This is a genomic window from Stenotrophomonas sp. GD03654 (assembly GCF_029845105.1).
In the GTDB taxonomy this organism is placed as follows: Bacteria; Pseudomonadota; Gammaproteobacteria; order Xanthomonadales; family Xanthomonadaceae; genus Stenotrophomonas; species Stenotrophomonas africana.
Map to the genome: position 1 here is coordinate 1 of NZ_JAOCLC010000044.1, position 43,128 is coordinate 43,128.

The window sequence follows — 43,128 nt, forward strand, 5'->3', positions numbered from 1 at the left end:
TACCGACGCGCTCAGCAGGCCGTCGGCACGGCGGCCATCGCCGCCAGCAGTTCGCGGTTTACCTGCTGGTGCCGCGCCTGCCAGACGGGAAGGTCCTCGGCGCTGATGTCGGGCTGGCCATCCAGTGACGACAGCCAGCGCTTGAAGCGGCTCTGGTAGTTGGCCAGCGACACTTCGCCGGTGATGTCACTCCCGACCAGGCCGCCGGCGCGCAGTGCTTCGATCACCACCAGTGCGTGTTCCAGCTGCAAGCGGCCCTGGTCCCAGTTGCTGCGGGCGACGTCCTCGGCGAACACATCCTTGTCGATCGACAGGTAGGCCGGCTGCGGCGATTTGGCCTGCTCGGCGGCGAACGCGGCGACCAGTCCCTCCGGATGTTCGAAGCGTCGGAATGCACGGCCCATGCCGAGGCGGTGGCCCCAGCCCACGTCCACATCCATGCACCAGTAGGTCAGCCGCCCGCCCATCAGCGGGCGCCAGTGGTTTTCCCAGGCGTGGCCCAGGCCGATGTCACTCGAGGTGATGCCCAGCACGTGGATGTGCGAGATCTGCGGCAGCTTGCTGGCGGCATTCACCCACGACCCGCAGTGCATGCCGAACGGAAAACGCATGTTGTCCGGATGGTTGTCCAGCACCACCAGCTGGAAGGGCTGCTGCGGGCGCATGCGCTGCAGCAACGGCAGGCTGAGGTGGTGGAAGTCGCCACTGCCGAGCATGACCGTGCCGAGCTGCGCGGGCAGCGGCGCCAGCACTTCAGTGGCGAAACGGTCCAGGGTGGCATTGCTGCAGGCAAAGCGCAGTGGATCGTGCCACTGCGGCAGGGCCAGGGTCTGCGCCTGTGGCAGCGGCAATACGCCACCGTCCAGGTCCAGGATCAGCGGGGAACGCAACGGCATCGTTCAACCGCCTCCATCCGGTTCGCCCTGCAGATGCGGCGCCAGCTTGCGCAGGGCAGCGCGCAACAGCGGGGAGCGGGCGTGGATCGCGTGCCGGGTGGAGGTGAAGCGGGCGCCCAGCTCGGCCTTAATCCGCGAATCGGTCCAGCCGGCCACGTAGTGGCTCAGGCCGTGCTGCAGCGCGTACTCGAGGTTGTGCATCCAGCTGACCGCGTACAGGTTGTGCTCGCGCGACTGCGGATAAGCCAGGCCAATGTACTTGTCCACCAGCTTGCCGGCATGCACGTAGCACAGGTTCCAGCCGATCAGCTGGCCCTGGTGGCGGTACAGGAACATCCGTCCCTGGCCCTGGCCGTCGGCCAGCAGGTACTGGAAATAGGGCAGGTCGAGCTGGTCGAAATGCACCGCGCTCTGCGCATACACGCCCAGGTACAGTGTGTACAGTTCGGCCTGCAGCTGCGGGTCGGCCAGGGCCGGATCACCGGTGGCGATGCAGTCGATCTGCAGGTCATCACGCGAACGGAGCTTGCGCCGGATGTTCTTGCGGCGCGAGGACGACAGGCGGCCGAGATAGCCATCGAGCGAATCGAAATCGATCGCCACCCAGGCCAGCGGCATGCCTTCCAGTTCGACGAAGCCGCGCGCCAGCAATGCCTGCAGGAAGGCGCCGCTGTGTGCGTTGGCGGCATCGTCCAGCAGCGGTGAATCGATGGCCAGGTCCTTGACCACCAGCAGGCGCGTATCGCCGATCGCGTGGCGCGCCACGTCCTCGGCCAGCACCTCCGGCGCCACGTGCGTCGGCAACGGGGTGTACTCGGTGCTGGTGGCACCGACGAAGCGCGTCTTCCAGGTGATCCATGGCCGCCACAGGCGCGACAGCGGCAGGCCGAGCAGCCTGCCGCGCAGTTCGTCGTCCATCGTGGTGGTCAGGTCCAGCGGCGCACGGAAGGTCGGCAGGCCGCTGGGAAGGCGGCCCGCCTCGAATCCGAGCGGCGGGTGGGCCAGGAAGCCCTCCAGCAGCGCAGCCGGTTCCAGCGCGGTGCTGGATGCGCGTGACGTCATCTCCATCGGCACGGGAACCGGCAGCGCATCGACGTCAGCCCTTGGCCTTGGTCAGCGCCTGATCGAGCAGAGTGATCGCCAGGTCGATCTCTTCGTAGCTGATGTCCAGCGACGGCGCGAAGGTGATCACGTTCTTGTACCAGCCACCCACGTCGAGCACGAGGCCCATGCGCTTGCCGTCATGCAGCAGGTCACCGGCCAGGCCGATGTCGACCATGCGATCCAGCAGTTCCTTGTTCGGGGTGTAGCCGTCGGTCTGGCAGATCTCGGCGCGCAGGGCCAGGCCCAGGCCGTCGACGTCGCCGATTTCCGGGTGGCGCTTCTGCAGGCCACGCAGGCCGTCGAGGAAGTACGCGCCCTTTTCCGGCACGGTGCGCTCGTAATCCATTTCCTTGCCCAGCTTCAGCACTTCCAGGCCCAGGCGGGTGCCCAGCGGGTTGGAGTTGAAGGTGGAGTGGGTGGAGCCCGGCGGGAACACGGTCGGGTTGATCAGCTCTTCGCGCGCCCACAGGCCCGACAGCGGGTTCAGGCCGTTGGTCAGCGCCTTGCCGAACACCAGCACGTCAGGGGTCACGCCGAAGTGCTCGATCGACCACAGCTTGCCGGTGCGCCAGAAGCCCATCTGGATTTCATCGACCACCATCAGGATGCCGTACTTGTCCAGCACGCGCTTGAGGCCGGTGAAGAAGTTGCGCGGCGGAATGACGTAGCCGCCGGTGCCCTGGATCGGCTCGACGTAGAACGCGGCGTATTCGGCCTGCCCGACCTTGGGATCCCACACGCCGTTGTACTCGCTTTCGAACAGGCGCTCGAACTGCCACACGCAGTGGTCGGAATACTCGTCCGGGGTCATGCCCTTCGGGCGACGGAAGGGGTACGGGAACGGGATGAACATCGCGCGCTCGCCGAAGTGGCCGTAGCGGCGGCGGTAGCGGTAGCTGGAGGTGATCGACGACGCGCCCAGGGTGCGGCCGTGGTAGCCGCCCTCGAAGGCGAACATCAGGCTCTTGCCGCCACGCGCGTTGCGCACGATCTTCAGCGAGTCTTCAATGGCCTGCGCGCCGCCGACATTGAAATGCACGCGGCCGTCGAGGCCGAACTTCTCGTGCATGTCCACGGCAATGGTCTTGGCCAGCTGCACGCGGGTCGGGTGCAGGTACTGGCTGGCGACCTGCGGCAGGGTGTCGATCTGGTCCTTCAGCGCGTCGTTCAGGCGCTTGTTGCTGTAACCGAAGTTGCAGGCCGAGTACCACATCTGCAGATCGAGGTAGGGCACGCCCGCACCGTCGAACATGTAGCTGCCTTCGCCGCGCTGGAAGATCTTCGGCGGGTCGACGTAATGGACGGTATCGCCGAAGGAGCTGTAGCGGGCTTCGTCGGCCAGCAGCTGCGCATCGGAGGCAGCGGCGTCGGCGTTCTTGTCAAAAATGTTCATGCAGTTCGGTTCCGTGAAGGACGTTCGAAAGGGGGCAACGGGGAGCGGGTCTGGAAGGGAGTGTTCAGGCGGTGGCCAGCAGGGGCAGTACGATGGGCTGCGGGCTGGCGTCGAAATGACGTGGCTGCAGCAGGCTGCCATCGAGCAGGCGCGGCAGCAGCGCGACTGCATCGTGGAAGGTGTCGATGGCGGCGTGTTCGATGCCGGCCTTCGTGCAATGGGTGATCAGGCGGCGCTTGGCGAACACGAAGTCGGCATCTTCGGAGACGCAGAAGTCCGAGCTGCCATCGCCGATCATCAGCACGCGCGGTGCTTCGTTGGCGCGCGCCTGCGCAGCGCAGGTGCACTTGCAGGTGCCACTGCGGCAACCTTCGGCCTGGTAGGGCGATTCCAGTTCCCAGTGGTCCCCGCACCAGCGCAGGTGGTTGGCCACCACCGGCAGTCGCGACAGACCGTGGTTGGCGAGGATGCGGTGGATCGCATAGTCCAGGCCATCACTGACGATGCGCAGCGGCACGCCCAGTTGTTCGGCGCGGCTGACAAAGGCGGCGAAGCCCGGATCGATCTGTACCTGATCCAGGTGGGCGTCGAGCGTGGCCGGGTCCAGCTTCAGCAGCCTGACCTGGCCCTGCATGCATTCACGCGAGCCGATCTTTCCCGACTTCCACTGCTCTTCCAGTTCCTGCCAGCCCGGCTGGCCGTACTTCTCCAGCAGCGAGTCGATGACATCTTCGAGGCTGATGGTGCCGTCGAAGTCACACAGGATGCTCCAGCGCATGGGCAGGTCCGTCGATGAAAGAAACGTCCGGCGCGATGCCGGGGCAGGCTCAATGTAGGCAGGCAGCCTTTCTCGTTCCTTTCCTGTTGAAAGCCTTCATTTCCGGGCGGGGAAAGCGTTCAGGAATGATCTTTGTGAATGGGCCGATTGCCCGGGAATACCCGCTTTCAGAGCTGCGCGTCAGCCAATGCCTGCAGAATTTCTGCGGTCTCTTCACGGGTCTGCCAGGCGCTGTTGCCAAGGGTCAGCATGCGTGCGGCGAAGTCGCGCGCGTTGGGCACGTCGGCCTGCGGCACGATGCCTCGCAGATAGGCGTAGTCGGGCAGGGCATGGATGAACATGCGGCTGGCGCCGAGACCGCGTGGCCACAGGTTCTTCAGCGCAGCATCGCGCGCGCGCTGGCTGGGCAGCAGCAGCATCAGCATCGGCCAGGTGCCGCCGGTACCGGCCAGCCCATCGACCACGTCCACCGCCGGCAGCTGTGCCAGCTGCACACGCAGCTGCAATGCACGCAGGCGTCCGGCCTGCAGGAAGGCAGGCAGCCGCCGCGCGGCATGTGCGCCGATGTTCTGCCGCCACTGGCTGACCCGGTGCTGCGGGATGTCCAGCGGGAAAATGTCACCGACCGCTTCTTCCAGATCGCCGCGTTGCAGTGCACTGCGCAGTGGATTTCCGTACACCAGCGACAGCAGCGAGGGTCGATAGCAGGCTGCGAGCCCGAGCAGCTGCACACTGCGAAGCAGCTCCCAGCGCAGGCTGAAACGCACCTGTTCGGCGGCATGTTCGGCCAGCGCGGCGCGCAGTTCGTCGTCGCGGCTGACCAGCAGGCCGCCTTCGTGAAGGCTCAGCCCCTTGCCGGCGGCCAGGCTGAAGAAACCGATGTCGCCGCGCAGGCCGACACTGGTGTTGCCAATCCGTGCACCGAGTGCCTGTGCGGCATCTTCGATCACCCAGGCACCGGCGCCGCTTGCGACCTCGCAGGCCAGCTCGACGTCGGCGATGCGACCGCCCAGATGGGTGGGCAGGATCGCCAGCGTGCGCGCATCGGCCAGACGCCTGAGCTGGCCGGGGGCGAAGTCGAAATGGTCGCGCCGGGTATCGCACAGCTGCACCCGCAGACCCAGGCTGTGCACCGCGATCGGCACCAGCGGGCACGTATAGGCCGGCATGATTACGGTGTCGCGCTTTGGTGCACGCTTGCGCAGCGTACGCAGCGCGATCAGCAGTGCATGGGTACCGGAGCAGGTCAGCTGCAGAGGGGGTGTGCCGAGCTGGCTGGCCAGGATGTCGCGCAGGTTGCCGCCACCGGGAAGGAAATCGCTGGCCTGCATCGGCAGGCCCGCCGTCGGTGGGAGCTCGCGCGCGAACAGGCTCATCGTGGTGCGCTCACGACGTGCTTTCGGCCGGGCTGTGCGGGTCGTCGGCCTCCGCGCGGCCGAGGCAGACGATGCCGGCCACGATCAGTACTGCACCGAGCAGATGGTGCAGGGTCAGCGGCTCGTTCAACAGCCACGCCGACAGCAGCAGCACGCTGATCACTTCCAGGTGCGAGGCGGCGAATGCGGGGCCGATCGGCGCATGCCGCAGCAGGCTCATCCAGGTAAAGAACGCACCCACGTAGCCGAGGATGGCGCCGTACACCCACGGCTGCGACAGCACGCGCAGCAGCCACGCGGTGTTGGCCTCGACCGGCAGCGCGGCATCACCGGCGTACTTGAAACACAGCTGGGCCAGCGTGTCGAAGGCCATCAGCAGCGGGAAGCCGATTACATACAGGCGCCTCATGAGCCAGCTCCCACCACCGCCACGCCTGCGGTGACCAGCAGCATGCCCGTCACCCGCAGCGGCGTGAGCTTCTCCCGGAACAGGAAGCGGCCAGCGATCATCAGTGCGACGATGTTGATCGAGCCCAGCAGCACGCCCTTGGACAGCGGAACCAGCGACAGGAACGCGATCCAGGCGACGAACTCAAGCACATAGCAGGCGATGCCGATCCACAGCCAGGGACGGCTGAGCATGTGTTTCCAGCGTTGCAGTCCTTCGCCTTCCTGCGGATCGCTGGCGGCGGCCTTGAAGGCGAGCTGGCCACCGGTATCGAGTACCACATTGGTCAGCCACAGCAGCGTGGCGAGTGCCCCCATTTCAGGCCACCGCCTTGAGGACGCCACTGCGTTCACCGATCTCGGTGAAGAAGCGCGCGCTGCGGCGGATCACGTCGCGGCGTTCGCGGTCGATGGTGATCATGTGGTAGCTGTCTTCCAGCACCACCAGTTCCTTCGGGCCGCTGACCCGCGACATCACCAGTTCGGCATTGCCCATGCTGGCCACGTCGTCTTCGCGTGCGTGCATCACCAGGCACGGCGCGGTGACCTGGTGCAGGTGGCGGCGGGTCCAGTTGCTCAGGGCGCGCATCTCGGCCAGCGCGTGCCAGGGGTTGCCCGGAAGGCCGGCCGCCGCGCTGTCGCCGGACAGCATGGCGGCACTGACCTGCGCACGCAGTCGCTCGTCACGCAGGCCGTAGGGCGGTTCTTCCATGAACATGCGGTCGCGGCCGATGTTGAAGCGCTTGAACCACGGCAGCAGGAACGAGAGCCGGGCCACGGCGGGGATGTTCCAGCCGTCGTAGCGGAAAGTGGCGCCGTAGACGCCGACCCCGGAGATCCACTCCGGGCGACGTGCAGCCAAGACCAGCGACAGCACCGCGCCCATCGACAGGCCACCGACGAACAGCTGGTCGACCTTGCCGCGCAGGGTTGCCGCCGCATCTTCCACGCCCTGGTACCACTGTTCCCAGGTGGTTGCCAGCAGATCATCCACGCTGCCGCAATGCCCGGGCAGCTGCACGCCGTGCACGGTGAAACCGGCGTTGTTCAGGCCCTTGCCCAGCATGCGCATTTCCGCGGGGGTGCCGGTCAGGCCATGGACCAGCAGCACGCCCTGTGGGCCACCGGGGAGGAAGAAGTCGTGCGATTCGGTCACCTGGCGGCTCCGTGACGGCAGTGGGGATGGCAGGATCGCAAGCGCGATTTTCGCCAGCCTTTCAGCGCCCCGGACCGGGTCAGGGCGCCTTCAGCAGCGGCAGCGTGATGGCGACCTTCAATCCGCCGCCGGGGCGGTTCAGGAAGCTCAGGCGGCCGCCGAAGTGCTCCACCGCCTCGTGCGCGATGGCCAGGCCGAGGCCGGTGCCGCTGGCAGCGGTGCCCGGTGCCCGGAAGAAGCGCTCGCCCAGCCGTGGCATCACGTCGTCGGGCACGCCGGGGCCGTTGTCTTCCACATACAGTTCGACATCATTGTCGTCCAGCGCGTGCACGCCCACCGTGACGGTCGCATTGCGGCCGGCATAACGCAGGGCGTTGTCGATCAGATTGTCCAGCGCTTCCTGCAGCATGGCGCCGTTGCCGAGTACACGCAGCGGATGGGGGCTGCCGCGGTAGCCGAGGTCGATGCCATCACGGATCGCCTCCGGAACGCGCGTGCCGACCCACTGCGGCACCAGCTCGCATAGATCCAGCGCCTCCACGGTATCGGGCACGGTCTGCGCCCGGCTCAGCGCCAGCAGCTGGGTGCTGACCCGGGCAGTGCGCTGGTTGAGCCGGCGGATGTGCTGCAGTGCCTCGCGCACCGTATCGGGGTCACCATGTGCCAGCGCCTGGTCCACGTGCAGGGCCATGCCCGCCAGCGGCGAACGCAGCTGATGCGCGGCATCGGCGATGAAGCGGTTCTGCAACGTGATCATTTCCGCCTGGCGGGCAAACAGATCATCGATGGTGCTGATCAGGGGCTGGATCTCCTCCGGCACGTCGGCATCGGAGATCGGTGCCAGTTCGCCGCGGCGCTGCGCCAGGCGGGTCCTCAGCGGGGTCAGGATGCGCAGGCCGTAGGTCACGCCGAACCAGACCAGCGCCGCGGTACCCAGCGCCAGCATGGTCATCAGCGGGATGATGATCATCAGGATCTCGCGCGCGCGCTGTCGGCGGTCGGCCATGCTCTCGGCCACGGTCACCGCCAGCTGGTCCTGCGGATCATTCATCGCCTGCGTGCAGACCGTGGCCATGCGCACCTGCTGGCCATTGAGGTTGCCGTCGTACAGCGCCGGATGCACACCGGTGCAGTCCTGCGAAGGGGCGTACGGGCTGAAGTCGGCATTGCCGCTGAGCGTACCCATGCGGCTGCTGTCAACGTTGAAGTAGCGATGGCCGTCGGGGTCGTACTCGATCAGGAAGCGTGCCTGCGGCGACAGGTCGCTGGTCACCGGCATGGTGCTCAGCATCTGCGCGAACGAATGCGTGTCGTCGATCAGGTTGCGGTCGTGGATGCGGTTGGAATAGTCCAGCGCAACGTAATAGGCCAGGATCGTGTTGAAGGTGAGCAGGCCCAGCATCGGCAGCGCCAGGAAGGCGAGCAGGCGCCGGCGCAGGCTGGGCGGTCCACTGATCACGAGGCGTTTTCGTCCTGCGCGTCTTCCAGCATGTAGCCCAGCCCGCGCACGGTGCGGATGCCCATGCCGCCGGGTTGCAGCTTGCGGCGCAGGCGGTGCAGGGCGATGTCCAGGCCGTTGTCGGTGAGGTCCTGGCCCCAGTCGCACAGCGCTTCCACCAGTTGCGCGCGCGACACGATGCGCTCGGCGCGAACCGCCAGCGCGGACAGCAGGCCGAATTCCCGCGCGGTCAGTTCCAGTGACTGATCGTCGATCCACACCCGATGCCCGGCCAGGTCCAGGCGCAGGCGACCGATGCGCAGATCCGGGTTGCCATTGCTGGTGACCCGCCGCAGCTGTGCGCGAACACGTGCTTCGAATTCGTCCAGTGCGAACGGCTTGACCAGGTAGTCGTCGGCGCCGAGGTCGAGCACACGCACGCGCTCGGCCAGGCCGTCACGGGCGGTGACCACCAGCACCGCCAGGCCATCGCCGCGCTGGCGCAGGCGCTGCAGCACGTCGCGACCGTCCAGCTGCGGCAGGCCCAGGTCCAGTACCAGCAATGCGTACTGGGTCGAGCCCAGGGCAGCGTCGGCGTGCGCGCCGTTGTCGACGTGGTCGACCACATGGCCCTGCCGGCGCAGCGAGGCGCACAGGCCGGAGGCGATATCCGGGTCGTCTTCAGCAATCAGAACGCGCATGCGCGGGGCTCCTGTAACAGTCAGGCCCACCGGATGGACGGGGCGGGCCTCTCTCGGCTGCCGAGGGTAGCCGCAAACCGGGGGAAGGTGGAGCGCGCCGCCGCCACCGGGCGCGGCCGCGCTTTCCGTCCATTCAGTCCTGCAGGCCGGGCTCGCCCTCCGCCAGCGGCACCCGCGAACCGTCCAGCAGACCACGGCTGAGTTTGCCATCTTCGATGAACAGCAGTTCGCCGTTCTCGCCGTTCTTGATGCTGCTGTCGATGGCGATCACGCGGTCGCCATGGAAGCTGCTGACGTGCGGCATCGAAGTGTGGCCGACCACGATGCGCGCGAGCTGCAGGCGGTCGAGCACGGCCTGCACACCCGCCGTGTCGAGGCGGCCATCGAAGTAGCCGCGGTACCAGATCGGGCTGGTCTTGCCGTCATACAGCGGCGCGGTGGCCGGGTCGGCCTTCACCTCGGCCTTGGGCAGGCCGAGCGAGGCCTGGTAGGCCGCGTTGGTGCGCGCCGGGTCCAGTGCCAGCTGTACTGCTTCGGGCGAGATGCCGCCGTGCAGGAACAGGGTATCGCCGATCTTCAGCAGCACCGGGCGGGTGCGCAGCCACTGCCCGATCACCGAATCGGCACCGTACAGCTGCGGGTAGCTGCGGCCCAGCAGCTGGGCGCTGCGCAGGTACTTCGGATTGACGTAGCGCAGGTCGTCGTACAGCACCATGGTCTCGTGGTTGCCGAGCACGAAGTGCACTGCGCCACCGGCGGCGGCGGCCTGCTGCTGCAGGCCGTACAGCAGCCAGAAGGCCTCGGTCACCTGCGGGCCACGGTCGAACACATCGCCGGCGATGACCAGGGTGTCCTTGCCCAGCGCCCAGCGGTCCTGTGCGTCGATGACCTGGTGGGCACGCAGCAGGCGCACCAGCAGCCCGTACTGGCCATGGATGTCGGACAGCGCAACGATGCGCGGCACGGCCGGCAGCACCGAGACCGAAGGTGCATTCGGGGCAGCCACGTGCACCGTGTGCTCGTAGCCGCAGCGCGGGGCGATATCGGTACCCGCGGCCTGCGTAGCAAGCGTGTGCGACTCGACCTTGTCGTCGCAGATCCATGTGGCCTGCAGCCGGTCGCCCTGGCGGAACACATAGGGACCATCGGCCTGCACGTGATCGGCGGGCGCGGCAACCTCGCGGGCCTGCGTGGTTGCTGCGGCGCAGGCCAGCAGCGGCAAGAGCAGGGCGGTCAGCAGGGAAGGGCGATCGCGCGACATCGGCGGCATCCAGCAGCGGAAAGACCCGATGCTAACCGGCGCGGGCGTTCGTCGGTGTGCGCGAATGGGCGGGTCAGGTGTCGCGCCCGTCATCCCTGAGCTTGCGTACGCGGGTGGCGATGGGCTGAAGCGGCTGGTCGTCGCGCCCGCGCGGCTGCATGTAGGGCAGCGGCCGCCGCGTCGCCAATTCGATCAGCTGTGAATGGGCTTCGCCTGCACCGAAGCAATGGCACTCTCCCCACTGGCGCAGTGCGACCAGCAGCGGGAACAGTTCCTGGCCAGCGGCGGTCAGCACGTACTCCTGGTAGGCCGATCCATCGGAGGCCGGCTGCAGCTGCAGGATGCCGGCCTCGACCAGCCGGCGCAGGCGGTCGCTGAGGATGTTGCGCGCCGCGCCGAGGCTGCGCTGGAAATCTCCGAAGCGGGTGATGCCGTCGAACGCGTCGCGGATCACCAGCAATGCCCAGCGGTCACCGAGCAGGTCGGCACTGCGGGCTACTGGGCAGGGGCTGTCGGCGTGCATGCTGGTATCTCCGAATGTGGTTGCAGTTTAAAACCAATGGCGATAGCCTGCATCTGGTTTCAAATTGCAACTACAAATGAGTGCCGCATCTCTTCCACGCCCGCTGCTGGTCCTGCTTGCGATTGCCGCCGGTGCCAGCGTTGCCAATATCTACTACGCGCAGCCGCTGCTGGACCCGCTTGCACGCGCCTTTGCGCTGGACCGGGCCGTGGCCGGCGCGGTACTGGCGGCCACCCAGGCCGGTAGCGTGCTGGCGCTGCTTGGGCTGCTGCCGCTGGCGGACCGCAGCGACCGGCGACGCCTGCTGCGGCTGCAGCTGATTGCACTGGTGCTGGCCCTGTTGTGGCTGGCGGCGTCACGCACGGCGAGCTGGCTGTTGTCGGGCATGCTGCTGGCCGGCTTGCTGGGTACCGCGCTGACCCAGGGCCTGATCGCCTATACCGCAATGCTGGCACCGCCCGAGCAGCGCGGTCGCATGGTCGGTGTGGTGCAGGGCGGCGTGTTCATCGGCCTGCTGCTGGCGCGCGTGGTGTCCGGTACGGTGGCGGCGGCCTTTGGCTGGCAGAGGGTCTACCTGCTGTCAGCGGTGGTGATGGCGGTGTTGGCGGCGCTGCTGTGGCGGCGCCTGCCCGCAGTACCGGTGCCGTCGGTCCCTCCACGCTGGCGCGAGCTGCTGGGCTCGATGCTGGGCATGCTGCGTCGCGATCGAACGCTGCGCGAGCGCGGGCCGCTGGCATTGCTGCTGTTTGCAGGCCTCAATGTGTTCTGGGCGGCGGCACCCTTGCCGCTGTCCGCACCGCCGCTGCACTGGTCGACGGCGACCATCGGTGCGCTCGGCCTGGCCGGCGTGGTCGGTGCGCTGATGGCAGCGCGTGTCGGCCACTGGATGGACCGTGGTTTCACCCATCGGGTCAGCCTCGGTGCGCTGTTGTTGATGCTGGTCGCGTGGTGGCCGCTGCTGGGCCTGCCGCAGTCGCTGTCCTTGCTGCTGCTGGGTGTGGTCGTGCTCGACCTCGGCGGCCAGGCACTACATGTCTCGAACCAGGCACTGCTGCTGCGTGCACCGGCAGAACAGCATGGGCGCCTGGTGGCGTTGTACATGCTGTTCTATGCGGTGGGCAGTGGTGCAGGCGCGGCGGCGGGGCCCTGGATGCAGGTGCGGCATGGCTGGCCCGCCGTGTGCCTGCTGGGTGCAGGCATCGCGTTGCTGGCGCTGCTGTGGTGGGCAGCGTGGCGGGTGGTGGCGTTCAATGCATCGGCTGGCGCGCGAACCGGTAGAGTCGACTGTTAGTCGACTGCTCTTCCGTCAGCTTGCAAAAAAACCTGCGCTGCGCGCGATAGTCGACTGGCAGTCGACTCTACCCCTGGGTTGCCGTCCGCGTCGGGCTACCGCTGCAATGCCCGCCGTCCCGGTGCTTCCTGTAGTGCCTCGCTGGCCACCACCACGCGGTTGCGGCCGCTGCGCTTGGCCTCGTACATCGCGGCGTCGGCACGTGCCATCAGCCGCTCGTAGTCCGGATGACCATCGTGACCGGCCACGCCGATGCTGGCGGTCAGCTCCAGCACCTGACCATTGGCCAGCGCTACCGGCGACTGTGCGATCTGCCGGCGCAGGCTCTCGGCGATCACGGTCGCCTGCGATTCGCTGGCGGCCACCAGCACCACCACGAATTCTTCGCCGCCATAGCGGAACAGGTAGTCGCTGCCACGCGTGAGCTGGCCGAGCAGGCCGGCCACGTGCTGCAACGCGCGGTCGCCGGCATCGTGGCCATGGCCGTCGTTGATTGCCTTGAAATGATCCAGGTCGAGCAGCAGCAGCGAGAACGGTGTGCGGTTGCGCGTGGCCAGCTCGATTTCCCGACGCAGCACGGTGGGCAGGAAGCGACGGTTGAGCAGGTTGGTCAGCGCGTCGCTGCCGGCATCGAGTTCACCGATGCGCTCGAACAGCAGTGTCATCAGGGTGCGGATGGCGGCCAGGTCCTCGCGGATGGCCGGCAGCACCGCCAGTCGCTGTGCCGGGGCATCGCCGCTCGCGCGCTGCAGGTGGCCGTCAATGCGGGCCATCAACTTGCCCACCTGCTGCGTTTCGCTGCTCTCGCCGAAGCTGGGGATGCCCTTGTGGGTGAACCACAGGCCGAACTCCGAGGTGGCCAGGCTGGCGTTGTCGCTGGCCTGCACATGACCGGCGAGTGCGTACAGCAGGGCGTTTTCCCAGTCCAGCAGCAGTGCACGCTGGCGCTCTCGTTCGGTACCGACGTTCTGTACCAGCGAGAACAGCCGGTAGGCGGCGTCGGCACGGGTGGAGCGCTCGCGCGCATGGGTATAGGCCAGCGTCATGCCTTCCATGGCGATGTCCATGATCGCGCTGAGGCAGGCGATGGCAGCGAATGCGGTCGCGCTGTCGGGTGCCTCGTCGCGCAGGCGCACGAACAGCTCGTGCTTGAGCACGCGCGCACCGCGGGTGACCAGGTCGACCGGGATGCCGACCCGCGCATGTACGTCGCCGATCACCCGCTGCGAGGCGACGGTGGTGGCGATGCCGGAGGCGTCAGTGGTCAGCAGTTGCACCAACCAGCGCTGCATGGCCGGCTGCAGGCGCTGCTTGACCTGGTCGTGGGACAGGAAGCGGCGTGCACGCCCGTCCTGCAGCAGCACTTCATAGAAGCGCTGGGCCAGCGCGGGTGGGGCATCGGTGGCAGCGCACTTGAGCAGCGCGGTGGCGGCAGGGCCGGCCTGCAGCAGGCACTGCTGCCAGGCCTCGGCCAGCGGCTGGCTGGCATCGTCCAATTGGGGTGGTTCCACGTCGATCTCTGACTGCGTACGCCAAACCACGGGTATCGGCCGCGACGGCGTACGGTTGATGGCGGGTTAGCCGGCCAGTTTACGCGCGGTGCAGGGTTGCACGGTGCGCAAAGCACATCGCCATGGCTGCGGCAATGAGCGAACGCATTTGAGAATCAATCGCATTGGTGGGAGAATGCGCGCACGGATCGGGCCGCAGGCGACTGCAGCGACGCTCCGCCTCCCCCTCGTCGTTGCCTCAAGCCCTTTGCCAGAGGCCCCGTAGCCCTGCCAGAAGGTCCAGATCATGTCTCCTGCCGTTGTCCTTTCGCCGCGCCCGCTGGCGCTTGCCGTTGCCGCCCTGCTGGCGGGAAGCGCCCTGACCGCCCAGGCCGAAACCGAGGCCACCGATATCGACACGGTGCACGTCACCGCCTCGCAGATTGCGCGCCAGGCGTTGGGCACTTCGACCATCACCGCCGAGGACATCGCCAAGCGCCCGCCGGCCAACGACATCGCCGAGCTGCTGCGGACCATGCCGGGCGTCAACCTCACCGGCAACAGTGCCTCGGGCCAATACGGCAACAACCGCCAGATCGACCTGCGTGGCATGGGCCCGGAAAACACCCTGATCCTGGTCGACGGCAAGCGCATCGGCGCGCGTGATGCCGTGCGCATGGGCCGCAGCGGTGAGCGCAATACCCGCGGTGATACCAACTGGGTGCCAGCGGAAATGATCGAGCGCATCGAAGTGCTGCGCGGCCCGGCGGCGGCACGCTATGGCTCCGGTGCGTCCGGCGGCGTGGTCAACATCATCACCAAGCGCCCGACTGGCGACCTGACCGGTGCGGTCGACCTGTACGGGCTGGTGCCCGAGCACAGCGCCGAAGGTGGCAGCGAGCGTGTCGGCCTGCAGCTGAGTGGGCCGATGACCGACACCCTGTCGTTCCGCCTGTACGGCAATCTCAACAAGACCGACGCCGACTCGCTGGACCTCAACCGCCAGTACGCCACCAACCCGAACGCAGTGCCGCCGGCTGGCCGCGAGGGCGTCAAGAACCGCGATGTCAACGCGCTGCTGCGCTGGGACGTGACCGCCAACCAGGTGGTCGAGTTCGAGGCCGGCACCAGCCGCCAGGGCAACATCTATGCTGGTGACCGCGCGGTCAGCACCACCGGCACTTCGACCGGCATCGATCTGGCCGCCCTGGCCGAGGACAAGGCGGAAACCAACCGCATGTACCGCAACACCGGCGCGATCACCCATCGTGGCCGCTGGGGCGATGTCACCTCGCGGGTGACGGCCGCGGTGGAAGCGGTGAACAACTCGCGAATCAACGAAGGCCTGGCCGGTGGCCCGGAGGGCAGCTTCAACGGCACCGACTGGTCGACCTCCCGCCTGCGCAACTACCAGCTGGATGGCGAAGTGAGTTTCCCGACCACGCTGGGCGGTGCCGAGAACATCTGGACGCTGGGCTTCGAGTACCTGGACAGCCGCCTGACCGACCCGTATTCGATGAGCCAGTCCAGCAGCAGTGGCGGCGGACTCCCGGGATTGTCGGCCGATCGCGCGCGCGGCAAGTCCGACGCGCAGACCACCGCCGTGTTCGTGGAAGACAATATCTACCTGGGTGAGCGCTGGATCGTCACCCCGGGCCTGCGCTTCGATCATCACAGCCAGTTCGGCAACAACACCAGCCCCAGCCTCAATGCGCAGTTCCGCATCAACAGCGACTGGGTGGTGAAGGGCGGTATCGCCCGTGCATTCAAGGCACCCAACCTGTACCAGTCGAATCCGGACTATCTGTATTACACCCGTGGCAATGGCTGCCCGAATGCACTGCCGAGCCTGGGCGCCGGCTGCTACATGCGCGGCAACGCGGACCTGAAGGCGGAAACCAGCCTGAACAAGGAACTGGGCATCGAGTGGGCACCGCAGAGCGGCTGGCAGGCGTCGTTGACCTACTTCCACAACGACTACAAGGACAAGATCCAGGCCGGCTACACCCAGATCGGCCTGACTGCCGACACCAAGGGCCGCATCTTCCGCTGGGAGAACGCGCCCAAGGCGATCGTGCAGGGGCTTGAAGGCAACCTGGTGATCCCGCTGCTGGGTGAGCAGGGCAACCGCCTGAAGTGGAGCAACAACTTCACCTACATGGTGGAGAACGAGAACAAGCGCACCGGCCAGCCGCTGTCGGTGATTCCGAAGTACACCGTCAACACGATGCTGGACTGGCAGGCCACCGACAGGCTGTCGCTGCTGCTGACCGGCACGTTCTACGGCAAGCAGAAGCCGGCCACTACCAACATCAACAATGATCCGCGCTGCACCGGCACCTGCGACCCATCGATCGCACTGCAGGATCGCGGTGCGTACAACATCTGGGGCGTGAGCGCGCGCTACAAGGTGACCGAGACGGTCAGCTTCGGCTTCGGCGTGAACAACCTGGCCGACAAGCGCCTGTTCCGCGAGGCCAACAGCAGCGATGCCGGCGCGGCGACCTACAACGAGCCGGGCCGCGCGTACTGGGCCAGCCTGCGCTTCGGGTTCTGACCCGATGAGGCCTGCGCCGGGGCGTTCCCCGGCGCAGCCTGAAGGCTACTTCACCTGCCGGCAATCGCGCAGGTGGACGCCACCGGTGTCCATCTTGTCGACCACGCCTTCCAGTTTCACCCAGTCGTTCTCGCGCAGGGTGGCGCCCAGCGCCATCTGATCCGGCGCGAGCGCACAGTGCACGGTGAAGTTGGCGTTGTTGTCGTCGTTCGACTGGCGCCCGCCGATGCCACCGATGCCCTTCATCTTGGTGACCAGATAGCCCACCTCGAAGGTCTTGGCAAAGCGGTTGGGCTGGGCGGTGTACACCTGGCCATCGATGATGAAACGACGGCCGAAATACTTGACGAGCAACGGCTGGTACATCGCATCGGTATCCGGCGGGGTGCTGGTGCCGGAGAACAGCGCCCTGAGCGGTGCGGTGTTGATTTCCCGCTGCAGCCGCTTGGCGTCCTTGCCCATTTCGGTGGACATGCCGACCGCAGTGGCCTGGATCGGCTTGTCGAAACCGCTGGAGACACGCACGGCTTCCGCGATCGCCTCGCCTTCGGGGCCGGTCTTGAGCTTGTCCAGCCAGCCACACAGCGCGCTGCGTGCGTCCTCTTCCTTGGCGGTCTGCCCGCGTGACAGCTTGGTGCCGACCACCACGTTGCCGCCATTGGAGGCGGTGATGATGCTGACCAGCGGCATCTTGGTGTCGGTCTGCAGCACGTACATCTGGCCTTCGGTCTCGGTGATGACATCTCCGCTGACGAAGTTGTTGCCCTCATCAAGCGCTGCCTTGCGCAGCTGGCCCAGGGCGCTGCGGGGCTTCAGGCCGGGGAGGGTGACTTCGGAGGTGAAGAACTGGCCATTGCGGGGATCGCCTACCGCCTGGAAATTCTGCTGGCAGGTCTTGGCCGAGGCGCTTGCGGCCGTGCCCAGCGCGCAGGCCACGGCGACGGCGACCCAGGGGGTCTTGGTAGTCCACATGTTCCGGATTCCTTGTGCTTGGGTGTCCATTGCGGGCCGCAACGCCGAAGCGGTCTGGCTGCCCGTTCCCCATCCAGAGGGGATGTGGTCATCATAGTGTGGCCCGGCACGGGCGCAAGCTGCGGCGAGCCGCGACGTGCAGTCTGCAATGTTATAAACACCGTGATAGTTTCCCCACGGCCGCCGGCGTAGCCTGCCTCCATCGCAAAGGAGCTGTTGCCATGGGCCACGACCACGATCACCTGCCATCCGAGATCCGCCACGAGAAACCCCTGTGGTGGGCGCTCGGCCTGACCTCCACCTTCCTCGTCGTCGAGGTGGTGGGCGCGTTCTGGACCAACAGCCTGGCGCTGTTGTCCGACGCGGCACACATGGCCACCGACGCGCTGGCCCTGATGATCGCGCTGGTCGCGGTGCGGCTGAGCCGGCGCCCGCCGGATGCGCGTCGCACCTACGGCTATGCGCGCCTGGAAGCGCTGGGCGCGATGATCAACGGTGCGATGCTGTTCGTGGTCGCCGGTTACATCCTGTGGGAGGCTATTGGGCGTTTCCGCGAGCCGCAGGAGATCGCCTCATCGGGCATGCTGGTGATTGCCGCAGCGGGCCTGGTCATCAATCTGATCTCGATGCGCCTGCTGCAGGCCGGCAGCGGCGAGAGCCTCAACGTGAAGGGCGCCTACCTGGAAGTGTGGGCGGACATGCTCGGCTCGGTGGCGGTGATTGCGGGTGCGGTGCTGATCCAGTTCACCGGCTGGAAGCCGATCGATCCGATCCTGGCGGTGCTGATCGGCCTGTGGGTGTTGCCGCGCACCTGGGTGCTGATGCGCGAGGCGATCAACGTGCTGCTGGAAGGCGTGCCCAAGGGCATGGACGTGGCCAAGGTGCGCGACAGCCTGTCCAGCCATGCCGCGGTAATGGACGTGCATGACCTGCACGTGTGGGCGCTGGCCTCCAGCACGCCGGCGCTGACCGCGCATGTCGTTACGCGCGACGGCACCGATGCCGATGCGCTGCGCCGTGAGCTGAGCGGGCGCCTGCACGATGAATTCGGCATCGAGCACGTGACACTGCAGCTTGAAGCGGACCACTGCGGCGAAGCCTGTGGTGAGCCGGCGCCGGTGAAGGGCGGCGAGCATGAGGGCCATGAAGGTCATGACCACGGCGAGGACGCGCAGGGCCATCGCGGTCACGTGCATCGCTGATCGAAGATGACGCGCGTGCCGGGAGATGCCCGGCGCAGCTATTCGTCCCGACGTGAAGCCAGCCGATCCGCCAGCCGGGTCGGCTCCGGCAGCCGGTAACCGCGCAGGGTGCGCTGCACCCAGTCCAGCGCGGTATCGGCACTGACCCGATGGCCGCCGGCCACGAACAGCGGCTTGCAGCGCACCTTGCTGCGCAGCACCCAGCCGAGCTGCTCGTCACCGTCCATCAATGGCGTATGCGCGCCTGCTTCGGCACCTGGTTCGACGAACCGGCCCACCAGTTTCGACTTGGCCACGCCGATGCTCGGCAGGTCGGTGACCACGCCCAGATGCGCGGCCACGCCCAGTCTGCGCGGATGGCTGATGCCGTGGCCATCGACGAACACCAGATCCGGCGCCCGCGGCAGCAGCGCCAGCGCGGCCAGCAGTGCCGGCAGTTCGCGGAAGCTGAGCAGGCCGGGGATGTAGGGCATCACCGTAGGAATCCGCGCGATCTCCTGCGCCACGGGCTGCAGCGTCTTCGCATCCAGCAGCACTGCCGCGGCGCGGGTGATCGCGCCGTTGTCTTCAAAGCCGACATCCAGCCCGGCCAGCCAGCGCACGTTGCGTGGCAGGCGGTCCTGGCGTTCCACGCCGCCGGCAAGCAGGGTCTGCTGCGCGCGGGCAGTGGCGACGCTGCCTTCCCAGCGTCCGGGGTCGATCACCGTATTCATTGGCCACAGCATCGCATGCGCGGTGCCACGGCCCGGTGAGCGGCGCCCGGGGCTACAATGGCGGCCTGCCTTTCCTCGCGTTGGAGACCCTGCAGTGACCCGTAAACTCGTACTGTTGCGCCATGGCCAGAGCCAGTGGAACCTGGACAACCGCTTCACCGGCTGGGTCGATGTCGACCTCACCGAGCAGGGGCGCCGGGAAGCGGCCGCCGCCGGTCGCCTGATGCGCGAGGAAGGCCTGCAGTTCGACGTCGCCCACACCTCCGTGCTCAAGCGCGCCATCCACACGCTGCAGGGTGCGCTGGCCGAACTGGAGCAGGACTGGCTGCCGGTGAACAAGTCCTGGCGCCTCAACGAGCGCCACTACGGCGGCCTGCAGGGCCTGGACAAGGCCGAGACCGCCGCCAAGCACGGCGAGGACCAGGTCAAGGTGTGGCGTCGTTCGTACGACATCCCGCCGCCGGCCATGGACCTGGAAGATCCGGGCCACCCGATCCATGACCGCCGCTACGCCGGCCTGGACCGCAACGCGCTGCCGGGCACCGAATCGCTGGCGACCACCCTCGACCGCGTGCTGCCGTACTGGCATGACGCCATCGCGCCGCAGCTGAAGGACGGCAAGACCGTGCTGGTCACCGCCCACGGCAACTCGCTGCGCGCCCTGTACAAGTACCTCAACAACGTCTCGCGCGAGGAAATCCTCGAGCTGAACATCCCGACCGGCATCCCGCTGCTGTTCGAACTGAACGATGATCTGACCGTGCAGTCGTTCCGCTACCTGGGCGACCCGGAAGCGGCGCGCAAGGCCGCTGAAGCCGTGGCCAACCAGGGCAAGGCGAAGTAAGAAGCAGAAGGCCGGCGCAAGCCGGCCTTCGCTTTTTGTAGAGTCGAGCCATGCTCGACTGCTGTTGGCCTCTTGCCGCAAGCGCCATGAACCCGGAACCGAGAGCAGTCGAGCATGGCTCGACTCTACAGAAGGGCGTCCTGTGACCTTTGGCCGGTCCCTGTCGTGGGCGTCCCCGGCTACCCTGTGAAATTACCCGCAGGAGAGCCTCATGAACGTCCGCAACCTGGTCCCGCTGGGCCTGACCATCGCCATCGCTGCCTCGCTGGCGGCCTGTGGCAAGAATGAAACCGCGCCGGCGGCCAGCGCCGACGCCAAGCCGGCCTTCGACCTGTCGCAGATCAAGACGCCGCTGATCTCGCTCAACAGCGCCGACCTCGATCCGGCCATCTCGGCCTGTACCGACCTCAATGGCTTCGTCAACAGCAAGTGGCTGAAGGCCAACCCGGTGCCGGGCGACCAGACCACCTGGGGCAGCTTCGAGATCCTGCGCGAGCGCTCGCTGGAAGTGCAGCACGCGCTGGTGCAGCAGGCCGCCGCCAGCCAGGCCAAGGCCGGCTCGGTGGAAGCCAAGATCGGTGACATCTGGAAGACCGGCAACGACGAAGCGAAGATCGAAGCGGCCGGCCTGGCACCGCTGCAGCCGCAGCTGGACAAGATCACCGCGCTGAACGACACCGCCGCCATCACCCAGTACCTGCGCGACAGCCAGGCCGAGGGCAAGGGCGTGCTGTTCTCGCTGTTCGCCAATGCTGATTACAAGGATTCGGCCAACGTCATCGCCTACGTCGGCCAGGGCGGCCTGGGCCTGCCGGAGAAGGGCTACTACTTCGACGACGCGCAGGCCAAGATCCGCGATGCCTACGTGGCCTATATCGCCCAGGTGCTGACCCTGTCCGGCGTGGACGCCGCGCAGGCGGCCGAGCAGGCCAAGGCCGTGATGGCCTTCGAAACCCGCCTGGCCAAAGCCTCGATGTCGCGCATCGAAATGCGTGACCCGGCCAAGCGCTACAACCCGCTCAGCGCCGCAGACGCCGACAAGCTGACCCCGAACTTCAGCTGGACCGCGCTGTTCGACACCCTGAAGGTGCCGGCCGCGCAGAAGTTCTCGCTGGCGCAGCCGGGCTTCTTCGGTGAAATGGACAAGATGCTCGCCGATGTGCCGGCCAGTACCTGGCAGGCCTACCTGCGCTTCCACACCATCGACGACGCCTCGCCGTACCTGAGCAGCCAGTTCGAGAAGGCCAACTTCGATTTCTATGGCACCACCCTGCGTGGTCAGAAGGAAATGCAGCCGCGCTGGAAGCGCGTGCTGGAGTCGGTCAACGGTGGCATGGGTGAAGCCCTGGGCCAGCTGTACGTCGATGCCGTGTTCCCGGCCGAGTCGAAGGTGGCCATGCAGCACCTGGTTGAAAACCTGTCGCAGGCGCTGAAGGCACGCCTGGAGCAGCTGCCGTGGATGGGCGAAGAAACCAAGAAGAAGGCACTGGAAAAGTGGGCCAGCTTCACCCCCAAGATCGGTTACCCGGACAAGTGGCGTGAGTGGACCGGCCTGCAGACCAACGGCGACAGCTACCTGGGCAACATGCAGGCGGCGCGTGCGTTCAACTACCGCTACATGCTGGACAAGATCGGCAAGCCGGTGGACAAGACCGAGTGGGGCATGACCCCGCAGACCGTCAATGCGTACTACAACGCGACCAAGAACGAGATCGTGTTCCCGGCGGCAATCCTGCAGGCGCCGTTCTTCGACGCCAAGGCCGACCCGGCGCTGAACTACGGCGGCATCGGTGCGGTCATCGGCCACGAAATGATGCACGGCTACGACGACTCGGGCAGCCAGTTCGCTGCCAACGGCAACTTCGACAACTGGTGGACCGACGCCGACCGCAAGGCCTTCACCGAACGTACCGACCAGCTGGTCGCACAGTTCGATGGCTATGAGTCGGTGCCGGGCGTGTTCGTGAAGGGCAAGCTGACCCTGGGCGAGAACATCGGTGACTTGGGCGGCCTGACCGTGGCCTACGACGCGCTGCAGATGGCGCTGAAGGAAGACCCGAAGGCGAATGTCGAAGTTGATGGCCACAGCCAGGACCAGCGTTTCTTCATGAACTGGGCCACCGTGTGGCGCCGCAACTTCACCGACGGTGAGCTGCGCGTGCGGCTGAACACCGACCCGCACGCGCCGGCCAACTTCCGTGCCAACGGTGCGCCGTCGAACATGCCGTCCTATGCCGCTGCATTCCAGTGCAAGGCTGGCGACGCGATGGTGCGTGCTGACGACAAGCGCGTGGTGATCTGGTAATCGATCGCACGTAACGCGTGATGCCAAAGGCCCGGCGAAAGCCGGGCCTTTTGTCTTTCTGGCCGGTCGCTAGGAGCGGACTGGTAGAGTCGACTGCTCTTCGTTCAGATCGAGAAAATCCCGCGCTGCGCGCGATAGTCGACTAACAGTCGACTCTACCGGCGGGTCGTTTCACCGTCGGGAAGATCTCAGGCCAGCTCCGGCTCCCGCGCCAGCATGCGATGGAAGCGCTGCAGCACGTAGGGATCCACCAGCCCTCCAGACTGCGAATCGATGATCCGCAATGCGGTTTCGTGCTCCATCGCATCGCGATACGGGCGCACGCTGGTCATCGCATCGTAGGCATCGGCGATGGTGACGATGCGTGCGCCCAGCGGGATGGATTCGCCACGCAGGCCGTCGGGATAGCCACTGCCATCAAACGCTTCGTGATGGGCGCGGATCAGCCGTGCGACCGGTGCGGCGTCGCTGCGGCCGGTGGCGAGGAAGATGTGCTCGCCGCGCACCGGATGCTCGCGCATGATCGCGCGCTCCTCATCGGTATGCCGGCGCGGTGCCAGGAGCACATCGTCGGGAATGCCGATCTTGCCGACGTCGTGGAAGCGCGCGGCCAGGCCGATCTGCGCACAGGCATCGTCGTCGAGATCGCAGTGCGCGGCCAGGCGCTGCGCGAGCAGGCCAACGCGGTCGCAATGGTGGCGGGTGTAGGCGTCGCGCATCTGCAGCGACATCGAGAGGGCATCGATCAGGCAGGCCTGCGCGTGCAGCAGGTCGGGGGCGGGTACGGCGTCAGGGAACATGGTCATCCGCCCGCACCGGGTGGGGACCGGTGCGGGGTGTTCGGGGGGCGATCAACCCGGGGCGAGGGTGGTCAGAAGGGCGCGGGCCGCATTGAAGCGGTCTTCCGGCAACGGCAGCGGGTGCTTGATGCGCAGCTTGTCGGGCCCTTCCATGGCGTACAGGTTCGGTTGTTTCTGGATCAGCTGGATCACCGCTATCGGATCGATGTTCGGCTTGGACTCGAACACGATGCGGCCACCGTTCTCGCCCAGGTCCAGCTTGCGGATGCCCAGCGTGTTGGCTTTCAGCTTCAGCTCGGCGATGGCGAACAGATGCTTGGCGGCATCCGGCAGCAGGCCGAAGCGGTCGATCATCTCCACCTGCAGCTCGCGCAGCGCATCACTGTCGCGCGCGCTGGAAATGCGTTTGTACAGGGTCAGGCGGGTGTGCACGTCCGGCAGGTAGTCTTCCGGAATCAGCGCCGGCACGTGCAGCTCGACCTCGGCACCGCGCACTTCCTCGCCGGCATCCAGGTCGGGCAGCTTGCCCTGCTTGATGCTGCGCACCGCGCGTTCCAGCAGCTCGGTATAGAGGCTGAAGCCGACCTCGGCCATCTGCCCGCTCTGGTCCTCGCCGAGCAGTTCACCGGCACCGCGGATCTCCAGATCGTGGGTGGCCAGGGTGAAGCCAGCGCCCAGTTCGTCCATCGAGGCGATGGCTTCCAGGCGCTTCTCGGCGTCGGGGGTGATCGCGCGGCGGTCGGGGGTGATCAGGTAGGCGTAGGCACGGTGGTGCGAACGGCCGACGCGGCCACGCAGCTGGTGCAGCTGGGCCAGGCCGAAGCGGTCGGCGCGGTTGATGATGATGGTGTTGGCGTTGGGGATGTCGATGCCCGATTCGATGATCGTGGTCGACAGCAGCACGTTGAAACGCTGCTTCTGGAAGTCCAGCATCACCTTTTCCAGCTCACGCTCGGGCATCTGCCCGTGGGCGACGCCGATGCGTGCTTCGGGCACCAGCTCGGACAGCTCGCGCTGCATGCGGCCGATGCTCTCCACGTCGTTGTGCAGGAAGTACAGCTGGCCACCGCGTGCCAGCTCGCGCTGGAAGGCTTCGCGCAGCAGCGCGTTGTCCCACTGGGTGATGAAGGTCTGCACCGCCAGCCGGTTCGGTGGCGGCGTAGCGATGATCGACAGGTCGCGCAGGCCGGCCATGGCCATGTTCAGCGTGCGCGGGATCGGCGTGGCGGTCAGGGTCAGCAGGTGCACGTTGGCGCGCAGCGCCTTCAGTGCTTCCTTCTGGCGCACGCCGAAACGCTGCTCCTCGTCGACGATGACCATGCCCAGGTCCTTGAACTTCACGTCCGGCTGCAGCAGGCGGTGGGTACCGACGATCACGTCGATGGTGCCTGCGGCGACCTTCTCCAGTTCGGCCTTGATTTCCTTGGTGGTCTTGAAGCGCGACAGCACCTCGACCTTCAGCGGGTAATCGGCGAAGCGGTCGCGGAAGTTGCGGTAATGCTGTTCGGCCAGCAGCGTGGTCGGCACCAGCACGGCCACCTGCTTGCCGGCGCTGGCGGCGGCGAACGCCGCGCGCACCGCGACCTCGGTCTTGCCGAAGCCGACGTCGCCGCAGACCACACGGTCCATCGGCTGGCTGCTGGCCAGGTCGCGCAGGGTGGCGTCGATCGCGGCCAGCTGATCGGGGGTTTCCTCGAACGGGAAGCCGGCCGCGAACGGTTCGTACATCGCGCGGTCCACCTGCAGGGCCAGTCCGGCACGCGCCTGGCGGCGGGCCTGGATCTCCAGCAGTTCGGCCGCCACATCGCGCACTTTCTCGGCAGCCTTGCGCTTGGCCTTGCTCCACTGCTCGCCGCCGAGCGAATGCAGCGGCGCGGTTTCCGCCGAAGCACCGGAGTAGCGGCTGATCAGATGCAGCTGGGCAACCGGCACATACAGGCGGTCGCCCTTGGCGTATTCGATTTCGAGGAACTCGCCGGGCATGCCGCCGACGTCCATCGCGATCAGGCCACGGTAGCGGCCGACGCCATGGTCCTCGTGCACGATCGGCGCGCCTTCGGTCAGCTCGCCGAGGTCGCGGATGATCGCTTCCGGCTCGCGGCCGGCACGGCGCGTGCGGCGGGTGCTGCCGGCGCGCTCGGGGAACAGTTGGCGCTCGGTCAGCACCGCGATGCGCGGATCGTCCAGCGCGAAGCCATCCTCCAGCGGCGCCACCGCAATCGCGAAGCGCGCATCGCCGGCGAGGAAGCTGGGCAGGTCGGCCACCACCGGCGGCTTCAGCTCGGCGGCCTGCAGCACTTCCAGCAGGGCCTCGCGACGCCCGGGTGAATCGGCGGCAATCAGTACCCGGCCGGGATAGTGGCCGAGGAAGGATTTCAGCGCGTCGCCAGCGGGGGCCTCGCGTGCGGCCACCGGCAGCGGCGGCAGCGGCTGGTCACCCAACGCATGGGCATCGGCGATGCGCGCGTGGTCAGCCGACCACACCTCAATGCGCGGGGCATCGTTCAGACGCTCGCGCAGCAGCTCCGGCGACAGGTACAGCGCCGACGGCGGCAGCAGCGGGCGTTCCACATCGTGGCGTCGCTGCTCGTAGCGGTCACCGGTCTGCGCCCAGAACGCGACTGCCGCTTCGTACGCACCGGTGCAGACCACCGGCAGGCTGCCGTCGGGCAGGTAGTCGAACAGGGTCGCGGTGCGCTCGAAGAACAGCGGCAGGTAGTACTCGACGCCGGCCGGAGCCAGCCCGGATTTCAGGTCCTGATACAGCGAACTGCGCCGGGTATCGACATCGAAACGCTCGCGCAGCGTGGCCAGCACGCGGGCGATGCTGGCCTCGTCCATCGGCACTTCGCGGCCGGGCAGCATGTGCACCGCCTCGACCTTGTCCAGCGAACGCTGGCTTTCCGGATCGAAGGCACGGATGGAGTCGATGTCCTCGTCCAGCAGCTCCACCCGCAGCGGCTCGTCGGCGCCCATCGGGAACACGTCGAGCAGGCCGCCGCGCACCGCGAAGTCACCCGGGTCCATCACCTGCGGCACGTTGCGGTAGCCGGCGCTTTCCAGGCGGCGCTTCTCGGCTTCAAGATCCAGGCGCTGGCCGACCTTCAGGTCGAAGCTGCCACCGATCACATAGCTGCGCGGGGCCAGCTGCTGCAGCAGGGTCTGCACCGGCACGATCACCAGGCCGCGCTTCAGCGCGGGCAGGCGGTGCAGGGCGGACAAGCGTTGCGAGATGATGTCCGGATGCGGGCTGAAGCGGTCGTAGGGCAGGGTTTCCCAGTCCGGGAAAGCGACCACCGGCAGGGCCGGGTCGCCGCCGAGCAGGGTCTGCAGGTCGGCTTCAAGCTGGTTGGCGCCGTGGTTGTCACGGGCGATCACCAGCAGCGGCGCGTCGTGCGCACGCGCGGCCTGGGACAGGTACCAGGCCAGGGCGGTCGGCGAGGCGGGGGCGCGCCACCAGGCGCGGAGCTGGCCGGCGCGCGGCAGCGGCGGGGCGGGGTATGAGGTACGCGACATGGACCCCGGATTTTAGCAGAAGCCTGATCGAAGCCCGGTGGGTCGTGCCGGTCGTTTGCCGGCCGCCTCATGTGCCGTTGGGGTATCGGAATGCCGGCCAGCGGCCGGCACTACCCGAATGCGGCGCCGGGTTACGCCCGGCGCATCCATCAGTTGTCCAGCTCCAGCACCATCCGCACCAGGCCTTCGGCACCGGTCGGGTGCGGCACCGGCTTGAAGCCCAGCGAGGCGGCCAGCTGCTTCATCGGCTCGTTCTCGGCGGCAACGTCGCCGTACAGGCGGTCCAGGTACTTGCCGCGGCCCCACTTCACCAGCTTGCGCATCAGCTGCCGGCCCAGGCCCTGGCCAATGAGGAAGCGGCTGATCAGGATCGCGTACTCGGCTTCACGGGTACCGGGGATGATCGAGGCCCGGGCGACCGCGCCGACCACTGCTTCGCCCGCGGGCAGGGATTCGGCTGCGACCAGGGTGATCTCGGTCTTGGGATTGGGGTGGGTCAGGCGCTGGGTGGTTTCCGGCGAAAGCTCGGTCACCGCCTGCAGGAAACGATCACGGATTTCTTCCGGCCCGAACAGGCTGAACGCCGCTTGCAGCGGTGCGCCATCTTCCGGGCGGATGGGGCGGATCAGCAGCTCGTGGCCGCTGGGAGCCTTGAAGATCTCATGCCAGGGCGGCATGCGGTTGCGAGTGGCCATACCGGGTGATTCCTTGGTGGTCCATCGATTGTGGCATCACCGGGGCTGCATTCCGTGAACGAAAGGCTCACGGCGGTACAGCCTCGTGAAGGCCGTTATTCGGGGGCTTTGAGCCAATCCAGGCGGGTGCTGGCGCCGGGTTCGCCCAGGTGCTGGCGCAGCGCCGGCAGGGCCGGGCCGACCACCCGGTCGAACTGCCAGGGCGGGTTGAGCAGCAGCATGCCGCTGCCGTTGAGGCGCAGCGGCGAGTCGTCCGGGCGCACCAGGAACTCGATCGTCATCGCCGACTTGACCGGCAGCGCGCTGGCCTTGCGCAGGAAATGCAGGATGGTGCGGCGCTGCTTGATCGGGAACCAGACGGCACACGTGGCCTGCGGCCAGCGCGCCAGGGTTTCGGCCAGGGCGGCCAGAACGGCCTGGTACTCGGCGTCCTGGGCCTCGTAGGGCGGGTCGATCAGCACCAGGCCACGGCCGATCTTGCTGCCGTTGAACTTCGGCGGCAGCAGCGAACGCAGCAGCGCATAGCCATCGCCGGCCCGCACGTCGACGCGGCTGTCATGGGCGAACAGGGCCTTCAGCGTGGCCGTTTCGGCTTCCTGCAGCTCGCACACCGCCATGCGGTCCTGCGCACGCATCGCCTGCGCGCTCAGCAGCGGCGAGCCCGGGTAGTTGGTCATCGCGCCGACCGGGTTGTCGGCCTGCACCGCCTTCAGGTAGCGCTCGACCACCTCCGGCAGCTTGGGCTGGGCCATCAGCCGCATGATCCCGGATTCGGCCTCGAGGGTCTTGCGACTCTCTTCGCTGGCCAGCAGGTAGCGGCCGGCACCGCCGTGGGTATCGAGCACGAAGAACGGGCTGTCCTTGCGCTTGAAGCTGTCGATCAGGGCCAGCTGCACGATGTGCTTGAGCACATCGGCGTGGTTGCCGGCATGGAAGGCGTGGCGATAGTTCATGGGCGGCAGTGTACGGGGCGGCGGCCGCAGCGGCTATGCTGCGCGCCATGACAGCTCCCGTTGCCCATGTCCTGGTAGTCGAGGACGAAGCCGCCATCGCCGAAACCGTGCTCTATGCGCTGCGCAGCGAGGGCTATGCCGCCAGCCACTGCCTGTTGGGCGGGGAGGCGCTGCAGCGGCTGCAGGCCGGGGATATCGACGTGGTGGTGCTGGACGTGGGATTGCCCGACCTGGGCGGCTTCGAGGTCTGCAGGCGGCTGCGCGCGCAGCCCGGGCCGGTGGCGCAGCTGCCGGTGATCTTCCTGACCGCCCGCAATGATGAAGTGGACCGGGTGCTCGGCCTGGAACTGGGCGCCGACGACTACATGACCAAGCCGTTCTCGCCGCGCGAACTGGTGGCACGGGTGCGTGCGCGCCTGCGCCGCGCGGCACCGGTCATCGCAGCGCCCGGCGCCGATGCAGGCTGGCAGGAACATGGCGCCTTCGCCATCGACCGCGAAGGCCGGCGCATCCGCTTCCGTGGCCAGGCACTGGACCTGACCCGCTACGAGTACGCGCTGCTGGAGGCGCTGCTGCAGCGCCCCGGAGCCATCCTCAGCCGTGCCCAGCTGATGGACCGTGGCTGGGACAGCAGCGCCGACAGTGCCGACCGCACCGTCGATACCCATGTAAAGACGCTGCGCGCCAAGCTGCGTGCAGCCGGTGCCAGCGACGACCCGATCCGCACCCACCGTGGCCTTGGCTACGCGCTGGAGGTCTAGCCGATGCGCCTGGTGCTGAAGCTGTTCCTGGGCTTCTTCCTGATCACCGGCATCGCGGCGTTCTTCGTGATGCGCGTGTTCGTCAACGAAGTGAAGCCGGGTGTGCGCCAGGCGATGGAATCGACCCTGGTCGATGCCGCCAACGTGCTGGCCGAGATGGCCGCCGCCGACGTCAAGGCGGGCACCATCCGCAGCGGCAGCTTCACCCGCAACCTGGCCAAGGCGCGCCAGCGCGACCTGAAGGCGATGGTCTGGCGTTTCCCGAAGCGTTCACTGGACTACCGGGTGACCATCACCGACGCCAAGGGCATCGTCATCTACGACTCGCTGGGCCGCGACCTGGGGCGCGACAACTCGCGCTGGAATGATGTCTACCGTACCCTGCGTGGTGAGTACGGCGCGCGTTCCAGCCCCGAGATTGCCGGCGAAGAGGGCGATACGGTGATGCACGTGGCGGCGCCGGTATATGACCCGGCCGATGGGCGCACCCTGATTGGCGTGCTCAGCCTGGCGCAACCCAACCGCAGCATCGATCCGTTCATCGCTGCCAGCCAACGCGCCATCATCGAGCGCGGGGCCTGGCTGATCGGATTGTCGGCGCTGGTCGGCGTGCTGGTGACGATGTGGCTGACCACCGGCCTCGGCCAGCTCAGCCGCTATGCACGCGCGGTCAGCGCCGGCGAACCGGTGCCGCCGCCACGGCGTCGTCGTGACGAGATCGGCGATCTTGGGCAGGCACTGGAAACGATGCGCCGCAAGCTGGAAGGCAAGGCCTACGTCGAGCAGTACGTGCAGTCGCTGACGCATGAGATGAAGAGCCCGCTGGCGGCCATCCGCGGCGCCGCCGAGCTGCTGCAGGAACCATTGCCGGAGGCCGATCGCGTGCATTTCGCGCGCAGCATTGTCGACCAGCAGGAGCGGCTGACCGAGACCATCGACAAGCTGCTGGCGCTGGCCGAAGTGGAACAGCACGGTTGGCTGCAGACCCGCGACCCGATTGCATTGCCAGTGCTGCTGGCCGACGCGGCCGCTGCCGCGCAGGTGCGCGCACAGGCGGCGGGCGTGCAGGTCCGCATCGGCAGCGTGCCCGACCTGCAGGTGCAGGGCGACGGCTATCTGCTGCGGCAGGCACTGCACAACCTGATCGACAACGCGATTGCGTTCTCTCCGTCCGGCGCGGAAATCGCGTTGCAGGCCGAGGTGGACGGGCAGGGCGTGCGCCTGCAGGTGGCCGACCGCGGCGCCGGCATCCCGGACTATGCGCGCGAACGGGTGTTCGAGCGCTTCTATTCGCTGGCCCGCCCCGGCAGCGGGCGGCGCAGTTCCGGCCTGGGCCTGCCGTTCGTGCAGGAAGTCGCGCGCCTGCACGATGGGCGCGCCAGTGTCGACGTCCGCGAGGGCGGCGGCACCGTGGCCAGCCTGTGGCTGCCGTTGGGCGCGCCGGGCCAGCGCCCGCGCCGCTGACTTCACACTCGCTTCAAATTCGCCACAAACCCTGCTCACCACGGCGGTCCATCCTGCAGCCCTCTCCAACGAGGATGGACCATGAAATCCCTGAAGATGCTGCTGAGGTTCGCCATTGTCGGCGGGCTGATCCTGCTGCTGCTGGTGCCGCTGACGATGATCCGCGGGGTCATCAACGAACGCAGTGCGTACCGCGACGAGGCCTTCTCGCGGGTGGCCGACAGCCGCGCCGGTGCACAGCAGCTGGTGGGCCCGGTACGGGTGGTGCCATGGGTGGAACGCAAGCAGGTTGAACTGGTCGACCCGCTGGGCGTCAAGAAGACCGAGGTGCAGGTCACCGAGGGGCACTGGCTGCAGATGCCGGCGTCGCTGGAGGTGGGCGGCGAGATGCTGCCGAGCCAGCGCGAAGTCGGCCTGTTCAAGGTGCCGGTGTACAGCTGGAACGGCCAGATGAAGGCGACCTTCGCCGCAGACGACTACCCGGTGAAGGCCGGTCGCAGCTACGGAAAGCCGTATGTGGCGGTGGGCATTTCCGATGTGCGCGGCCTGGTCGGTACGCCGAACCTGCGTGTGGATGGCAAGCAGTTCCGGTTGCTGCCGGGCGTTGGCGCTGCCAGCGAGGTCGGACGCGGCCTGCATGCACCGGTGGCCGGTTTCGCTGCGGATCAGGGCGGCACGCTGGCTGCCAGCACCGTTGAACTGGAGCTGCGCCTGGATGGCAGCCGCATGCTGTCGGTGGTGCCGGTGGGCGATGACACCCACATCGCGCTGCGTTCGAGCTGGCCGCATCCGTCGTTCAGCGGTGCGTTCCTGCCCAATGAGCGACGCGTCGATGCGCAGGGCTTCGATGCGCGCTGGGCGGTGTCCTCGCTGGCCTCCGATGCGCAGCGCCAGCTGCGCAATGACGGTTCGGTCGACTCGCAGGCGGTGACGGTGTCGCTGGTCGATCCGGTCGATACCTACACCCAGGCCGACCGCGCCTCGAAATACGGCGTGCTGTTCGTGGTACTCACCTTCGTCGGCTTCATTCTGTTCGAGCTGATCAAGTCGCTGCGCATCCACCCACTGCAGTACCTGATGGTGGGCCTGGCGCTGGCGATCTTCTTCCTGCTGCTGATCAGCCTGTCCGAGCACATTGCGTTCTGGAAGGCCTACCTGGTCTCGGCCGTGGCCTGCATCGGGCTGCAGGCGGTGTACCTGGCCAATGTGCTGGGCCACTGGAAGCGCGGCCTCGGCTTCGCGGCGCTGCTGACCGTGCTGTACGGCGCGTTGTATGGCCTGCTGGTGTCGGAGAACAACGCGCTGCTGATGGGGTCGCTGCTGCTGTTCGTGATCCTGGCGCTGGCGATGTGGGTGACCCGCCGGGTCGACTGGTACGCGCTTGGCGCGGAACTGAAGTAAGGAGCACGCCATGAGCTGGCGCCAGGGATTGCGGCAACGGGCACGGCAGGGCATTCCGGCCCTGCTGGAAGTGGATGCACTGCTGCAGGCACATGGCGTGCTGGCGGCCCTGCCGGGGGCACGGATCGCCCCCGGCCTGGTCCGCTTCCAGCTGGCAGCAGTGACCTGCGAGGGATTGCGGGGGCAGGGGCTGGATTGGCTGCAGGGCGCACGGCAAGGACGCGGCGCGGTGGCTGGGCGGGTGCCGCGCTACCGGTCATGGAAGGCCGGGGCGGAGGCGCTGGCCGAGATCGGCATCGGTGGCCTGCCCGAGGACTGGCCCACGCATGCGGCGGTGTACGGCTGCAGCAGCATCGATCGGCGGCACTGGTTGTTGCTGCTGCCGGAGCGGGCGCAGTTGTGGTTGGGCTGGAATGGGTGATTCGGCTTGGCAGGTGCGAACCAACTACTCTCCTGTGGGTGCGAACCTTGGTTCGCACGCCTCCGCGCCGCCCATGACCGATGGGACGGTATCGGCGCGCCCCTGCTGGCTAGACTCGATGGGTTGATGATCGAGCCGAAGGGCAGGGGTGCGATGTGTTGAAGTGGGGCATGCTGGCCGCAGCGCTGGCGATGGGTGGCAATGCAGGCGCGCAGCAGCGCGAGACGGTGGACCTGGACATGGTCAGCCGCATTCGCCAGGAGGCCTTCCACCGCTCGCAGGTGATGGACACCTTCAGCTATCTCACCGAGCGCATCGGACCGCGCCTGACCAACTCGCCGGCGATGGGCCGCGCCAACGCGTGGACGCGTGGCAAGTTCAACGAATGGAAGCTGGACAACGTCCACGACGAAGCCTTCGACGACTTCGGGCGTGGCTGGGAGTTCACCTCGGCCAGTGTGGAAATGCTGGGTGATCGCGTGCAGCCGCTGCATGCACTGCCCAAGGCCTGGACGCCGGGCACCAAGGGCCCGGTCGAAGGCGAACTCGTCCAGGTCGAGATCAAGAAGCCCGAAGACATCGAGAAGTACCGCGGCAAGCTGCGCGGCAAGATCCTGCTGCTGGGCGAGGCACGCGAGTACAAGCGCGGCACCGAGCCCGATTCGCATCGCCACGACGCCACCTCGCTGGAGGGCCTGCAGGAATTCACCCTGCCCAAGGACAAGGACGCCACCGCCGAGCGTGCCAAGCGGGTCAAGGAATACCAGGAGCGCCAGCAACTGGCGACCAGGGTCAATGCGTTCTTCGTCGAAGAAGGCGCGCTGGCCTCGATCAGCATCAGCAGCTGGGACAACGGCATCGTCCGGGTTGCCGGTGGCGGTTCGCGCAAGGCCGGTGAATCGGTGGGCATTCCCGAGCTGGCGATGATCAGCGAGCACTTCAATCCACTGGTGCGCGCGCTGGAGGCCAAGCAGACCGTGCGCCTGCGCGTGGATGTGGCCGCGCGCTTCACCGACGAGGCCGACCAGCCCGGTTACAACACGCTCGCCGAGATCCGTGGCAGCAGCAAGCCCGATGAAGTGGTGATGATCGGCGCGCACCTGGATTCCTGGCACAGCGGTACCGGTGCGGCCGACAACGCGGCCGGCGTGGCGGTGATGATGGAGGCGATGCGCATCCTCAAGGCGACCGGCGCCAAGCCCAAGCGCACCATCCGCGTGGCGCTGTGGAGCGGTGAGGAACAGGGCCTGATCGGCTCGCAGGCTTATGTGGCCAAGCACTTCGGTCGTTTCCCGGAACCCACCGACCCGGCGCAGAAGGCGCTGCCGGCTTCGCTGCGCGAGCCCACCGGCGCGCTGCAGAAGACCCGCGATTACGGCAAGTTCCAGGTCTACTTCAACATGGACAACGGCTCGGGCCGCTTCCGTGGCATCTACGCGCAGGAAAACCTGGCCGCCATGCCGATCTTCGAAGCCTGGCTTGCGCCGTTCCATGACGTGGGCGCCACCACCGTGGCCACCCGCAACACCGGCAGCACCGACCACATCAGCTTCGATCGCATCGGCCTGCCGGGCTTCCAGTTCATCCAGGACCGTCTGGACTACTTCACCAACGTCCACCACAGCCACCTGGACACCTGGGACCACGCCGAGCCGGAAGACCTGAAGCAGGCCGCGGCCATCGTCGCGTCGTTTGCCTACAACGCCGCAACGCGTGAGCAGCCCTTCCCGCGCAAGGTGGAACCGTAAAAGGGGACGGAGGGGATTAAGTCGTTTCTCCCCTCCGTTTCCCGGTCGCCACGCCCAGAGGCTGGGCAATCGCGACTTAATCCCCTCCGTCCCCTTTTTCCGTCGGGGGCGGAGGGCTGGTAAAATCGGGGGATTCCCGTTCCTCGAGCCGTCCATGACCTGCCGCACCCGCTTCGCCCCCAGTCCCACCGGCTACCTGCACATCGGTGGTGCCCGCACTGCGCTGTACTGCTGGCTGGAGGCCCGTCACCGTGGCGGCGAGTTCGTGCTGCGCATCGAGGACACCGACCGTGAGCGCAGCACCCAGGGCGCGATCGACGCCATCCTGGAGGCGATGGAGTGGCTGGGCCTGGATTACGACGAGGGCCCGATCTACCAGACCGACCGCGTCGCCCGTTACCTGGAAGTGGCCGAGCAGCTGGTGGCCGACGGCAAGGCGTATTACGCCTACGAGACCCGCGAAGAGCTGGACGCCATGCGCGAGGCCGCCATGGCCAAGCAGGAGAAGCCGCGCTACAACGGTGCCGCGCGTGACCTGGGCCTGCCGCGCAAGGATGACCCGAACCGCGTCATCCGCTTCAAGAACCCGCTGGAAGGCACGGTGGTGTTCGACGACCTGATCAAGGGCCGCATCGAGATCGCCAACAGCGAGCTGGATGACATGGTCATCTTCCGCCCGGACGGTTTCCCCACCTACAACTTCGCGGTGGTGGTGGACGACTGGGACATGGGCATCACCGAGGTCATCCGCGGCGACGACCACATCAACAACACCCCGCGCCAGATCAACCTGTACGAAGGCATCGGCGCACCGGTGCCGAAGTTCGGCCACATGCCGATGATCCTGGACGAGCAGGGCGCCAAGCTGTCCAAGCGCACCGGCGCGGCCGACGTGATGCAGTACAAGGACGCCGGCTACCTGCCTGATGCGCTGCTGAGCTACCTGGCCCGCCTGGGCTGGTCGCACGGTGACCAGGAGCTGTTCAGCCGCCAGGAACTGATCGACCTGTTCGACGTGAAGGACTGCAATTCCAAGGCCTCGCGCCTGGACATGGCCAAGCTGGGCTGGGTCAACCAGCACTTCCTGAAGACCGAGGACGTGGCCGCCATCGTGCCGCACCTGGTGTACCAGCTGCAGAAGCTGGGCCTGGACGTGGCCGCTGGCCCGGCCCCGGGGGACGTGGTGATCGCCCTGCGTGAACGCGTGCAGACCCTGAAGGAAATGGCCGAGAAGGCCGTGGTCTGGTACCAGCCGCTGACCGAGTACGACGAAGCGGCGGTGGCCAAGCACTTCAAGGCCGGTGCCGAGGTGGCGCTGGGCAAGGCCCGCGAGCTGCTGGCCGCCCTGCCGGAATGGACCGCCGAATCGGTAGGCGTAGCCCTGCACGATGCGGCCGCCGCGCTGGAAATCGGCATGGGCAAGGTCGCCCAGCCGCTGCGCGTGGCCATCACCGGCACCCAGGTCAGCCCTGACATTTCCCATACCGTTTACCTGGCCGGCCGCGAGCAGGCCTTGAAACGCATTGATGCGGCCATCACCAAGGTAGCAACGGCCTGAGGCATCCTTGCCAGGCCCGAACCGGAGAACACGCATGCCCGCCAAGACCGCCACCGCCTGTACCGCCCCGCACCACCACGTCCACGACGCATCGGATTTCGTGGCGGTGGTCGAGCGCGTCTCGCGCGAACGCGGGCTGCGCCTGACCCCGATCCGCGCCAATGTGCTGAAGCTGATCGCCGAGGCCGGCAAGCCGGTCAAGGCCTACGAGCTGTTGGAATGGGTGCGCAACGGCAAGGGCGTGGGCGCTGATGCCCCGCCCACCGTGTACCGCGCGCTGGACTTCCTGATGGCCAATGGCTTTGTGCACAAGCTGGAGTCGGTGAATGCCTTCGTGGCCTGCCACCATCCCAGCAGTGCAGCCCATTCAGTGCCGTTCCTGATCTGCAACAGCTGCCACAGCGCGGTGGAACTGGAAGACCGCGAGATCGTCACCCAGCTGGAGAAGCGCGCCAAGGAGCTGGGTTTCCAGCCGCAGGCGCAGACCCTGGAAGTGCACGGGCTCTGCGCGCGCTGCGCAGGTTGATCGTGTCGGCGGGAGAGTCGACTGGGTAGAGTCGACTGTTAGTCGACTACCGCGCGTAGCGCGGGGTGTTCATGGGGTTCATGGAAGTGCAGTCGACTAACAGTCGACTCTACCCAGCCGAGTCCACCAGGCCGCAGGCTAGTCCATCGGCTTGGAACGGGTATCCACCCGCACGATCACCGACATGCCGGGACGCAGCTGCTTTGCCAGCTCCTGATTCCCATTGATTGAAATCCGAACCGGCAGCCGCTGCACCACCTTGGTGAAGTTGCCGCTGGCATTGTCCGGGCGCAGCACGCTGAACTCCGACCCGGTAGCCGGCGCGATCTCCTGCACGCGGCCCCGCAGCACCTGCCCCTGGAACGCGTCCACCGAGAATGTGGCCGGCTGGCCGATCGCCATGCCCCAGGTCTGGCCTTCCTTGTAGTTGGCCACCACCCACAGCGTGTCAGGGACCAGGAACAGCAGCTGCGAACCGGCGGCGACGTACTGGCCCACGCGCACGCTGGCTTCGCTGATCTGGCCGTCGCGCGGCGCGTGGATCACCGTGTTGGCCAGATCGATGCGCGCCAGTTCCAGCTGCGCCTGCGCACTTTCCACCTGGGCCTCCAGGCTCTTCCGCGCCACCTGGGTCGACACCAGCGTTTCCTCGGCGATGCGGATCTGCGCCTGTGACTGCTGCACGCTGGCCTGTGCCGAGGCCTGGGTGGTGCGGAACTTGTCGCGGTCGTTGATCGATACCAGTTGCTGCGCGGCCAGCTCCTCGTAGCGCTTGGTCTCGTTGCGTGAGCGTTGCAGCTCCGCCTGCCCGGCCGACAACGTGGCGCGTGCAGAGGCGATCTGCGCACGGTTCTGCGCCTGCGACTGGTCCGAGTTGGCCAGTGCCGCGCGTGCGCTGTCCAGCGTCGCCTGCGCCTGGGCGACCCGCTGCGCATAGATGCGGTCATCGATGCGCAGCAGTGGCTCGCCCTCCTTCACGTGCTGGAAATCCTTCACCAGCACTTCGGTCACGTAGCCGTTCACCTGTGGCGCCATCACCGTGATCTGTCCGCGTACATACGCGTTGTCGGTCACCATCACGCTGCTGGTGAACGGCCACAGGTGCCAGGCGCGCAGGATCAGCGCAATGCCCAGCAGGGCCACCACCACCATCACCACCACGCTGCGCGCGCTGGGCTTGAGGTACTTCGGCGCGACCGCGGGTTCTACCGGCGTGGGGGCAGGCGCCGCGTCGGTCGGCGGCGGTGGGGTCACGTTGTCGGCGTCGTCGGGTCGGGGCGGGACGGGGGGCATGGTCGAGAACTCAGCGGGGCGCGGCTGGCGTGGCCGCAGTGGGGGGAGTGGGGTGGCGCTTGCGCCATTGCTTGAGCACGGCGGTGCGCAGCGACAGCAGCAGCAACCAGCACAGGAAGCCGATTGCCAGCCAACCGCTCAGGGTGAAGACATCATTGAAGCCGCGCACGTTGGCTTCGCGGCGCGTGGTCTGCGCCAGCTGTGCGCTGCCCTGGGCACTGCGCAGCACCGGGTCGGTGATCTGGGCGGCGTACAGCTGCTGCTGGATGCGCAGGCGCTGCGCCACCACCGGATCGGCTGGATCGAGCTGGCTGGTCAATGCGCTGGAGTACAACTGCTCGCGATGCAGCTGGAAGGTACCCAGCACCGCCGAACCGGCCAGCCCACCCAGCGTCTGCGTGATCGACAGCGTCACCAGGAAGGTGATCATGTGATCCACGCCCTGTTTCAGCGCGGCGGAAATGCCGAGCATGATCAACGGGCCCATGAACATGCCGGCACCGACCGAGGCCAGGAACTGGCTGGCGTAGAAGTCGTGCGGCCGATCCATGCTGGTGCGGTGCTGGTCGAAGAACGCGGCGGCGCCCAGCAGCAGGATCGCCATCAGCAGCTGGGCAATCAGCCGCTTCGGGCCGAAGGTCAGCGAGGCGCCGGCAATGCCCACGATCACGCCGGCCAGGATCACCACGAACAGCGGGCGCATCTGGTCAGGCCCCATGCCCAGCGTGCGCATCAGGTTGACCACGCCGTAGGACTGCTCAGTGGTGAGGAAGCGGATCAGGAACGCGCCGACGATGAAGTGCAGCACCGGCAGCTTCGACAGCCAGCGGATCTGCAGCAGCGGATTGCGCCGGTAGTGTTCGATGATGAAGGCGGTGGTGGACAGCACGATCGAGGCGACCAGCGCCCAGCCCAGCCACGGTGTGTTGAGCCACCAGCGCGTGTAGCCCTGCGCCAGTACGATCACCAGCAGCGCGACAGCCGGCGCAAGCAGGGCGAACGTGAGGAAGTCCAGTGGCTCGAAGGCTTTCACCTGGATGCCGGGCGGCAGCTTCAGCACCACCACTGCCGCGAACGCGCACAGTGCCAGCCCGGCTTCGAATGAGTAGAGCTGATGCCATTGGCCGGTATCGACCAGGCCTGGTGAAACGATCCAGGCGATCGGCACCGCCAGCTGCGAAAGGCCGACGCCGACCACCAGCAGATTTCCGGTAAAGCGGCGCGGCAGCGCCTGCAGCATGTACAGCGTGCCCAGTGTCGAACAGGCCGCACCCGCGAAGCCGCTGGCGGCGCGGGTCAGCATCGTGGTCTCGAAGCTGCCGACGAACAGGTGCAGCACCGCCAGTGCCGCGTACAGGCCCAGCCCGATCTCTGCGAACAGTCGGATGCCGTACTGCTGGCGGAACTTGAAGGCCAGCAGGTTGGCAGTGACATTCACCATGGCATAGGCGGCCACCAGCCAGCTGCCCTGGGTCGGGGTCAGTGCCAGCTGGCCCTGCAGGAACGGCAGGTTGGCGGTGACCAGCGCATTGCCGAGGCCACCGGTGATCGCCACCAGCAGCGATACCAGGGCATAGGCCAAGCGACGGTACGGTGGGTGCCAGGGCATCGATGCCGAACCGGGCATGGTCGGCTTCTCGTGCTCCTCCCAATCCGGAACCGGCTTCAGATACGGCTGGACCATCAGCGGGCCTCGCTGGTTGCTCCCTGGAGACCCCCGCGCAGCAGCTGCAGGGCGCGCCCGGCCAACTGGGCGCGCTCGTCGCGGGTCTTGCCGCGCAGGGCTGCGCCCAGCATGCCCGAGATCAGTGAAATATCCGTCTTCTCAAGGTCGGCACGGCACAGGCCGGCCGCCTTGGCGCGCGCGATCGGCTCCTCCAGCAGGTCGCGCACGGTCTCGCGTGCGGCACGCATGGCCGGCACGTCCGAGTCGACCGCACGCCAGTAATCGGCCAGCGCCGGTGAATCGATGATGCGCTGGGCCATACCCTCGAACACCTCGAACAGCGCGTCGTCACGGTCGCCGAGCTGTTCAACCTGGCGCCGGATGCGATCAACCGTACGTTGCAGCAGCGCCTGGATCAGCGCAGTGCGGTCGGGGAAGTTGCGGTACAGGGTGGCGCGGCCCACCTGGGCGCGTTCGACCACCAGGTCCAGCGGGGCGGTGACGCCATGTTGGCCGAATACATGATCGGCGGCATCGAGGATGAGGGCACGGCGGGCAGCAGCATCGGCACGTTGGGCAGTCATGGAATTATTGTCGGACAAAAATGTCCGATTAGCGAGACGTTGAGTGACGGGATTGTCCGCTTGTTGTGGTACGCACATCTTTGTGACGAATGCGTGATGGAATCGGCCAAAACGAAAACGGGGGCCCGAAGGCCCCCGTGGGGTGGTGTGGGATCGGACTCCTTTACTGCGGAATGGAATCCGGCACCGGTGCGCGATCAGAAGAACGCGCGGATGCCGAATGCGACACCACGGCCCGGCAGCGGCGAGTAGTCGCGCAGCAGCGAGGTATGCGGGCGCACTTCGCGGTTGGTCAGGTTGCTGCCATCCAGGAACACCTCGTAGCTGTTGCTCGCGTTGCGGTCCCAGCGGTAGGCCAGGTGCGCGTCGACCAGGGTGTAGCCGTCGCTTGGTGCTTCGTTCTGGGCGACGTCCTTCTGGCGGCTGTAACGCACCGCACCGACCGAGGCGCGCCAGCCGTCCTTCGACCAGCGCAGGTCGGCGCCGACGCGGGCCGGGGCGATGCGCGGCAGGTAGCCGGTATTGGCCAGCTCCACGCTGTAGTTGTGGTTGTGGTCGCCATGCGGCACGGCGATGTCCAGGTTACGGCTGCCGCTGCCATCCAGCTTGGCCTTCACGTAGTCGCCGAACAGGCGCAGATCCCAGTCGCCGGCGCCGCCTTCGAACAGGTGCACCAGCGCTTCGGCTTCGGCGCCGCGGAACACCGCGTCCTGCTGCGTCCAGGTGCGCACCGGAAGGCCCTCGGTGATGCCGGTGTCGGCCAGGTAGATGAAGTCCTTGAACTTGGTCTGGTAGACCGACGCGGAGAAGTCCAGACGCTCGCTGTGGGTGTGGATACCCAGTTCCACGCGCTGGCCGCGCTCGGTCTTCAGGTTGGCGTCGCCGATTTCCAGCGAGCGGGTAGCGATGTGCGCGCCGGCGGCATACAGCTCTTCGTTGGTCGGTGCACGCTCGGAGCTGTCCACGCCGATGCGCAGGTCAACGGCATCGTTGAGCTTCCAGATGCCGGCAGCAGACAGGTTGGTGGCACCAAACGTGCGGCGGCGATAGTCACCGGTCGGGTCCAGCTTGACCTGGTCGTGGCGGCCGCCCAGTTCCAGCTTGAACGGACCGAACTGCTTTTCCTGCAGCACGAACAGGCCGATGTTCCTGGTGCCGGTATCCGGAACGAACGCCTCTTCGCCCTTGGCACCGAAATCACTGTTGCCGAACTGCAGGCCGAACGCGCCGTCCCAGCCGCCGATCTGCTGCTGCACCGCTTCCAGGCGTGCCTCGATGCCGCGGTTGGTGAAGCGGGTGGACGGTGTGCCTGCTTCCAGCTCCACGTGTTCGTAGTCGGTGTAGGCCACGCGCGCGTTGATGTTCTTCAGGAACGAGACCGGGTCGTAGATGCCGGCCTTGGTCTCGAAGCGGTTCTGCACCATGTCGATGCGCACGTCATGTTCGTCGCCGCCTTCTTCTTCATCGCCATGGTCGTGACCGTGGTCATGGCCATGATCATCACCATCGGCGTGCACGTGCGCGCCATTGGGAATGCCGTAGTTGGTGCGGTAGGTGCTGGCCGATACGCCGAAGTAGCCGCCGTCGCCCAGCCAGGTTGCGCCTACGCCGCCGGCGCGGGTGCGGATCGAGCTGTTGTCCAGGCGGCCGCGGCGCGGTTCTTCGCCCTCGGCCGCATCATGGTCATGATCGTGGTCATGATGATCTTCAAGGCTGTCGATCACTGCATAGCCGGGGATGCGGTAGTCATCGCCATTGCGGACCAGGCCATCCACGTGCAGCACGACATTGCCGCTGACGCCGTCGAGGCGGAACATGCCGCTGCGTTCGTTGTTCACCGAGTTGCCGCGCAGTTCGGCGCGGCCGCTGAGCGGACGCTCCGGCAGTTCGCGGGCGATGCGGCCATCCACCACGTTGACCGCGCCACCGATGGCGCCGCTGCCGAACAGCAGCGTGGCCGGGCCCTTCAGCACTTCGATCTGGTCGGCCAGGAACGGCTCGATGCTGGTGGCGTGGTCGGCGCTGACCGTGGAGGCATCCATGTTGCCCATGCCGTTGGACAGCACGGCCACGCGTGGGCCTTCCTGGCCGCGGATGATCGGGCGGCCGACGCCGGGACCGAAGAAGGTGCTCTGCACGCCGGGCAGCTTGGCCACGGTATCGCCGAGGGTGCCGGCCTTCTGCTCGTCCAGGCGTTCACCGGCCAGAACCTCCACCGGGCGTGCCAGCGATTCGGCATCACCCTGCAGCGGCGACGCGGTGACCTGCACCGACGACAGCTCGGTCAGGTGGCGGTCACGATGGGAGGTGTCCTGGCCGGCTGCAAAGGCGACGGACGGCAGCAGGGCAGCGAGGGCCAGGGCCAGGGAATGCGGCTTGAGCCGTGGGGTGTGGGCGGGCATGGACGGGTCCTTTGTTACAATGTATCAATCACAGGGCGCACGAATCCCGTCGATGGGACAGGGGGAGGGAAACCGTGCGGGTCGGAGAGGGATGTTATATTATTCCATAACGATTCGCCGACCCTGCTGGAAGTCATGTCCCTGTCCTCACGCCTGCGCCACCTGCTCGACCGTTTCGGCGCTACTGGTTCGATGCTGTGCGCGGTGCACTGCGCGGTGATCCCGGTACTGCTGGCCGCAGCGCCTTCGTTGGGGCTGTCGTTCTGGCTGAGCGATGGGGTGGAACAGGCGCTGGTGGTGTTCGTCACCCTGCTGGGGCTGTTCAGCCTGGTCTGGGGCTACCGCCGGCACGGTGCGCTGCGTGCGCTGGGCTTCCTGATTCCCGGCCTGGTCGCGTTGTGGGCCGGCGTGCTGTACGACCCGTTGCACCACAATGCGGTGCCGCACGCGGTGGTGATGACCGTCGGCGGCCTGCTGGTGGGAGTGGCCCACCTGGTCAACCTGCGCCTCAACCACGGTCACGTGCACGACGCCAGCTGCGCGCACTAGGCGCTCCGTGATAGGATTTTCGATCGTGCGCGGGGGCGCCCAGCAAGGCGGCCCCGTCGAACCCGTGTCAGTACGGGGTAACCAGATTTCACATTTGAGGAGTTGAAGACATGGGTAAGGGTGACCGCAAGACCGCCAAGGGCAAGCGCTACAACGCCAGCTACGGCAACGCCCGTTCGCACACCGCCAGCAAGGTCGCCGTAGGCGCCGCCGCTCCGGTTGCCAAGAAGACCGTGGCCAAGGCTCCGGCGAAGAAGGCTGTGGCGAAGAAGGCTGTCGCCAAGGCCTGATCCGGCCCAGACCGGTTCAACGAAAAACGCGGCGCCTGGCGCCGCGTTTTTTTA

General features: G+C 67.1%; 37 protein-coding genes. 14 read left to right on the forward strand and 23 right to left on the reverse strand.

The window, feature by feature from the left end:
- Positions 1-11 precede the first annotated feature (11 nt).
- The 12 genes from N5J73_RS15820 to N5J73_RS15875 form a co-directional block, all read right to left on the reverse strand.
- Positions 12-896 carry an arginase family protein gene (locus tag N5J73_RS15820; protein ID WP_049446821.1) on the reverse strand — a complete coding sequence of 295 codons (885 nt, stop codon included), beginning with the start codon at positions 894-896 and terminating at the stop codon, positions 12-14.
- Positions 897-899: 3 nt separating this feature from the next.
- Positions 900-1,964 carry a GNAT family N-acetyltransferase gene (locus N5J73_RS15825; RefSeq protein ID WP_049446819.1) on the reverse strand — a complete coding sequence of 355 codons (1,065 nt, stop codon included), beginning with the start codon at positions 1,962-1,964 and terminating at the stop codon, positions 900-902.
- A 28-nt stretch (positions 1,965-1,992) separates the two neighbouring features.
- On the reverse strand, positions 1,993-3,393 hold the full coding sequence (locus N5J73_RS15830) for an aminotransferase class III-fold pyridoxal phosphate-dependent enzyme (RefSeq protein ID WP_006425764.1): 1,401 nt from the start codon (positions 3,391-3,393) through the stop codon (positions 1,993-1,995).
- A gap of 64 nt (positions 3,394-3,457) precedes the next feature.
- A complete protein-coding gene (locus tag N5J73_RS15835) occupies positions 3,458-4,171 on the reverse strand; it encodes an MtnX-like HAD-IB family phosphatase (RefSeq protein ID WP_099588541.1) in 714 nt (237 codons plus the stop codon).
- A gap of 167 nt (positions 4,172-4,338) precedes the next feature.
- A complete protein-coding gene (locus N5J73_RS15840) occupies positions 4,339-5,547 on the reverse strand; it encodes a DegT/DnrJ/EryC1/StrS family aminotransferase (RefSeq protein WP_049446816.1) in 1,209 nt (402 codons plus the stop codon).
- A gap of 10 nt (positions 5,548-5,557) precedes the next feature.
- Positions 5,558-5,956, reverse strand: a complete 399-nt coding sequence (locus N5J73_RS15845) for a DMT family transporter (protein WP_049446815.1) — start codon at positions 5,954-5,956, stop codon at positions 5,558-5,560.
- Positions 5,953-6,312 carry an EamA family transporter gene (locus N5J73_RS15850; RefSeq protein ID WP_049446814.1) on the reverse strand — a complete coding sequence of 120 codons (360 nt, stop codon included), beginning with the start codon at positions 6,310-6,312 and terminating at the stop codon, positions 5,953-5,955. Before N5J73_RS15850 ends, N5J73_RS15845 begins: the two co-directional genes overlap by 4 nt.
- Position 6,313: 1 nt before the next feature.
- Entirely contained in the window at positions 6,314-7,150 is an 837-nt protein-coding gene (locus tag N5J73_RS15855; protein WP_164078503.1) for an alpha/beta fold hydrolase, read from the reverse strand.
- Between the two features lie 79 nt (positions 7,151-7,229).
- A complete protein-coding gene (locus tag N5J73_RS15860; protein ID WP_049446810.1) occupies positions 7,230-8,609 on the reverse strand; it encodes a sensor histidine kinase in 1,380 nt (459 codons plus the stop codon).
- Positions 8,606-9,289, reverse strand: coding sequence for a response regulator (locus N5J73_RS15865; RefSeq protein WP_049446809.1), 684 nt, complete (start codon positions 9,287-9,289; stop codon positions 8,606-8,608). Before N5J73_RS15865 ends, N5J73_RS15860 begins: the two co-directional genes overlap by 4 nt.
- A gap of 133 nt (positions 9,290-9,422) precedes the next feature.
- Positions 9,423-10,550: a metallophosphoesterase gene (locus N5J73_RS15870; protein WP_049446807.1), complete on the reverse strand. Its 1,128-nt coding sequence runs from the start codon at positions 10,548-10,550 to the stop codon at positions 9,423-9,425.
- 73 nt (positions 10,551-10,623) lie between these two features.
- Positions 10,624-11,073: a helix-turn-helix domain-containing protein gene (locus N5J73_RS15875; RefSeq protein WP_049446805.1), complete on the reverse strand. Its 450-nt coding sequence runs from the start codon at positions 11,071-11,073 to the stop codon at positions 10,624-10,626.
- A gap of 76 nt (positions 11,074-11,149) precedes the next feature.
- On the opposite strand from N5J73_RS15875, the gene N5J73_RS15880 reads away from it, so the two are divergent.
- Positions 11,150-12,364: an MFS transporter gene (locus N5J73_RS15880; RefSeq protein ID WP_049446803.1), complete on the forward strand. Its 1,215-nt coding sequence runs from the start codon at positions 11,150-11,152 to the stop codon at positions 12,362-12,364.
- Positions 12,365-12,459: 95 nt separating this feature from the next.
- On the opposite strand, the gene N5J73_RS15885 is transcribed toward N5J73_RS15880, so the two are convergent.
- Positions 12,460-13,875, reverse strand: coding sequence for a GGDEF domain-containing protein (locus tag N5J73_RS15885; RefSeq protein WP_049447011.1), 1,416 nt, complete (start codon positions 13,873-13,875; stop codon positions 12,460-12,462).
- A 286-nt stretch (positions 13,876-14,161) separates the two neighbouring features.
- Here N5J73_RS15885 and N5J73_RS15890 point away from each other — a divergent pair, with 286 nt between their 5' ends.
- On the forward strand, positions 14,162-16,411 hold the full coding sequence (locus N5J73_RS15890; RefSeq protein ID WP_049446801.1) for a TonB-dependent siderophore receptor: 2,250 nt from the start codon (positions 14,162-14,164) through the stop codon (positions 16,409-16,411).
- Positions 16,412-16,456: 45 nt separating this feature from the next.
- On the opposite strand, the gene N5J73_RS15895 is transcribed toward N5J73_RS15890, so the two are convergent.
- Positions 16,457-17,383: a hypothetical protein gene (locus N5J73_RS15895; protein WP_005408676.1), complete on the reverse strand. Its 927-nt coding sequence runs from the start codon at positions 17,381-17,383 to the stop codon at positions 16,457-16,459.
- Between the two features lie 221 nt (positions 17,384-17,604).
- On the opposite strand from N5J73_RS15895, the gene N5J73_RS15900 reads away from it, so the two are divergent.
- Positions 17,605-18,585, forward strand: coding sequence for a cation diffusion facilitator family transporter (locus tag N5J73_RS15900; RefSeq protein ID WP_049446798.1), 981 nt, complete (start codon positions 17,605-17,607; stop codon positions 18,583-18,585).
- 38 nt (positions 18,586-18,623) lie between these two features.
- Here the strand turns inward: N5J73_RS15900 and nfi are convergent, their stop codons facing one another.
- Complete coding sequence (nfi, locus tag N5J73_RS15905; protein ID WP_049446796.1) at positions 18,624-19,298, reverse strand: deoxyribonuclease V; 675 nt, start codon at positions 19,296-19,298, stop codon at positions 18,624-18,626.
- A 94-nt stretch (positions 19,299-19,392) separates the two neighbouring features.
- On the opposite strand from nfi, the gene gpmA reads away from it, so the two are divergent.
- Together gpmA and N5J73_RS15915 are read left to right on the forward strand one after the other, a co-directional pair.
- A complete protein-coding gene (gene gpmA / locus N5J73_RS15910) occupies positions 19,393-20,142 on the forward strand; it encodes a 2,3-diphosphoglycerate-dependent phosphoglycerate mutase (RefSeq protein ID WP_019337589.1) in 750 nt (249 codons plus the stop codon).
- Between the two features lie 211 nt (positions 20,143-20,353).
- Positions 20,354-22,447 carry a M13 family metallopeptidase gene (locus N5J73_RS15915; protein ID WP_049446795.1) on the forward strand — a complete coding sequence of 698 codons (2,094 nt, stop codon included), beginning with the start codon at positions 20,354-20,356 and terminating at the stop codon, positions 22,445-22,447.
- 188 nt (positions 22,448-22,635) lie between these two features.
- On the opposite strand, the gene N5J73_RS15920 is transcribed toward N5J73_RS15915, so the two are convergent.
- The 4 genes from N5J73_RS15920 to rlmJ form a co-directional block, all read right to left on the reverse strand.
- Positions 22,636-23,253, reverse strand: a complete 618-nt coding sequence (locus N5J73_RS15920; protein ID WP_049446793.1) for an HD domain-containing phosphohydrolase — start codon at positions 23,251-23,253, stop codon at positions 22,636-22,638.
- Positions 23,254-23,298: 45 nt separating this feature from the next.
- Positions 23,299-26,763, reverse strand: coding sequence for a transcription-repair coupling factor (gene mfd / locus N5J73_RS15925; protein ID WP_049446791.1), 3,465 nt, complete (start codon positions 26,761-26,763; stop codon positions 23,299-23,301).
- Positions 26,764-26,912: 149 nt separating this feature from the next.
- Complete coding sequence (locus N5J73_RS15930; protein WP_004150340.1) at positions 26,913-27,458, reverse strand: GNAT family N-acetyltransferase; 546 nt, start codon at positions 27,456-27,458, stop codon at positions 26,913-26,915.
- A 95-nt stretch (positions 27,459-27,553) separates the two neighbouring features.
- A complete protein-coding gene (gene rlmJ / locus N5J73_RS15935) occupies positions 27,554-28,411 on the reverse strand; it encodes a 23S rRNA (adenine(2030)-N(6))-methyltransferase RlmJ (RefSeq protein WP_049446789.1) in 858 nt (285 codons plus the stop codon).
- Positions 28,412-28,446: 35 nt separating this feature from the next.
- On the opposite strand from rlmJ, the gene creB reads away from it, so the two are divergent.
- The 7 genes from creB to N5J73_RS15970 all read left to right on the forward strand — a co-directional run bounded on the left by creB (position 28,447) and on the right by N5J73_RS15970 (position 36,290).
- Positions 28,447-29,172 carry a two-component system response regulator CreB gene (gene creB / locus N5J73_RS15940; RefSeq protein WP_080354850.1) on the forward strand — a complete coding sequence of 242 codons (726 nt, stop codon included), beginning with the start codon at positions 28,447-28,449 and terminating at the stop codon, positions 29,170-29,172.
- 3 nt (positions 29,173-29,175) lie between these two features.
- Complete coding sequence (creC, locus tag N5J73_RS15945; RefSeq protein WP_049446787.1) at positions 29,176-30,636, forward strand: two-component system sensor histidine kinase CreC; 1,461 nt, start codon at positions 29,176-29,178, stop codon at positions 30,634-30,636.
- A gap of 81 nt (positions 30,637-30,717) precedes the next feature.
- On the forward strand, positions 30,718-32,037 hold the full coding sequence (creD, locus tag N5J73_RS15950; RefSeq protein WP_049446785.1) for a cell envelope integrity protein CreD: 1,320 nt from the start codon (positions 30,718-30,720) through the stop codon (positions 32,035-32,037).
- 10 nt (positions 32,038-32,047) lie between these two features.
- Complete coding sequence (locus N5J73_RS15955) at positions 32,048-32,458, forward strand: hypothetical protein (RefSeq protein ID WP_049446784.1); 411 nt, start codon at positions 32,048-32,050, stop codon at positions 32,456-32,458.
- Between the two features lie 170 nt (positions 32,459-32,628).
- Positions 32,629-34,206, forward strand: a complete 1,578-nt coding sequence (locus N5J73_RS15960; RefSeq protein ID WP_049446783.1) for a M20/M25/M40 family metallo-hydrolase — start codon at positions 32,629-32,631, stop codon at positions 34,204-34,206.
- Positions 34,207-34,360: 154 nt separating this feature from the next.
- Positions 34,361-35,764, forward strand: a complete 1,404-nt coding sequence (gene gltX / locus N5J73_RS15965; RefSeq protein ID WP_049446780.1) for a glutamate--tRNA ligase — start codon at positions 34,361-34,363, stop codon at positions 35,762-35,764.
- A 34-nt stretch (positions 35,765-35,798) separates the two neighbouring features.
- Positions 35,799-36,290 (forward strand): Fur family transcriptional regulator, encoded by a 492-nt coding sequence (locus N5J73_RS15970; RefSeq protein WP_004150412.1) that lies wholly within the window; start codon positions 35,799-35,801, stop codon positions 36,288-36,290.
- Positions 36,291-36,428: 138 nt separating this feature from the next.
- On the opposite strand, the gene N5J73_RS15975 is transcribed toward N5J73_RS15970, so the two are convergent.
- The 4 genes from N5J73_RS15975 to N5J73_RS15990 form a co-directional block, all read right to left on the reverse strand.
- Positions 36,429-37,583, reverse strand: a complete 1,155-nt coding sequence (locus tag N5J73_RS15975) for an HlyD family secretion protein (protein WP_049446778.1) — start codon at positions 37,581-37,583, stop codon at positions 36,429-36,431.
- A gap of 10 nt (positions 37,584-37,593) precedes the next feature.
- Positions 37,594-39,267 carry an MFS transporter gene (locus N5J73_RS15980; RefSeq protein WP_049446776.1) on the reverse strand — a complete coding sequence of 558 codons (1,674 nt, stop codon included), beginning with the start codon at positions 39,265-39,267 and terminating at the stop codon, positions 37,594-37,596.
- Positions 39,267-39,833, reverse strand: a complete 567-nt coding sequence (locus N5J73_RS15985) for a TetR/AcrR family transcriptional regulator (RefSeq protein WP_049446774.1) — start codon at positions 39,831-39,833, stop codon at positions 39,267-39,269. The genes N5J73_RS15980 and N5J73_RS15985 overlap by 1 nt, the downstream gene beginning before the upstream one ends.
- 197 nt (positions 39,834-40,030) lie before the next feature.
- A complete protein-coding gene (locus N5J73_RS15990; protein WP_049446773.1) occupies positions 40,031-42,235 on the reverse strand; it encodes a TonB-dependent receptor in 2,205 nt (734 codons plus the stop codon).
- A gap of 135 nt (positions 42,236-42,370) precedes the next feature.
- Between N5J73_RS15990 and N5J73_RS15995 the strand changes: the two genes are divergently transcribed.
- Together N5J73_RS15995 and N5J73_RS16000 are read left to right on the forward strand one after the other, a co-directional pair.
- The gene (locus tag N5J73_RS15995) at positions 42,371-42,784 is read left to right on the forward strand and encodes a MerC domain-containing protein (protein ID WP_019338435.1); all 414 of its coding nucleotides are present in this window, start codon (positions 42,371-42,373) and stop codon (positions 42,782-42,784) included.
- Between the two features lie 110 nt (positions 42,785-42,894).
- Positions 42,895-43,074, forward strand: a complete 180-nt coding sequence (locus tag N5J73_RS16000) for a 30S ribosomal protein THX (RefSeq protein ID WP_004150462.1) — start codon at positions 42,895-42,897, stop codon at positions 43,072-43,074.
- Positions 43,075-43,128 lie beyond the last annotated feature (54 nt).

Coding starts and splice junctions, on each gene's coding strand:
- N5J73_RS15865 (WP_049446809.1), bottom strand. CDS start 9,289: ATGCGCGTTCTGATTGCTGAAGACGACCCGGATATCGCCTCCGGCCTG.
- N5J73_RS15880 (WP_049446803.1), top strand. CDS start 11,150: ATGAGTGCCGCATCTCTTCCACGCCCGCTGCTGGTCCTGCTTGCGATT.
- creD (WP_049446785.1), top strand. CDS start 30,718: ATGAAATCCCTGAAGATGCTGCTGAGGTTCGCCATTGTCGGCGGGCTG.
- N5J73_RS15850 (WP_049446814.1), bottom strand. CDS start 6,312: ATGGGGGCACTCGCCACGCTGCTGTGGCTGACCAATGTGGTACTCGAT.
- N5J73_RS15840 (WP_049446816.1), bottom strand. CDS start 5,547: ATGAGCCTGTTCGCGCGCGAGCTCCCACCGACGGCGGGCCTGCCGATG.
- N5J73_RS15975 (WP_049446778.1), bottom strand. CDS start 37,583: ATGCCCCCCGTCCCGCCCCGACCCGACGACGCCGACAACGTGACCCCA.
- N5J73_RS15995 (WP_019338435.1), top strand. CDS start 42,371: ATGTCCCTGTCCTCACGCCTGCGCCACCTGCTCGACCGTTTCGGCGCT.
- N5J73_RS15990 (WP_049446773.1), bottom strand. CDS start 42,235: ATGCCCGCCCACACCCCACGGCTCAAGCCGCATTCCCTGGCCCTGGCC.
- N5J73_RS15930 (WP_004150340.1), bottom strand. CDS start 27,458: ATGGCCACTCGCAACCGCATGCCGCCCTGGCATGAGATCTTCAAGGCT.
- N5J73_RS15985 (WP_049446774.1), bottom strand. CDS start 39,833: ATGACTGCCCAACGTGCCGATGCTGCTGCCCGCCGTGCCCTCATCCTC.
- N5J73_RS15920 (WP_049446793.1), bottom strand. CDS start 23,253: ATGACCATGTTCCCTGACGCCGTACCCGCCCCCGACCTGCTGCACGCG.
- mfd (WP_049446791.1), bottom strand. CDS start 26,763: ATGTCGCGTACCTCATACCCCGCCCCGCCGCTGCCGCGCGCCGGCCAG.
- N5J73_RS15900 (WP_049446798.1), top strand. CDS start 17,605: ATGGGCCACGACCACGATCACCTGCCATCCGAGATCCGCCACGAGAAA.
- N5J73_RS15875 (WP_049446805.1), bottom strand. CDS start 11,073: ATGCACGCCGACAGCCCCTGCCCAGTAGCCCGCAGTGCCGACCTGCTC.
- N5J73_RS15835 (WP_099588541.1), bottom strand. CDS start 4,171: ATGCGCTGGAGCATCCTGTGTGACTTCGACGGCACCATCAGCCTCGAA.
- gltX (WP_049446780.1), top strand. CDS start 34,361: ATGACCTGCCGCACCCGCTTCGCCCCCAGTCCCACCGGCTACCTGCAC.
- nfi (WP_049446796.1), bottom strand. CDS start 19,298: ATGAATACGGTGATCGACCCCGGACGCTGGGAAGGCAGCGTCGCCACT.
- N5J73_RS15915 (WP_049446795.1), top strand. CDS start 20,354: ATGAACGTCCGCAACCTGGTCCCGCTGGGCCTGACCATCGCCATCGCT.
- N5J73_RS15820 (WP_049446821.1), bottom strand. CDS start 896: ATGCCGTTGCGTTCCCCGCTGATCCTGGACCTGGACGGTGGCGTATTG.
- N5J73_RS15890 (WP_049446801.1), top strand. CDS start 14,162: ATGTCTCCTGCCGTTGTCCTTTCGCCGCGCCCGCTGGCGCTTGCCGTT.
- N5J73_RS15830 (WP_006425764.1), bottom strand. CDS start 3,393: ATGAACATTTTTGACAAGAACGCCGACGCCGCTGCCTCCGATGCGCAG.
- creC (WP_049446787.1), top strand. CDS start 29,176: ATGCGCCTGGTGCTGAAGCTGTTCCTGGGCTTCTTCCTGATCACCGGC.
- N5J73_RS15870 (WP_049446807.1), bottom strand. CDS start 10,550: ATGTCGCGCGATCGCCCTTCCCTGCTGACCGCCCTGCTCTTGCCGCTG.
- creB (WP_080354850.1), top strand. CDS start 28,447: ATGCTGCGCGCCATGACAGCTCCCGTTGCCCATGTCCTGGTAGTCGAG.
- N5J73_RS15980 (WP_049446776.1), bottom strand. CDS start 39,267: ATGGTCCAGCCGTATCTGAAGCCGGTTCCGGATTGGGAGGAGCACGAG.
- N5J73_RS15970 (WP_004150412.1), top strand. CDS start 35,799: ATGCCCGCCAAGACCGCCACCGCCTGTACCGCCCCGCACCACCACGTC.
- N5J73_RS15955 (WP_049446784.1), top strand. CDS start 32,048: ATGAGCTGGCGCCAGGGATTGCGGCAACGGGCACGGCAGGGCATTCCG.
- N5J73_RS15845 (WP_049446815.1), bottom strand. CDS start 5,956: ATGAGGCGCCTGTATGTAATCGGCTTCCCGCTGCTGATGGCCTTCGAC.
- N5J73_RS15825 (WP_049446819.1), bottom strand. CDS start 1,964: ATGGAGATGACGTCACGCGCATCCAGCACCGCGCTGGAACCGGCTGCG.
- N5J73_RS16000 (WP_004150462.1), top strand. CDS start 42,895: ATGGGTAAGGGTGACCGCAAGACCGCCAAGGGCAAGCGCTACAACGCC.
- N5J73_RS15960 (WP_049446783.1), top strand. CDS start 32,629: ATGCTGGCCGCAGCGCTGGCGATGGGTGGCAATGCAGGCGCGCAGCAG.
- N5J73_RS15895 (WP_005408676.1), bottom strand. CDS start 17,383: ATGTGGACTACCAAGACCCCCTGGGTCGCCGTCGCCGTGGCCTGCGCG.
- rlmJ (WP_049446789.1), bottom strand. CDS start 28,411: ATGAACTATCGCCACGCCTTCCATGCCGGCAACCACGCCGATGTGCTC.